The organism is Streptomyces sp. NPDC003327 (genome assembly GCF_053589515.1).
In genome coordinates this window covers 1-50,902 of sequence record NZ_JBSFSA010000046.1, presented here as the reverse complement: position 1 = coordinate 50,902, position 50,902 = coordinate 1, and the positions used below count along the sequence as shown (strand labels likewise).

Annotated in this window: 38 protein-coding genes, 2 pseudogenes and 1 riboswitch; of the genes and pseudogenes, 27 read left to right on the top strand and 13 right to left on the bottom strand. The window is 74.2% G+C overall.

Features of this window, described 5'->3' with window-relative positions:
* A pseudogene (locus ACWDVG_RS26770) lies at positions 1-436 on the top strand (hypothetical protein); the annotation flags it as partial.
* Here ACWDVG_RS26770 and ACWDVG_RS26765 read toward each other — a convergent pair.
* Entirely contained in the window at positions 430-1,326 is an 897-nt protein-coding gene (locus tag ACWDVG_RS26765; RefSeq protein WP_451702675.1) for a transglycosylase SLT domain-containing protein, read from the bottom strand. The pseudogene ACWDVG_RS26770 and the gene ACWDVG_RS26765 overlap by 7 nt on opposite strands.
* Positions 1,327-1,331: 5 nt before the next feature.
* Positions 1,332-1,515: riboswitch (cyclic di-AMP (ydaO/yuaA leader) on the bottom strand.
* A gap of 348 nt (positions 1,516-1,863) precedes the next feature.
* On the opposite strand from ACWDVG_RS26765, the gene ACWDVG_RS26760 reads away from it, so the two are divergent.
* Positions 1,864-2,529 carry a DUF6197 family protein gene (locus ACWDVG_RS26760; RefSeq protein ID WP_451702673.1) on the top strand — a complete coding sequence of 222 codons (666 nt, stop codon included), beginning with the start codon at positions 1,864-1,866 and terminating at the stop codon, positions 2,527-2,529.
* Positions 2,530-2,539: 10 nt separating this feature from the next.
* On the opposite strand, the gene ACWDVG_RS26755 is transcribed toward ACWDVG_RS26760, so the two are convergent.
* Positions 2,540-4,564: a phosphocholine-specific phospholipase C gene (locus ACWDVG_RS26755; protein WP_451702672.1), complete on the bottom strand. Its 2,025-nt coding sequence runs from the start codon at positions 4,562-4,564 to the stop codon at positions 2,540-2,542.
* Between the two features lie 360 nt (positions 4,565-4,924).
* Here ACWDVG_RS26755 and ACWDVG_RS26750 point away from each other — a divergent pair, with 360 nt between their 5' ends.
* From ACWDVG_RS26750 to ACWDVG_RS26730, 5 genes and pseudogenes are all read left to right on the top strand, one after another.
* Positions 4,925-5,848, top strand: a complete 924-nt coding sequence (locus ACWDVG_RS26750; protein ID WP_451702671.1) for an SIS domain-containing protein — start codon at positions 4,925-4,927, stop codon at positions 5,846-5,848.
* 78 nt (positions 5,849-5,926) lie between these two features.
* A complete protein-coding gene (locus ACWDVG_RS26745) occupies positions 5,927-6,763 on the top strand; it encodes a class II fructose-bisphosphate aldolase (protein WP_451702670.1) in 837 nt (278 codons plus the stop codon).
* Between the two features lie 151 nt (positions 6,764-6,914).
* Positions 6,915-7,685: an alpha/beta fold hydrolase gene (locus ACWDVG_RS26740; protein ID WP_451702669.1), complete on the top strand. Its 771-nt coding sequence runs from the start codon at positions 6,915-6,917 to the stop codon at positions 7,683-7,685.
* A gap of 2 nt (positions 7,686-7,687) precedes the next feature.
* Positions 7,688-7,822, top strand: a pseudogene (locus ACWDVG_RS26735) (DUF1707 domain-containing protein); the annotation flags it as partial.
* 390 nt (positions 7,823-8,212) lie between these two features.
* Complete coding sequence (locus ACWDVG_RS26730) at positions 8,213-9,433, top strand: S8 family peptidase (RefSeq protein ID WP_451702681.1); 1,221 nt, start codon at positions 8,213-8,215, stop codon at positions 9,431-9,433.
* A gap of 68 nt (positions 9,434-9,501) precedes the next feature.
* Here the strand turns inward: ACWDVG_RS26730 and mgt are convergent, their stop codons facing one another.
* The 3 genes from mgt to ACWDVG_RS26715 form a co-directional block, all read right to left on the bottom strand.
* Positions 9,502-10,695 carry a macrolide-inactivating glycosyltransferase gene (mgt, locus tag ACWDVG_RS26725; RefSeq protein WP_451702668.1) on the bottom strand — a complete coding sequence of 398 codons (1,194 nt, stop codon included), beginning with the start codon at positions 10,693-10,695 and terminating at the stop codon, positions 9,502-9,504.
* A 77-nt stretch (positions 10,696-10,772) separates the two neighbouring features.
* Positions 10,773-13,328: a SpoIIE family protein phosphatase gene (locus tag ACWDVG_RS26720; RefSeq protein WP_451702666.1), complete on the bottom strand. Its 2,556-nt coding sequence runs from the start codon at positions 13,326-13,328 to the stop codon at positions 10,773-10,775.
* Positions 13,329-13,442: 114 nt separating this feature from the next.
* Positions 13,443-14,360 carry an EamA family transporter gene (locus ACWDVG_RS26715; RefSeq protein WP_451702665.1) on the bottom strand — a complete coding sequence of 306 codons (918 nt, stop codon included), beginning with the start codon at positions 14,358-14,360 and terminating at the stop codon, positions 13,443-13,445.
* A gap of 40 nt (positions 14,361-14,400) precedes the next feature.
* Here ACWDVG_RS26715 and ACWDVG_RS26710 point away from each other — a divergent pair, with 40 nt between their 5' ends.
* The 7 genes from ACWDVG_RS26710 (at position 14,401) to ACWDVG_RS26680 (ending at position 22,805) form a co-directional block, all read left to right on the top strand.
* Positions 14,401-14,940, top strand: coding sequence for a MarR family winged helix-turn-helix transcriptional regulator (locus tag ACWDVG_RS26710; protein ID WP_451702663.1), 540 nt, complete (start codon positions 14,401-14,403; stop codon positions 14,938-14,940).
* 181 nt (positions 14,941-15,121) lie between these two features.
* Positions 15,122-16,234 carry a substrate-binding domain-containing protein gene (locus ACWDVG_RS26705; protein ID WP_451702660.1) on the top strand — a complete coding sequence of 371 codons (1,113 nt, stop codon included), beginning with the start codon at positions 15,122-15,124 and terminating at the stop codon, positions 16,232-16,234.
* A 235-nt stretch (positions 16,235-16,469) separates the two neighbouring features.
* A complete protein-coding gene (locus ACWDVG_RS26700) occupies positions 16,470-18,887 on the top strand; it encodes a polysaccharide lyase 8 family protein (RefSeq protein ID WP_451702657.1) in 2,418 nt (805 codons plus the stop codon).
* A gap of 95 nt (positions 18,888-18,982) precedes the next feature.
* Entirely contained in the window at positions 18,983-20,266 is a 1,284-nt protein-coding gene (locus ACWDVG_RS26695) for an NAD(P)/FAD-dependent oxidoreductase (protein ID WP_451702655.1), read from the top strand.
* An 88-nt stretch (positions 20,267-20,354) separates the two neighbouring features.
* Positions 20,355-21,029: a class I SAM-dependent methyltransferase gene (locus ACWDVG_RS26690; RefSeq protein ID WP_451702654.1), complete on the top strand. Its 675-nt coding sequence runs from the start codon at positions 20,355-20,357 to the stop codon at positions 21,027-21,029.
* 102 nt (positions 21,030-21,131) lie between these two features.
* Positions 21,132-21,902, top strand: a complete 771-nt coding sequence (locus ACWDVG_RS26685; protein ID WP_451702652.1) for an NPP1 family protein — start codon at positions 21,132-21,134, stop codon at positions 21,900-21,902.
* Positions 21,903-22,031: 129 nt separating this feature from the next.
* Complete coding sequence (locus tag ACWDVG_RS26680) at positions 22,032-22,805, top strand: class E sortase (RefSeq protein WP_451702649.1); 774 nt, start codon at positions 22,032-22,034, stop codon at positions 22,803-22,805.
* Between the two features lie 73 nt (positions 22,806-22,878).
* Here the strand turns inward: ACWDVG_RS26680 and ACWDVG_RS26675 are convergent, their stop codons facing one another.
* Entirely contained in the window at positions 22,879-25,977 is a 3,099-nt protein-coding gene (locus ACWDVG_RS26675; protein WP_451702646.1) for a glycoside hydrolase family 3 protein, read from the bottom strand.
* On the bottom strand, positions 25,974-27,824 hold the full coding sequence (locus ACWDVG_RS26670; RefSeq protein WP_451702679.1) for a lectin: 1,851 nt from the start codon (positions 27,822-27,824) through the stop codon (positions 25,974-25,976). Before ACWDVG_RS26670 ends, ACWDVG_RS26675 begins: the two co-directional genes overlap by 4 nt.
* Positions 27,825-28,456: 632 nt before the next feature.
* On the opposite strand from ACWDVG_RS26670, the gene ACWDVG_RS26665 reads away from it, so the two are divergent.
* On the top strand, positions 28,457-29,218 hold the full coding sequence (locus ACWDVG_RS26665; protein ID WP_451702644.1) for a phosphotransferase family protein: 762 nt from the start codon (positions 28,457-28,459) through the stop codon (positions 29,216-29,218).
* Positions 29,219-29,401: 183 nt separating this feature from the next.
* The gene (locus ACWDVG_RS26660) at positions 29,402-31,153 is read left to right on the top strand and encodes a cellulase family glycosylhydrolase (protein ID WP_451702641.1); all 1,752 of its coding nucleotides are present in this window, start codon (positions 29,402-29,404) and stop codon (positions 31,151-31,153) included.
* 328 nt (positions 31,154-31,481) lie between these two features.
* Here the strand turns inward: ACWDVG_RS26660 and ACWDVG_RS26655 are convergent, their stop codons facing one another.
* Together ACWDVG_RS26655 and ACWDVG_RS26650 are read right to left on the bottom strand one after the other, a co-directional pair.
* Complete coding sequence (locus ACWDVG_RS26655; protein WP_451702638.1) at positions 31,482-32,237, bottom strand: hypothetical protein; 756 nt, start codon at positions 32,235-32,237, stop codon at positions 31,482-31,484.
* 192 nt (positions 32,238-32,429) lie between these two features.
* Entirely contained in the window at positions 32,430-33,422 is a 993-nt protein-coding gene (locus ACWDVG_RS26650; RefSeq protein ID WP_451702636.1) for an RNA polymerase sigma-70 factor, read from the bottom strand.
* Positions 33,423-33,714: 292 nt separating this feature from the next.
* Here ACWDVG_RS26650 and ACWDVG_RS26645 point away from each other — a divergent pair, with 292 nt between their 5' ends.
* Genes ACWDVG_RS26645 through ACWDVG_RS26635 form a run of 3 tightly spaced genes read left to right on the top strand, consistent with a single transcriptional unit; the run spans position 33,715 to position 36,649 of the window.
* Complete coding sequence (locus tag ACWDVG_RS26645) at positions 33,715-35,118, top strand: MBL fold metallo-hydrolase (RefSeq protein WP_451702634.1); 1,404 nt, start codon at positions 33,715-33,717, stop codon at positions 35,116-35,118.
* Positions 35,119-35,177: 59 nt separating this feature from the next.
* Positions 35,178-35,762 carry a rhodanese-like domain-containing protein gene (locus tag ACWDVG_RS26640; RefSeq protein WP_451702632.1) on the top strand — a complete coding sequence of 195 codons (585 nt, stop codon included), beginning with the start codon at positions 35,178-35,180 and terminating at the stop codon, positions 35,760-35,762.
* A complete protein-coding gene (locus tag ACWDVG_RS26635; protein ID WP_451702630.1) occupies positions 35,759-36,649 on the top strand; it encodes a sulfite exporter TauE/SafE family protein in 891 nt (296 codons plus the stop codon). Before ACWDVG_RS26640 ends, ACWDVG_RS26635 begins: the two co-directional genes overlap by 4 nt.
* Before the next feature lie 62 nt (positions 36,650-36,711).
* Here ACWDVG_RS26635 and ACWDVG_RS26630 read toward each other — a convergent pair whose 3' ends face one another.
* Positions 36,712-37,464, bottom strand: a complete 753-nt coding sequence (locus ACWDVG_RS26630) for a D-Ala-D-Ala carboxypeptidase family metallohydrolase (protein WP_451702628.1) — start codon at positions 37,462-37,464, stop codon at positions 36,712-36,714.
* A 275-nt stretch (positions 37,465-37,739) separates the two neighbouring features.
* On the opposite strand from ACWDVG_RS26630, the gene ACWDVG_RS26625 reads away from it, so the two are divergent.
* On the top strand, positions 37,740-38,885 hold the full coding sequence (locus ACWDVG_RS26625) for an IS701 family transposase (RefSeq protein WP_451702626.1): 1,146 nt from the start codon (positions 37,740-37,742) through the stop codon (positions 38,883-38,885).
* 24 nt (positions 38,886-38,909) lie between these two features.
* On the top strand, positions 38,910-39,374 hold the full coding sequence (locus ACWDVG_RS26620) for a hypothetical protein (protein WP_451702624.1): 465 nt from the start codon (positions 38,910-38,912) through the stop codon (positions 39,372-39,374).
* A 49-nt stretch (positions 39,375-39,423) separates the two neighbouring features.
* On the opposite strand, the gene ACWDVG_RS26615 is transcribed toward ACWDVG_RS26620, so the two are convergent.
* On the bottom strand, positions 39,424-39,555 hold the full coding sequence (locus ACWDVG_RS26615) for a hypothetical protein (protein WP_451702621.1): 132 nt from the start codon (positions 39,553-39,555) through the stop codon (positions 39,424-39,426).
* A gap of 3 nt (positions 39,556-39,558) precedes the next feature.
* The gene (locus ACWDVG_RS26610) at positions 39,559-40,719 is read right to left on the bottom strand and encodes an FAD-dependent monooxygenase (RefSeq protein ID WP_451702618.1); all 1,161 of its coding nucleotides are present in this window, start codon (positions 40,717-40,719) and stop codon (positions 39,559-39,561) included.
* 92 nt (positions 40,720-40,811) lie between these two features.
* On the opposite strand from ACWDVG_RS26610, the gene ACWDVG_RS26605 reads away from it, so the two are divergent.
* The 3 genes from ACWDVG_RS26605 to ACWDVG_RS26595 all read left to right on the top strand — a co-directional run bounded on the left by ACWDVG_RS26605 (position 40,812) and on the right by ACWDVG_RS26595 (position 44,264).
* Positions 40,812-41,375 (top strand): TetR/AcrR family transcriptional regulator, encoded by a 564-nt coding sequence (locus ACWDVG_RS26605; protein WP_451702615.1) that lies wholly within the window; start codon positions 40,812-40,814, stop codon positions 41,373-41,375.
* 252 nt (positions 41,376-41,627) lie between these two features.
* Complete coding sequence (locus ACWDVG_RS26600; protein ID WP_451702613.1) at positions 41,628-43,775, top strand: hypothetical protein; 2,148 nt, start codon at positions 41,628-41,630, stop codon at positions 43,773-43,775.
* A gap of 144 nt (positions 43,776-43,919) precedes the next feature.
* On the top strand, positions 43,920-44,264 hold the full coding sequence (locus ACWDVG_RS26595) for a deoxyxylulose-5-phosphate synthase (RefSeq protein WP_451702610.1): 345 nt from the start codon (positions 43,920-43,922) through the stop codon (positions 44,262-44,264).
* 54 nt (positions 44,265-44,318) lie between these two features.
* Here the strand turns inward: ACWDVG_RS26595 and ACWDVG_RS26590 are convergent, their stop codons facing one another.
* Complete coding sequence (locus ACWDVG_RS26590) at positions 44,319-44,711, bottom strand: CBS domain-containing protein (RefSeq protein WP_451702677.1); 393 nt, start codon at positions 44,709-44,711, stop codon at positions 44,319-44,321.
* Between the two features lie 630 nt (positions 44,712-45,341).
* Here ACWDVG_RS26590 and ACWDVG_RS26585 point away from each other — a divergent pair.
* From ACWDVG_RS26585 to ACWDVG_RS26575, 3 genes are all read left to right on the top strand, one after another.
* The gene (locus ACWDVG_RS26585; RefSeq protein ID WP_451702608.1) at positions 45,342-49,823 is read left to right on the top strand and encodes an HAD-IC family P-type ATPase; all 4,482 of its coding nucleotides are present in this window, start codon (positions 45,342-45,344) and stop codon (positions 49,821-49,823) included.
* A gap of 51 nt (positions 49,824-49,874) precedes the next feature.
* Entirely contained in the window at positions 49,875-50,285 is a 411-nt protein-coding gene (locus ACWDVG_RS26580; RefSeq protein WP_451702606.1) for a VOC family protein, read from the top strand.
* A 97-nt stretch (positions 50,286-50,382) separates the two neighbouring features.
* Entirely contained in the window at positions 50,383-50,817 is a 435-nt protein-coding gene (locus ACWDVG_RS26575; protein ID WP_451702604.1) for a helix-turn-helix transcriptional regulator, read from the top strand.
* Positions 50,818-50,902: the final 85 nt, after the last annotated feature.

Genomic DNA, 50,902 nt, shown 5'->3' with positions numbered 1-50,902 from the left:
TAAATATTTTTTTTTTTTTTTGTTTGTATTAATTAGGTGGGATCCCCCCTCCGCGGGGGGGGCGGCCCGGCCGGGGGGGGGGGCGGGCGCCCCCGGGGGGCGGCCCCCCCCGGGGGGGGCGCCGCCCGAAGCCGCGGACGGATCCGGGGAGCGGACGGGGCCGGAGCCGGCCGCGATCGTCTCGCGCGGCGGCAGGCCGGACCTCGCGGGTGAGCGGCTGGCCGGGGTCCGCGCCCCGACCCTCCTCGTGGTGGGCGGCGACGACGCGCTCGTCCTCGACCTCAACCGGCGGGCGCGGGCGCTGCTGCGCTGCGAGAACCGGCTGGCCGTCGTGCCCGGGGCCACGCACCTCTTCGAGGAGCCCGGTGCCCTGGAGGAGGTGGCGCGGCTCGCCACCTCCTGGTTCACCGGGCACTTCCCGGGCGCGGATCAGTAGGGACCGTTGACGTTGTCGATGGAGCCGTAGCGGTCGGCCGCGTAGTTGCAGGCCGCGGTGATGTTGGCGACCGGGTCGTACAGGTCCATGGCCGTGCCCGGCACGTGGTAGGCGAGGAACGTCGGCTCGATCACCTGGAGCAGGCCCTTGGAGGGCGTGCCGGCGGCGGCGTTGGAGTCCCAGAGGTTGATCGCCCGGGGGTTGCCGGAGGACTCGCGCATGACGTTGCGGAGGATGCCGTCGTACGAGCCGGGGATGCCGTTGCGGGCCATGACGTCCAGCGACTCGCGGATCCAGCCGTCCAGGTTGTCGGCGTAGGCGGGTGCCGCTGCCTGCACGGCCGCGGCCGGGGCAGCGGCCGAGGCGCCGGAGGAGGTGGCCGGGGCCGAGCGCTGCTCCGAACGGCTGGCGCGCTCGGGCGTCGCCGGAGCGGACTTGGCTGCCTTCCCGGCGCTCGTGGATGTCGCGGGCTTCGTGGTCGTGGCGGGCTTCGCGGAATCCCGACGAATCGTCAGTTCGAGACCGGGGTGAATGAGTGACGGGTCGTCGCCCACCACGGTCCTGTTGATCCGGTAAAGGGACTTCCAGCCGCCCTGAATTCCCTTCTTCTGCGCGATCAGGGAAAGCGAGTCGCCGGCCACCACGGTGTAGGTGCGCGCGGCGGCGGGAGCAGCCGGAAGTGCGGCCGGCGCGGAAAGGGCGGGGGCCGCTGCGGGGTGGGCGGCGAACGCTCGCGCGGCGGTCTCCGGGGTGCCGGAGACCGGCTGCGCACCGGCCGTCGCGGGCACGATCAGCGGGAGGGCGAGGGCGGCGCTGCCGGTTCCGGCGAGCGCGAGACCACGGGAGACGGGGCTGCGGCGGGGACGGCGGTGCTTACCGTGTGCAGGCATGACGGGGTTCCTCTCCGGCGCCTGCGGGGTGAGCTGTCGGGTTCGGACGGGAGGTGTCCGGCCGCGCGCACGCGGCTTCACCCCGAGCCGCTCCGGATGACCGGACCGGCGTTTTCGTGGGTCCCCCGCTCCTGCCGTCGGGTGAAAGGGAGGTCTTCGGGCGGTGGCAGGATTCGGCGATCCGCTCGAATGGGGGTGACCGTAGGCGAGGAAGAGGACGCAGAACAAGACGCGCGGTCGGGCGGAGATCGACAAAAGGCACCCGAATAAGCGGAATTCAAGATCGACCCACGGGAGCGGCCGGTGAATTCCCTTGCGGCGTACGGATCCCGCGCGGCGACGACGCCCGGAGACGCGCCGGGAAGTGAGTCGCGTCACGCGGAGAACAATGTCCGCATTGGCGCTGGCAATTCCCTTTGTGCGCGAAGCGCGTGAAATGCACGCCTGGGTGGGCGTGGAGTGCCCCGAGTGTCATAAGTGGCATATCGGACATTCCTCCTCAATGATGAGGAGGATTCGAACCCCAGGAGCCACCGGATGCCCCCCTCCGCCCCCGCCCCCACCCCGGACGCCCTCGACCGCGAGGCGGCGGCGCTCTACGAGAGCGCCGCCTGGCAGCAGATCGTCACCCACTGGACGGCACCGGCACCCGCGCTGCCGCGCACGCCCCCGGCACCCGCCCCGAGCCGCACGCCCCCGCCGCCCCCGGACCCGGCCGAGGAGGGCCCCGGCGACTGGCGCGCACTGCTCACCGTCCCGGTCGACCGGCTGGTGGCCGACGCGCTCGCCGCCCTGCCGCCGCCCGGCCCCGCCGAGCGACGGCTCCCCGGCCGGATCGGCGCCGTCCTGCCGGACCGGCTCCACGCCTGGCGCCGCATCGGCCAGGCCGACCTGCGCCCCTCCGTGCACCTCGCGTACGCCCGGCGTGTCCTTGAGGAGTGGGGCTGGCAGAACGCCCCCTACCGACTGCGCGACGCCCGCGGCGCCCGCTGCGTCTGCGGCGCCCTCCTCACCGCCCACCGCCTCGGCTACGGCAGCGCCGACACCATGAACGAGGCCGCCGCCTGGGTCGTCACCGAACTGCGCTGCCGGGGCTGGCAGGGCCTCATCGGCCCCTGGAACCGTGCCCCCGGCCGTACCGCCGCCGACGCGGTCGCCCTGCTGGACGCCACGATCCGGCGCGCCGCGCACGCGGGCCACTGAGCCCGGCGCCTCAGCCGGTGACGCTCGGCGCGCCCGTCTCGATGTGACCCGTGTACCGCCGCGACCAGCTCCCGTCGATGTCGGCGAGGACCGTGAAGTCGTACCAGCCGTTCTGGTACGCGACGACGTTGAAGACGTCCTCGCGCGCCGCGTTCGCCGGCACCGTGTACGTCCACGGGCCGTCCGTCCGGTAGGCGTTCGACCGGATCGTGAACGTGACGGGCCCCGCCGAGGCGTTCGTCATCCGGAACCACAAGGCCGTCCTGCCGGTGCCGGGGTCGGTGGCGTACCGGGCCGTCACCTCCACGGCCTTCCCGGCCTTGGAGGCGTCCCCCGTGAAGCGGCGCAGGAAGCGGTTGGGTCCCATCATCGAGATGTCGTACTTCCCGGACCCCGAGCCCAGACCGATGTTGAAGTAGTCGGTGGCCGTGCCGCCCGGATCGACCGTGTACTGCCAGGCGGCCGTGTCCCGGTGCTGGTGGGGATGGATCGAGAAGTGGGCGGCCCGCTTCGCCTCCGCGCCCTGGTTCGTCATCGAGAACCAGGCGAGGATCTTCCCGGACGAGCCGAACTCGAAGCGGTCGAGGTTGCCGTTGACCTGGTACGGCAGGGCGCGAGCCGGTCGCGTGCCCGGTTCCTGGGCGGGCAGCGCGTTGTTCTGCGGCGCCGGGTTCGGCAGCGGTGCGCAGGTCGCCTGGCCGATCACCTTCGCCGTGCCCGGCAGGCCGGCCGGTACGCCGTACACCGGACGGGCGAAGTCGAAGACCCCGGTGAGGTCGCCCGTCACCCTCCGCCGCCACGCACTGATGTTCGGGCAGGTCGCCGGGGTGCCGAGGGCGGTCGTCCAGGTCTCCAGGAAGCGCAGCACGGAGGTGTGGTCGAAGACCTCCGAGCTCACCCAGCCCCCGCGCGTCCACGGCGACATGACGACCATGGGGACGCGGAATCCCAGCCCGACCGGAACGCCGTCGAGGTACTCGCCCGGGGTCCCCGGCGGCGCGACCGGCGGCGGCACGTGGTCGAAGAAGCCGTCGTTCTCGTCGTAGTTGAGGAACATCACCGTCGAGTCGAACACCTCCGCGTCCGCGGCGAGCGCCCGGTACACCAGGTCGACGAAGTGCGCGCCGTCGCCCGGCGGGGCGTAGGGGTGCTCCGAGAACGCCTCGCTCGCCACCACCCACGACACCTGTGGCAGCGTGCCCGCGCGCACGTCGGCGCGGATCGCGGCGGCGATGTCGTCCGGCGTCGACCCGGTCACCCGCGGGACGGACCCCATCCCGCGGTCGTACAGCGGGTCGCCGGGCCGGGCGTCCGTGAACCGCTTGAAGTAGGCGAGGCCGTTGTCGCCGTAGTTGTCCTGCGCGTTCTGGTAGACCTTCCAGCTCACCCCGGCCCGCTGCAGCGCCTCCGCGTACGTCTCCCAGGTCAGCCCGGACTCCTCGCCGCCGTCCTTGCTGGAGGCGTCGATCCGCCCGCTCCACAGGAAGGTGCGGTTGGGGCCGGTCGCGCTGAGGGCCGAACAGAAGTAGGAGTCGCAGATCGTGTAGTGGTCGGCGAGGGCGTGGTGGAAGGGGATGTCCTGGCGGTCGAGGTAACCGAGCGTCCGCGTGTTGCCCACCCCCGTCACCCAGTTGTCGAGGCGGCCCCCGTTCCAGGCGGCGTGCTGCGAGGTCCAGCTGTGCGGCAGGTCGCCGGTGCACTGCGCGAGCGTCTCGCCGTCCACCCCGCCCGCCGGCGGGGTGTCGCTGAGCAGCCACGGGTACTGCCGCCCGCCCCAGTTCGGCTGCTGGAAGACGCTCCAGCCGCCGGGCAGGTTCCCCGCCGCCCGGTCGCCGAAGCCCCGTACTCCCCGCAGGGTGCCGAAGTAGTGGTCGAAGCTGCGGTTCTCCTGCATCAGGATCACCACGTGCCGGACGTCGGTGAGGGTGCCCGTGGCGGCCCTCGCGGCGGCCGACGCCCGCGTCGGCGGCAGCGCCGCCCCGGCGACGAGCCCCGCGCCGATGCCGACGAATCCCCTGCGACTGATGGGAAGCATGCCCCGCCTCTCGCCTCACGGCGAGCCCGTGCGGCACGCCGGTGGACATGATGGGGGGAGTGGCCGCCAAAGGTATAGATCCGTGCGCTCATTCGCGGGCGAACGCTTCGGTGGCGGCGTGAAAGGCTTCTGTACACGGCATCTGATGACCGGTGATTGGTTCTCGAGTGAACCAATGATCGTCTCGGTGTCGCCTCTGCGTGCATTGTCCGCCGGGATGCGGGTCGGGATGTCCGCCGGGATGTCCGTCGGGATCTCTGTGCGTGGTCTCTGGAAAGTCGGTGCGTCTTCCTGCTTGACTCCTTCTCAGGACACGCATCTTCAATCACCCGCACGCACCCTCCTTGCAAGGAGCGCCGTATGAGCACCTCCCGAACCGCGGCGGAGATCGCCTCCCAGCCGGCCACCTGGCTCCGCGCCACCCGCACCCTCGACCGACACGCCGCCGCCCTGCCCCGGCGCGGCGAGCGGGTCGCCGTGATCGGCTGCGGCACCTCCTGGTTCATGGCCCAGGCCTACGCGGAGCTGCGCGAGTCCGGCGGCCACGGGGAGACCGACGCCTTCGCCGCGTCCGCCTTCCCCCACGGCCGCCGCTACGACAGGGTCGTGGCCCTCACCCGCTCCGGTACGACGAGCGAGGTGCTCGCCGTCCTCGCCCGGCTGCGCGGCACGGTGTCGACCGGAGCGGTCACCGCCGACCCCACGACGCCCGTGATGGACCTCGCCGACGCCGTCGCCGTACTCGACTTCGCGGACGAGGAGTCGGTCGTCCAGACGCGGTTCGCGACGACGGCGCTGGCCCTCTTCCGGGCCCAGCTGGAGGCCGAGGACGCCCTGCCCGAAGGGGTCGCCACCGTCGAGGAGGCCGCGCTCGACGCCGAACGCGCCCTCGCCGCCCCCCTCGACGAGGCCGTCCTGACGGCCGGACAGTTCACCTTCCTCGGCACCGGCTGGACCTACGGCCTCGCCCTCGAAGCCGGGCTCAAGATGCGCGAGGCGGCGGGTGCGTGGACGGAGGCCTACCCCGCGATGGAGTACCGCCACGGCCCCATCAGCATCACCGGTCCCGGCCGCGTGGCCTGGGGGTTCGGCGCCCTGCCGGCCGGACTCGCGGACGAGGTGCGCAAGGTCGGCGGGCTCCTCGTCGAGAGCGACCTCGACCCCATGGCGGATCTCGTACGGGCCCAGCGCCTGGCCGTCGCGGTCGCCGAGGCGCGGGGCCTCGACCCCGACACGCCGAAGAACCTGACCCGTTCGGTGGTGCTGGCGGACCTCGATGGCTGAGCGTCCCGCGGTGCCCGCCGCTGCCGACCGTGGGGCCGTGGTCCGAGGCTCCGCCGACACCGTGCCGGGAGAGGTCACATGACGCTGACACCGACCGACGAGATCGTCCGCAGGGCCCGCGCGGTCGGCACCGGCGTGGGCGCCTTCAACGTGCTCCAGCTGGAGCACGCGCAGGCCATCGCGGCCGGTGCCGAGAGCGCCGACCGCCCGGTCGTGCTCCAGATCAGCGAGAACACCGTCCGCTACCACGGCGCCCTTGAACCCGTCGCCCTCGCCTCCCTCGCCGTCGCCCGCGCGGCCAAGGTGCCGGTCGCGGTCCACCTCGACCACGCGGAGAATCCCGACCTCGTCCGCGAGGCCGTCGCCCTCGGTCTCGGGTCGGTGATGTTCGACGCCTCGAAGCTGCCGTACGCCGAGAACGTCGCCGCCACCCGGGAGGTGGTGGAGTTCTGCCACCGGCACGGCGTCTGGGTGGAGGCCGAACTCGGTGAGGTCGGCGGCAAGGGGGGCGCCCACACGCCCGGCGTCCGCACCGACCCGGACGAGGCCCGCGCCTTCGTCGAGGCCACCGGGGTCGACGCGCTCGCCGTCGCCGTCGGCAGCTCGCACCAGATGGTGACGCGGGACGCGGTCCTCGACTTCGCGCTGATCGCCCGCCTTCGCGCGGCGATCGACACCCCGCTGGTCCTGCACGGTTCCTCGGGGGTCGCGGACCCCGACCTGGCGACGGCCGTCGCGGCCGGCATGACGAAGGTGAACGTCTCGACCCACCTCAACAAGGCGTTCACCGAAGCCGTCCGCGCCCACCTCGCCGAGCATCCGACGGCCGTCGACCCCCGGCAGTACCTCTCCCCGGCCCGCACGGCGGTCGCTCAGGCGGTCGCCCACCTCCTGACGGGCCTCGCGCCGTCCTGAGGGGCCGGCGGGCCGCTCCCCTTCGCAGTGTCCCCGGAGCAGTGTCCGCGTCGCACTGTCCGCGTCGCACTGTCCGCCTCGCAGTGTCAGTGGCACCTCCTAGGGTGGGAATCCACGACAAGGATCGGCGCGACACGGGGGAGAGCGGGACATGAGGGAGTTCCACCTGAAGGAGCGGCAGGCGTACGTGCGGTGGATCGACCTGCCGGGCGACGGCCCGGTGCGGGTCTTCGTCCACGGGCTCGGCTGCACGGCGGCCTCGGACTTCGCGCACATCGCGACGCGTCCGGAGCTCGCCGGCGGCCGGGCCCTCCTCGTCGACCTCCTCGGACACGGCTTCAGCGACCGGCCCGCGGACTTCGACTACCGCATGGAGTCGCAGGCCGCCGTCCTGGCCGCCCTGCTCGACCACCTCGGCCTGACGGGAGTGGACCTCGTCGGGCACTCCATGGGCGGCGCGGTGGCGATCCACCTGGCGGCCGCCCGGCCGGACCTCGTGGCCCGGCTCGTGGTCGCCGAGCCCAATCTGTACGCGGGCGGGGGAGCGTTCAGCGCTCCGGTGGCCGCACAGGACGAGGACGCCTTCGTCGCCGAGGGGTTCGCCCGCATGGTGGCCGAAGGGGACCGGCCCGACTACGCGGCCCGGTTGCGCCTCGCCGACCCGCGCGCCGTGCACCGCAGCGCGGTCGCCCTCGTCGAGGGCGGCGTCCCGGCCCCCGGCGACCTGCTCGTCCGGTTGGCGATGCCGCGGACGTTCCTGGTGGGGGAGCGGAGCCTGCCGGACGGGGACGCCGCGCACGCGGCGAAGGCGGGCATACCGGTGCTCGAAGTGCTGGGAGCGGGCCACAACCTGATGCTGGACAACCCCGACGGTTTCGCCGAGGCCCTGGCGCGCGCCCTGGCAGGGGAGCCGCGGCGGTAGGGGTGGCGCGGCTGGGGGGACAGCGGCGTGTGGAGCGGCTGCGCGAGGCGGCGGCAGAGGGACGCATCGACCTCTCCGAGCTGGACGCGCGCCTGGAGCAGGCGCTGACGGCCGGAACGCACGCGGAGTCGGCCGTCCTGACCACGGACCCGCCGCAGCCGCGCGCCTCGGAGGAGCGGCCGCCGCCGGTCGCGTCGAGTGCCACCAGGGAGGAGCGGTCGCTCGCCATCCCGACGAGCGCGAGCGGCGCAGGCTGCGCAGCAACCCGCCCCGGCCGCTTCGCGCCATCGACCCCACCGTTTCGAGTCAGGCGAGGGGACTTCGACGGGGGTTCGATTGCAGAGTTGTGGCAGATGCATGACAAGCGCTCAACTCCCTTGAACCGCGCCGTTGGTGGAGGCCAGGCTGTTGATCACGCCAGGAGCGGAACCCGCCGCTTCGGCCGTGTGTGTGACCCCCACACGCACCCCCCACTGTCGCGCGGCCCACCCCGAGAGCGCGACGCCGATGAGGAGGACTCCCTCGTAATGGCACTCCCCAAGAACTCCACGGCCCGTCTCGTCGTGACGGCCTCCGCGGCGACCGCCGCCGCCCTGCTCGGCACGTTCGCCGCCCTTCCCGCCCAGGCGGCCCCCGCCCCCGCCGAGGGCACCGTCCTCGCGGCCGGCGCCGCCGACGCGGTCCCCGGCAGCTACATCGTGACGCTCAAGCAGGACGCCGGCTTCAAGGCCGGCTCCGCCCAGGGGCGGAAGCTGATAGCCGGCTACGGCGGCACGGTCGGGAAGACCTTCGGCTCCGCGCTCAACGGTTACACCGCCACCCTCGACGCGACCCAGGCCCGCCGACTGGCCGCCGACCCGGCCGTCGCCTCCGTCGAGCAGAACCGCATCGTCCGGGCCGACGCCACGCAGACCAACGCCCCCTGGGGCCTCGACCGGATCGACCAGGCGAGCCTGCCGCTCTCCGGCACGTACACTTACCCCGACAGCGCGGGGAGCGGAGTCACCGCGTACGTGATCGACACCGGGGTCCGCGTCTCGCACGCCCAGCTCGCGGGCCGGGCGGTCAACGGCTACGACGCGGTCGAGGGCGACTCCGTCGCCCAGGACGGCAACGGCCACGGCACCCACGTCGCCACGACCATCGCCGGATCCACCTACGGCGTGGCCAAGTCCGCGAAGATCGTCGCCGTGCGCGTCCTGGACAACAACGGTTCCGGCACCACCGCGGGCGTCATCGCCGGCATCGACTGGGTCACCTCCCACCACACGGCGGGCACCCCGGCCGTCGCCAACCTCTCCCTCGGCGGCGGTGCCTCCACCACCCTCGACAACGCGGTGAAGCGGTCCATCGCGGACGGCGTCACCTACGCCGTCGCCGCGGGCAACTCCGGCGTCAACGCCTCCTCCTCGTCGCCCGCCCGGGTCGCCGAGGCCATCACCGTCGGCGCCACCAACAGCTCCGACGCCAAGGCCAGCTGGTCCAACTACGGCTCGGTGCTCGACATCTTCGCCCCCGGCGTGTCCATCACCGCGGGCTGGCACACCAACGACACCGCCACCAACACCATCTCCGGCACCTCGATGGCCACCCCGCACGTCGCCGGAGCCGCCGCCGTCTACCTGGCGGGCCACCCCTCCGCCACCCCTGCCCAGGTCGCCACGGCGCTCGTCAACGGCTCCACGCCCAACAAGGTGACCAGCCCCGGCAGCGGCTCGCCGAACCGCCTCCTGCGCCTCGTCCCGTAACGCGGCGACGGCCGCCCGTCCCGGAGGCGTCGTACCCCACCGGGACGGACGGCCGGGCGGCGCGGGGTTCAGCGCAGCTCGGCCTCGACGAGGTCGGCCGCCCGCCGCGTGCCGCCCTCCCGGGCCATCTCCTCCTGGATGCTGCGTGCGCGGCGGGCGACCTCGGGGTCCCCGGCCACGGCCAGCACCGCCTCCCGCAGGCGCTCGGGCGTCACCTCCTCCCTCGGCAGGTACCGGGCCACCCCCAGCGACCGGAGCATCTCGGCGTTGCTGAACTGGTCGGTGGCCTGCGGGACGGCGACCATCGGAGTCCCGGTGGCGAGGCCCTCCTGGCTGCCTCCCGCGCCGGCGTGGGTGACGAAGGCGTCGGCCTGGCGCAGCACCGACAGCTGCGGCACCCAGGAGCGCACCTCGATGTTCGGGGCCACCTCGCCCAGCTCCTCGCGGGCGACGAACTTTCCCGTCTGGAGCACGACGTGCCAGCCGGGAAGGTCCCCGAACGCCTCGGCGCACGCCCGGTAGAAGTCGGGCTGCTTGGTGAAGGCGGAGCCGAGCGACACCAGGAGCACCTTCTCGGCGCCCGCGGGTCGCTCCCAGGTGCCCTGCTCCGTGCGATCGCCCTGACAGGCGCCGACGAACGTGTACACCGACTCGTCGACCCGGTCGGCGTGCGGCTGGAGCGCCCTGGGGATGAGGACGAGCGCCCGGCGCGGGCGGGCGATCAGCCGGTCGGGGTGCGTGTCGACCCCGTGCTCGGCGAGCCACCCCTCGAACCGGTCGTAGTACGCCTTGCCGCGCGACGAGGCCTTGAGCTCCGCGAACGCCGGCTCGGCGATCTCCTCCTCGTACCCCTCCCACGGCACGAGGTTGGGCCAGAGGGAGAGCGCAGGCACGCCCCACGTGTGCGCGAGGACGGGCGCCGGATACGCGGTGATGTCGTGCAGCACGAGATCGGGCCGGTCGTCGTCGAAGGCCCGCGCCAACTGCGGCAGCGCCTGGATGCCGTCGTCGAGGAACGGCTCGATGTGGTCGATGAGTTCGGTGCCCCAGGCGTCAGGGTCGTCGTCCGTCGGGAGCGTGGAGCGGTAGACGACGGGCGTGGCGCCGGTGGCCGCGACCTTCTCGGCGAAGGAGGCGGGGATGGCGTAGCTGACCCGGTGCCCGCGGGCGACGAGTTCGCGGATGACCTCCAGGCTGGGATTCACGTGTCCGTGGGCGGCGATGGAGAACATGGCGATGTGGGCGCGCGGTGCGGTGATCATGCGCCCCACAGTAGACGAGACGAACCGTATCGTCTAGCAAAATGGAGTGTTCGGTGGGCGAGCGGCGACCGCCGCCGTCACAGGGGGTCGGGAATGTCCTGCTCGCTCCAGATGGTCTTGCCCTCGTCGGTGTAGCGGCTGCCCCAGCGGGAGCTGAGCTGCGCCACGAGATAGAGCCCGCGGCCGCCCTCGTCCGTCAGACGAGCCCGGCGCATCCGCGGATGCGTGGCGCTGGGGTCGGAGACCTCGCAGGTCAGGCGGCCCGCGCGGATCATCCGCACCTCGACGGGGCCGCCGGTGTAGCGGATCGCGTTGGTGACCAGCTCGCTGATGACGAGTTCGGTGGTGAAGGCCAGGTCGTCCAGGCCCCAGAGGGCCAGCTGGCGGGCGGCCAGGCCCCGGACCCGGGCCACCGCGGCCGGGTCGGGTTCCACCGGCCAGATGACCGTGGACTCGGCGGGCACCGCGTGCGTGCGGGCCAGGAGCAGCGTGACGTCGTCGGCACGGGACGGCTCGATGCGGTCCGAGACGATCGCGTGCCCGAGGGCGCGCAGCGGCGCGTCGGGGCCGAGGGGACGCCCGAGGTGGTGCGCCAGCCGGGCCGCGCCCGATTCGTGGCGCCCGTCCGGGCCGGTGACCAGGCCGTCGGTGTAGAGGGCGAGGACGCTGCCGGGCTCCAGCGTGATCTCTGTGGTGTCGAAGGGCACGCCGCCGGTCCCCAGGGGCGGCCCCGCCTCCATGGGCACGAAGGTGACCGTGCCGTCCACAGCCCTGACGGCGGGCGCCGGATGGCCGGCGGAGGCGAGGGCGCAGCGGCGCGCGACCGGATCGTAGACGGCGTACAGACACGTGGCCCCGACGGGACCCTGCTCGCGACCGGCGGACTCCCTCTCGCCGTACACGTCCGTGAATCCGTACCGCGCGGAGTCCCCGTAGCGGGCCGAGTCCCCGTACCGGTCGGAGTCCGTGTACGGGTCGGAGTCCCCGTTCCGGTCGGCGCCGCCGGTCTCGATCCGGAACTGCGAGACGAGGTCGTCGAGGTGCACGAGCAGCTCGTCCGGCTCCAGATCGAGGTCGGCGAGGGTCCGTACGGCGGTGCGCAGGCGTCCCATGGTGGCGGTGGCCGTCAGGCCGTGGCCGACGACGTCGCCGACGACGAGCGCGACCCGGGCCGAGGAGAGCGGGATGACGTCGAACCAGTCGCCGCCCACGCCCGTCCCCGTGTCGGCGGGCAGGTACACACCCGCCGTGCTCACGGCGACCGTCTCCGACTGCGACGGCGGCAGCAGACTGCGCTGCAGCCCGACAGCGGCCCGGTGCTCGCGCGTGTAGCGGCGCGCGTTGTCCAGGGCGAGGCCGGCGTGGATGGCGATCTCGCGGAGCAGGTCCAGATCGGCCGGTTCGTACGCCGGTTCCCCGGGCCCCCGGTGGACGGTGACGCGACCCAGGTCGACGCCCCGCGCCCGCAGGGGAGCCGTCATGGAGAGCGCCGGGTCGCGGCCGGTGCCGGGAGTCGCGCCGAGACCGGGGCCGGAAGCGGGACCGGGGCCCGTGCCGTGGGCCGCGGCGGGCACCACTCCGGGCCCGGTGTCGGGCACACCGGGCAGGGCGGGCCCGGCGACCCCGGCGCGCCGCAGGGTCGGCGGACCACCCGGTCCGGTCACCGGCTCCTCGCCCACGAACACGGCGTCGGCGATCTCGACGACGGCCCGGTGCGCGAGGCCGGGCACGAGCACCGTCGCCAGTTCCTCGCCCGTCTCCGCCACCGACAGTGAGCCGCCGACGGCCGCGGTCGCGTGCTGGAGCACCTCAAGGCGCTCCGCCGCCCGCCGGACCTCGGTCACGTCGGTGAACAGAGCGGTCACGCCCAGCACCCGCCCCGACGGATCCTGCAGCCGGAAGGCCGTGATGGTCATGACCGCACCCGAGCCCGGGTCCTCGATCGTGCGCGCGATCTCCTCCGCCCGCACCAGGGGGAGCCCCGTCCGCAGCACCTCGCGCAGCCGCCGCTCGATCGCCGTGGCGTCCTCGGCCTGGAGGAAGTCGGCGAGCCGCCGGTCGCGCATCTCGGCCGGAAGGCCGGTGTACGGGAGGAGATGGGTATTGGTCCTGACCAGGCGGAGGTTCTCGTCGAACACCGCGAGCCCGACCCGGTCCTGAAGGAACAGCTCGCGGGTGAAGGCCTGGTCCTGGCGCCACTGGTCGACGGCCCGCGCGGGCGCCGCGAGCAGCATGTACCGCGCCGCCCCGGAGGCCCGCGCCGTCGTGGGAGGGGGCGTCCCCTGCTCCGTACCCGCGTCGCAGAGCGGCCCGGAGGCCGCGTCCGTGCCGGTGAGGACGCCGACCTGGAAGCCGACCCGGAGCTCCTCGTCGTTGCCGGTGCGGACCACCGCTTCGGCGGACCAGGAGCCGGCGGTCCGCCGCGCCAGCAGCGCGGGCCAGGTCGCCGGGTCCGCGAGCAGCTCCCGTACGGGACGACCGCAGACCTTGTCCGCGGACAGGGACATCAGGTCGGCGGCGGCCGCCGTCCAGCCGAGGATCCGGCCCCGGGAGTCGAGAACGGCCCCGGCCGCACCGTCGGTGAACGGAAGCCCGTCGTAGAGGGGCGCGCCCGTCAGAGGCGGGTCGTCCACGCCGTTCGCCACCTCCCTCGCCCTGCCGGGACCTCGGCTTCCCATCATCGCCCCGCACGGGCGCGACGGCCGCTCCGGTTCCCCCATCCGGATGCCCGGGACGGGGGCGCCGGCTCAGGAGCGCGTTCCACCCGCCGTCGGCGGCCTGGGGCCGGCGAGGACGACCGCGCCGAGAATCGCCAGGATCCCGGCGACCTGGAGGAGCGACAGCGTCTCGGCGCGGACGACGAGGCCGAGGACGGTGGCGACGACGGGGCTGAAGAGCGCGAGGAAGGAGATCGTGAGGGCCGGGAGCCGCTCGATCCCGCGGAACCAGAGCGCGTAACTGATGACGGCGCAGAAGGAGACGAGGTAGAGGAAACCGAGCAGGTTCGTGCCGGTCACGGAGCCGGGCAGGCCTTCGAAGGCGAGCAGGAAGGGCAGCGAGACGAGTCCGCCGGCCACCAGTTGCCAGCCGGTGACGGCGAGCAGCCCGACGCCCTCGGGGCGCCCCCACAGCTTGGTCAGCGTGATGCCGAGGGCGAGACAGACCGCCGCGCCGAGCGCCGCCGCCACGCCGAGCGGGTCGAGGGCGCCCGTGCCCCGGGACACCACGAGGACGACGCCGCCCGCGCCGAGGGCACAGGCCACCAGATGGGAGAGCCGGATCCTCTCCCCGAAGAGCGCCGCCGCCAGGACCAGGACGATCATCGGCTGGACGGCCATGACCGTCGCCGCGACCCCGCCCGGCAGGCGGTAGGCCGCGAAGAAGAGCAGGAAGTTGAAGGCGCCGATGTTGAGGGCGCCGAGGGCCGGGGCGCGCCAGAGCCAGACGCCCCGCGGCAGGGCCCGGGTGAACGCGAGAAGCAGCAGACCGCCGGGCAGGGTCCGGACGGTGGTGGCGAGAAGGGGACGGTCGGGTGGCAGCCACTCGGTGGTCACCAGGTAGACGCTTCCCCAGAGCGCGGGCGCGAGGGCGGTCAGGCCGGAATCGAATAAGTGACGACCGTGGCGAAGGGACGCGGACGCACGGCGCCCCGTGATATCTTCCATGGAAGATAAAGTAGTTTCCACGGAAGAGAGTGGTCAAGTCATGGCCCGTCAGGACGGCGAGTCCACCGCCCGACCCGAAGGGGCGGACCTCGGCGACGCCGTCGACCGCATCGTCGGCCAGTGGCACCGGGAGCGGCCCGACCTCGACCCCAGCCCGATGCACGTCATCGGCCGCATCAGCCGACTGCACTGGGCGTTGGACGAGCACCTGAACCGGGTCTTCCACCGGTACGACCTCGGCCGGGGGGAGTTCGACGTCCTCGGCACGCTTCGCCGCGCGGGTCCGCCCTTCGAACTCACCGCCGGAGAGCTGGGCGGATCGACGATGGTCACCTCGGGAGCGGTGACCAAGCGGGTCGACCGGCTGGAACGCGCCGGTCTCGTCAGCCGCCGTACCGCCGAGGGGGACGCGCGCGGCAGGGTCATCCGCCTCACCGACCGCGGCCGCGCCCTCATCGACGAGGTCGTCGACGCGCACGTCCGCAACGAGACGCGCCTCCTCGCCGGGCTCACCGCGGACGAGCGCGACACCCTCGCCGACCTGCTGCGCAAGCTGGGCCGTACGCTCCCCGACGACTGAGGAGGCTGAGGGCCGAGGTCGAGGCTGGGGCTGGGGCTGGGTGTGAGGCCCAGGCCGAGGGGTGGGCCACGAGCCGGTCCCTCGTCGCGTCCGGCGGAACGGCGGACTCGGTCATTTCCCGGTCACGAGGTGGGCTAGGCTGCGCCGGCGACGAGCCCGACCGGACCGAGGGGCGCCACCGATGCGCGAGAGCGTGGAACAGCGACACCGCCGGATCCTGCGCCTCGTCCGCGAACGCGAGGGCCTCCGCGTCAGCGAACTCGCCGCGGAGCTGGGCGTCTCCGTCGAGACCGCCCGGCGCGACGTGGCCGCCCTGGCCGAAGTGGGGCGCGTGCGCAGGCTCCACGGCACCGTCACCTGGCCCACCGCGCCGCTCAACGCCCGCGACGCCCGGCTCGCCCGGCGGGCCGCGCCCCGCGCCGCGCCCCGGGCGTCCGGCGGACCGGTGCTCGGGATGGTCGTGCCCGTGTCCGACTACTACTTCCGGGCCGTCATCCAGGGCGCGCGGCAGGCCGCGGCCGACGCGGGCGCCCGGCTGCTCGTGGGCATCACCGACTACGCGGCCGACCGGGACCTCCCGCACATCGCCACCCTCCTCGACGCGGGCGTCGAGGGACTGCTGCTCGCCCCGAGCTGGTCCGTCGGCGGGCCCTCCGAGGCGGAGGCCGCGCCCTTCGCGGAGCCCGCGGTGCCCGCCGTCCTGGTCGAGCGCAGGATCCCCCTCGGCGTACCCGGCTCCCATCTCGACCGGGTGGTGTCGGACCACGCCGGCGGCGCGGCCCTCGCCGTACGGCACCTGGCGCGGCTCGGGCACCGGCGCGTCGCGCTGCTCGCCCGGCACACCCACACCCGGTCCGCCGTGCGCGCGGGGTACGAGTCGGCGGTCCGCGCGCTCGGGATGCGCGACGACGACCTCTCGCCGCCGCCGGGGGAGGGCGGCGCGCAGGGGGAGCGGGCGCACCTCGACGACTCCGTACGGGAACGGCTGCTCGGGCTCGTCGAGTCCGGCGAGGTGCGCGCCGGACTCGTGCACACGGACATCGACGCGGTGAACCTGCTGCAGTGGTTGCAGGCCCGCGGGGTGCGGGTGCCGGAGGACTTCGCCCTGGTGTGCCACAACGACGAGATGGCCGCGCTCGCCGACGTGCCGTTGACGTCCGTGAGCCCCGCGACCTTCGCGGTCGGCGCGGAGGCGGTCCGCCTGCTCGTACGCCGCCTGGAGGACCCGGACGCGGCGCACTCGGCCGTCGAGTGGCTGCCCCGGCTGGTGATCCGGGAGTCCTGCGGCGCCTGACGTGCCCGGCGCCCTCCTGACGTCCGCCGCGCCGGCCCCGGTGCCCTCCTGGCGCCCACCGCGCCGCCCCCAGCGCCCTTCCGCCGCCGCGTCGGCCCCGGAGCCCTTCTCCCGCCCGCCCCCGTGACCGATTACTGCCCGAGTCGCCACCGTGCCTTGACGAAGAGAAAGCGCTTGCGGAGGCTGCCGTCCAAGCACCGCCCCCCAACCCCTCCTCCGCGAAGGCTGGTTCACCATGGCCACTTCCCTGCGCCGCCGCACCCTCCTCCAAGCGACCGGAGGCGCCGCGCTCGCCCTCGGGGTCGGTGCGGTCGCCGCGCCCGCCGCCGTCGCCGATCCCGTCTCCGCGGAGCCCCAGGAGTTCGCCGCACTGCGCGCCACCTGGCGCGACCTCCTCCTCGGCACCGGCTTCAGCCCCACCGCCGAGCCGTTCAGGACCCTGCTCGCCGACCTCGGCACGGCCGCCCGCACCCACCTGGCCACGATGGCGCCCGCCGACGGGTCACTCTGGCCCGACGCCGTGTGGCGGGACCCCGAGCCGGACACCGACGCCGAGTCGTACGGCTTCTCGGCCATGATGAACGAGAGCTACAACCGGCTCGGCACCCTCGCCCAGGCCTGGGCCCAGCCCGGCACCGGACTGACGGGCGACCCCACCGTCCTGCGGGCCGTCCTCACCGGCCTCGACCACCTCCACGCCCGGGTCTACAACGAGACCACCACCCGCTACGGCAATTGGTGGAACTGGCAGATCGGCTCCCCGCAGGCGCTCATGGACATCTGCGTGCTGGTCCACGAGCACCTCACGGCCGAGCGGATCGCGGCCTACTGCCGCGCCGTCGACCACTTCGTGCCCGACTCGGTCTTCGCCTCCTACACCGGCACCTCCACCGGAGCCAACCGCGTCGACCTCTGCCGCACCGTGATCCTCCGCTCGATCGTCGGCGAGAACGCCGACCGGCTCGCCCGCGCCGTCGCCGCGCTCAACCCCGTCTTCCCGTACGTGACGAGCGGGGACGGCTTCTACGCCGACGGATCGTTCATCCAGCACCGCAACGTCCCCTACATCGGCGGATACGGCTCCGTCCTCCACGACGGCGTCGGACGCCTCATGGCGCTGCTGCGCGGATCCCGCTGGCCCGTCAACTCCCCGGACGCGCAGCTCTTCCTGGACACCGTCGACCACGCCATCGCACCCTTCGTCCACAACGGCCTGATCATGGACAACGTCTCCTCGCGCGGCATCAGCAGGGCGGGGACCTCCGACCACACCCGCGCGCACGCCCTCCTCGCCACCATCGTCCTCCTCGGCCAGGGCGCGAGCGAGGCGGAGAACGCCCGCTGGCGCTCCATGGTCAAGGGCTGGATGCAGCGCGACTACCACCTGCCGCCACTGCGCAACCCGAAGCTGAGCCTGGTCCGCGCCGCTCTCCTGCACTCCCTCCTCGACGACACCTCGATCGTGCCCGCGCCCGAACCCGTCGGTCACCGGCTCTTCCACCACATGGACCGGGTCACCCACCGCCGCCGCGGCTGGTGCGCCTCCGTCTCCATGGCCTCCCGGCGCATTGCCCACTACGAGTACGGCAACGGCGAGCACGCCCGCGGCTACCACACCGGCGCCGGCTGGCTCTCGTGGTGGGGCGACGACTTCGGCCTCGAGCAGTACGCCGACGCGTACTGGCCCACCGTCGACCCCTACCGCCTGCCCGGCATCACCGCGTCGCGCAAGCCGCTCGCCGACGGCGAGGGCGGCAACTGGGGCCAGCCCATGCCGGACGCGGCCTGGGTGGGCGGCTCCACCGACGGGGAGTTCGGCGCCACCGGCCAGCACCTCGTGGGACTGTCCTCCACGATGAACGCCAGGAAGTCGTGGTTCTGGCTCGACGACTCCGTCGTCTGCCTCGGCGCCGGAATCACCTCGTCCGACGGCCACGCGGTCGAGACCACCGTCGACAACCGCGCCCTCGGCGAGACGGGCGCGCCCGCCCTCACCGTCGACGGCCGGCTCCAGCCGGACCACCAGGGCTGGCAGCGGACCTTCGAGAACGCGCGCTGGGCGCACATCGACGGCCACGCGGGCTACGTCTTCCCCCAGGGCCTGGACCTGACCACCGTCCGCGAGGAACGCACCGGCGCCTGGCGGGACATCAACGCCGGCGGCCCCACCACGCCCCTGACCCGCCGCTACCTCACCCTCTGCACCGACCACGGCACCGACCCGTCGGACGGCGGCTACGCGTACGTCCTGCTGCCCGGCGCGAGCGCCGCCACCACCGCGCTGCGGGCCGCGAGCGGAGCCCGGCTCCGGATCCTCGCCAACTCCCGCGACCGGCAGGGCGTCCACGTCCCCCGCCTCGGCCTGACCGCCGTCAACTTCTGGACGGCCGGCAGCGCGGGGCGCGTCACCTCCAGCGCGCCCGCGTCGGTCCTGATCCGCGAGCACCGCGACGGGACGGCGACCGTCGTGGTGTCGGACCCGGCCCGCCGGGCGACCGCCCTGGAGGTCGTCTGGGAGAAGACGGTCTCGGCGGTGCTCTCCAAGCCCGCCACCGTCACGGCCGCGACGACCGGCGCCACGCTCGAGCTCGTCTTCGGCGACCTGACCCGGCTCGCCGGAGCCCCGCAGAAGATACGGGTCCGCCTCGGCTGATCCCGGGTTCCCCGCTAAAAATCACCTACCAGCCAGTAGGTTGGCTCCGCACCCTCCCCTGAACGGCAACCCATCCCGAAGGGAGCGATCAGCGCATGACCCACCCCGAGAGCGCGGGGGACGTCTACGACGTCGTCATCAGCGGAGCCGGCCTGGCCGGAAGCGCCGCGGCGATCCTGTTCGCCCGACGCGGTGCCCGCGTCGCCCTGCTCGAACGCCGCTCGGACCCCGATGCGTACAAGGTGCTGTGCACCCACTCCCTCACGGCCTGCGCCCACCCGGTGCTCGACGAACTCGGCCTCGTCCCCGCCCTGGAGCAGGCGGGGGCCGTCCGCAACGAGGCCCGCTGGTACACCCGTTGGGGGTGGATCGAGCCGAGGGCCGCGCCCGGGGGCCCCGAGCTGCCGTACGCGTACAACATACGGCGCAGCGTCCTCGATCCGCTGATCCGCTCGCGTGCGGCGGCGACCCCCGGCGTCGACCTGCTCCTCGGCCACCAGGTGACCGGGCTCGTCCGGGAAGCCGGTCGCACGGTCGGGGTCCGCGCGTCGACGCGGCGGGGCGAGCGGGAGCTGAGGGCCCGGCTGGTGGTCGGCGCCGACGGCAAGGACTCGGCCGTGGCGACGCACGCCGACGTGCCCACCCGGCGGTACGAGAACGCGCGCTTCGGCTATCTCGCGCACTTCCGCGGCCTGCCGCTGCGGGACGGGATCGGCCACACCTGGTTCCTCGAACCCGACATGGCCTACGCGTTCCCGAACGACGACGGGGTGACGGTCATGGCGGTCCTCCCGGACAAGGAGCGGCTGCCGGAGTTCCGCGAGGACCTGGAGGGCAGCTTCATGGCGTTCGTCCGCGCGCTGCCCGAGGCGCCGCCCGTCGACTCCGCCGAACGCGTCTCGAAGATCATCGGCATGGTCGACTACCCCTTCCTCAGCCGCAGGCCGACGGCGCCGGGCGTGGCGCTCGTCGGCGACGCCGCCCTGACCGGCGACCCCCTGTGGGGCGTCGGCTGCGGCTGGGCGCTGCAGTCCGCGCGGTGGCTGGCGGAGGCGGTGGCCCCGGCCGCCGCAGGGCGCGGCGACCTCGACGGGGCGCTCGCGGCGTACGCGCGCAGGCACCGCCGCAGGCTGCTCGGCCACCAGTACCTGGCGGCCGACTTCGCCACGGCGCGTCCGTTCAACCCCCTGGAACGGCTGATGTTCTCGGCGGCGGCGCGCGACGCGGCCACGGCACGGCACATGCACCTGTTCGCCTCCCGTCTGATCGGCCCGCTGCGCTTCCTGAACCCCGTGGCCGTCGCCAGGGCCTCGGCCGTCAACCTCCGGCACCTCCGTACGCCCGCGCCGCCCGCGGACCCCACTCGCGCCGCGGCGTGAGCGGACCCGCGGCCCTGCGCGGGGGACTCTTTTGCCGATCCGGCAAGGTGAGTGGCGGGCCGGGGACCGGGTGGGACACGGTGTGCCCGTGACCGACGACAACGCATCAGGAACGCCCGCCGACGCCCGCCGGCCCGCCGACGACTACGCCGGAGACCCGGCCGTACGGGAGGAGTGGGACGCCCGTTACTCCGACCGGCAGCAGGTGTGGAGCGGCCGCCCCAACGGCGCCCTCGTCACCGAGGCCGCCGCGCTCACCCCCGGCCGCGTCCTCGACGTCGGCTGCGGCGAGGGGGCGGACGCGGTCTGGCTCGCGCGCCGCGGCTGGGACGTGACGGCGCTCGAGGTCTCCGGCGTCGCGCTGGACCGGGCGGCCGGGCATGCGCGGGACGCCGGCGTCGCCGTGCGCTGGGTGCACGCCACGCTGACCGCGGCAGACCTCGCGCCGGCCTCCTTCGACCTGGTCTCCGCGCAGTACCCGGCGCTGCTGCGCACCCCCGACGCCGAGGCCGAGCGCGCGCTGCTGGCCGCGGTCGCCCCCGGCGGCGTCCTGCTCTTCGTGCACCACGCGGGCGTGGAGAGCGAGCAGGCGCACGAGAGCGGCTTCGACCCCGCGGACTACGTCTGGCCCTCGACGATCATCCCGCTGTTCGGCGACGACTGGCAGGTGGAGGTCGACGAGCGGCGGCCGCGGGAGATCGAGGGAGGCGCGGGCGCGCACCACACCGAGGACCTGGTGCTGCGGGCCCGCCGGCTGCGCTGAGCGACGGGGGCGCGCGCCGGCGCGGGAACGAGGATTGAGCGCGTCTGAAGTGGGCATGTCAGGCGGCGAGTTGACGTGCCCACAGCGGACGACGGGGGAGACATGCCGAACACCGGGCGCCACCTGACCAAGGGGGCCCTGACCCTCGCCGGTTCGCTCGCCCTCGTGATCGCGTTCGCGGGAAGCGCCGTCGCCGCTCCGCCCCCGGCCCTGCCCGCGAACGCCGACGCCCTGGAGCAGACGTACCAACCCGCGTACGACTACGACACGGACGGCTGCTACCCGACCCCCGCGATCGGCCCCGACGGCACCGTCAACGGCGGCCTCAACCCGTCCGGCGCCCTCAACGGACAGTGCCGTGACTCCTGGGACCTCACCGCCACCAACGGCTACGCGCGCGCCCTCTGCAACAACGGCTGGTGCGCCGTCATGTACGGCCTCTACTTCGAGAAGGACCAGGCCCTGCCCGGGACCAGCCTCGGCGGCCACCGCCACGACTGGGAACACGTCGTCGTCTGGGTCCAGAACGGCGTCGCCCGGTACGTCGCCACCTCCGCCCACGGCGACTTCGACATCCACGGCCGCGACGCCGTCCGCTGGGACGGCACCCACCCCAAGATCGTCTACCACAAGGACGGCATCGGCACCCACTGCTTCCGTCCCGCCAACTCGAACGACGAGCCGCCCGAGAACCACCAGCACACCTGGCAGTTCCCCAGCCTCGTCGGCTGGAACGGCTACCCCGCAGGCGTGCGCGAGAAGCTCGTCGCCGCCGACTTCGGCAGCGCCCACTTCGGCCTGAAGGACGGCAGCTTCGCCGCCCACCTCGCCAAGGCGAAACCCGCCGGGATCCCCTTCGACCCGTACGCGTGACCCGTACGCCTGCCCGTAACGCCTGACCGCCGGTAACAACCGGACCGACGACCGGCCGGGAATAGCGGGCCGCCCTCCGGCGTTGGCCCCTGACGCAGGCCCCGTCCCACGTCAGGCGGTCTACAGCCCATGACCCGTGCCCGTCGTGTCCACCCGGCCGCCGCGCGCCGGACGTCCCAGCGCGCCGCGGCGGCGGCTCTCGTCGCCCTCCTGGCCCTCCTCGTCGTCGGCTGCGCCGTCCACGGAGGCGGGGCCCCCGCGCGGCCCGCGCCGCCCACCACCAGCGCCGGCACGTCACCGCCGCCCGTCGCCGTGACGCCGCCGCCCCCGTCGCGTACGACCGAGGCGCCCGAACCGGTGGCCGCGGCGCCCAGTCCGCGGCCCCGGCCGGCCGAGCTCGACATCCCCTCGATCGGCGTGACCGACCTGCGGGTCGTGCCCTACGAGGGGACCACCGACGACCGGCCCGGCACCCGCATCCAGGACCGGGGCGTGGCGGCGAGCCCGTACGGCGAGCGCGGCGGCGTCGGCCCCGGCGACATCGGCAACTACCTGGTCACGGCGCACCGGCTCTCCGCCGGAGGGCCCCTGCGCGACCTGCCGGCGGTCGACGTCGGCGACACCGTGCGCGTGACGGCGGAGGGCACCACGTACACGTACCGGATCACCGAGACCCGCACGACGTCCTTCCGCTCCGACCGCTCCCTCGCCGAGCAGCGGGCCGCCGTGCCGGGCGCCCCGGGCGAGCGGCCCACCCGGGCGATGATCACGCTGTCCACCTGCGCCACGCCCGAGGACGACGCGGCGGGCAACTTCTGGCGGGACGCCCAGGGCAACCCCGAGCACCGCATCGACAAGATCGGCGTCCTCGTCTCGACCCGTCCCGCGACCGCCGCTCCCTGACCCCCGACCCGTCACGCCGCGGGGGAAGCGTCCGGGGACCGGGGACGGCGGCCCCCGGACGCGTTCGATCCGCTCAGCCGGCCGCCCGGTACGCCCGCGTCAGGTCCCGGACCGCACCGACCAGATCACCGGTGAGCAGCAGATGATCCGCCGAGGCGAACGGCGCCGCCGTCGCCTCCGTGATCCGGTCGCCGATCCGCCGCTGCACGAGCAACCGCGCCGCCGTCACGAGCTTCCGGCCCTCGGCTGACTCGCCGCGCCCGGCCGCCTGGAGCGCCCGGGCCGCGACCGCGATCGCCCGCAGGGCGGCCTCGCCACCGGCCGGCGACAGCGCCGGAGCCGGCGGGGCGAGCGTGGTCAGGCCCCAGCCGTACGGGAACTGCGGGTCGTAGCGCGTGTCGCCCACGTTGATCGGCAGCTGCGCCTCCGACTTCGGCCAGGTCACCGGCAGCTGGCCGGTGAACGGCCGCCTGCCGTAGAGGACGTCGGCGACGCCGTCGCCCTCCGTGCCCGGCAGCCACGACGCCACGAGCGCGTCGATCGCCGCGAGCCGGTCGCCGATCAGCTGGGGCCGGCCGGAGACCACGAGGACCGCGCACGGCATCGCCGCGCACACCCGGTCGACGGCCGTCTTGTCGGCGGCGGTCAGCTCGAGGTCGTGCCCGTTGCCGACGTCGCCGAACCCCTCCGCGTACGGCGTCTCACCGACGACCACCACACCGACGTCGTACCCGTCGGTCGGCTCCGAGGCCTCCTTCGAGTACGCGATGTCCGCGTCCGGCGCCGCCTTCCGCATCGCCTCCAGGACGGTCGTGCCGGTCGTCGTCCGCCCCGACGCGCCCTGCCAGCTGATGGTCCAGCCGCCGGCCTGGTTGCCGAGGTCGTCGGCGTTCGACCCGGCCACGTACACCTTCTGCGAGGGCTTCAGCGGCAGTACCGCGCCGTCGTTCTTCAGCAGTACCTGCGACTTCGCGACGGCCTCGCGGGCCACCGCCCGGTGCGCCGCCGACCCGATCGCCGGCAGGTGCGTGGTGTCCGCGTACGGCTTCTCGAAGAGGCCGAGGCGGAACTTCTGCGTCAGGATGCGGGCCACCGCGTCGTCGACGCGCGCGGCCGGAACGCGACCGGCCTCCACCTCGCCCGTGAGGGTGCGGGTGAACTCCTGGTAGTTCGTCGGCACCATGATCATGTCGAGTCCGGCGTTGACCGAGGTACGCACGTCGCTCGCGTAGTCGCCCGGGATCTGGTCGATGGCCTGCCAGTCGCTGATGACGAAGCCCTCGAAGCCCATGCGGTCCTTCAGGGCGCCGTTGATCATCTCGGCGTTGGCGTGCATCTTCACCGGACCGGCGTCGTCGCCGAGGACGTCGAGCGAGGAGTACGAGGGCATGACCGTGCCCGTGCCGCGCTTGACGGCCTCCGCGAACGGGGCGAGGTGGACGGCCTCCAGTTCCTCCCGGGTCACCTTCGTGACGCCCTGGTCGATCGTGTACGAGCCCGTCGTCGACGACCCGAACTCCGTTCCGCCGTCGCCGACGAAGTGCTTGGCGCTGGTGAGCACCTTGTCGTTCCGGTCGAGGTCCTTGCCGTTCCGCGCGCCCTGCATGCCGTTGATGACCGTCTCCATCGCGGTCACGAGCGCCGGGTCCTCGCCGAACGCCTCGTACGAACGCCCCCACCGCTCGTCGCGCGTCACGCACAGACAGGGCGCGAAGTCCCACGGGATGCCGGTGGCCCGCACCTCCTTGGCGGTGACGGCGCCGGTCCGCGCGGCGAGCCCGGGGTCCCGGCCCGCGCCGATGCCGATGTTGTGCGGCATGATCGTCGAACCGATGACGTTGTTGTGCCCGTGGACGGCGTCCACGCCGTAGATCACCGGGATCTGGAAGCGGGTCGCGCGGGTGCGCAGCTGGTACGCGTCGATCATCCGCGCCCAGGCCTCGGGTGCGTTCGGCGTCGGCACCGAGCCGCCGCCGGAGAGCAGCGAGCCGAGCGCGTACCCGGAGATGTCGCCCTGCGAGCGCAGCGCGTTGCGCTCGGCCTGCGTCATCTGGCCGACCTTCTCCTGGAGCGACATCCGGCCCAGCAGGTCGGCGACCCGCTTCTTCACCGGCAGGCGCGGGTCGAGGTACGGCAGCCCGTGGGCGTTCACGACGACGAGCGGGGTCTCCGCGGGCGCCTTGGCCCCCTCGACGGTCAGCTTCACCGGCACGGTCTCGGCGGCCTCGGCGGAGCCGTCCACAAGGGTCGGCACCTCCACGGACCGGGTCGTCCCCGACGGCGTACCGGCGGGGAAGACGACGCTGCCCGTGACCGGCCGGTAGTCCGCTCCGGGCTCGGCGCTCCCGCCCTCCGCCGCGTACGTGACGGTGACGGGCTCGCCGATCGGCTGGGAGCCGGTCGTGGCGACCGTGACGTCGACGCGCGCCGTGCCGCCTTCGTCGACCGGGTGCACCACCGATCCGGTGACCACGCTCGTGCGCAGCGCGGGTTCCGCCGCCCCGTACAGCTCTACCCCGTCCAGGGCGAACGTGCCGGGCCCGCCGGTCGGCAGGGTCAGCGCGTACCCCCACATCCGGTCGAGGCCGAGGACCTGGTCGATGCCGCCGACCGGCTGGTAGTCGGCGCGGTAGTGGAACTCGGAGAACGGGATCTCGACGAGGTGCCAGCCCTCCCAGTCGTCGGTGAACGAGGTCGTCCACAGCTCGGACGCCTCGCCGTTGGCGCCGCCGTCCTTGATCTCGAAGTTGATCCGCTTGCCGGAACCGGGCGGCAGCGGCGCCGTGTTCTGGCCGTACCACCAGAAGCGGATGCCCTGGTGGGCGGTCCAGTCGTGGGCGGGCCGGTCGAAGGCGAAGTCGTGGGTGAAGCCGCCCCAGCCGCTGATGTCGTAGCGGCCCTGCAGGACCTTCGCACCCTCGGGCGCGTCCGGGCGCGCGACGAGTTCGAGCGCCGGGTGGTCGTCGGCGTCGCTGCCCCAGGTGAAGAGGCCCTCGGCGGGCGGTCCGGCGAACGGCACCTCGCCCTCGAAGCGGTCCACGGCCCGGGGCGCGGGGGAGGCGGGCTCCTCCGCGGCGGCGCTCGGCAGGGCGCCGGCCAGCAGCCCGGCGAGGACGGCCGTCGCGGCGACGAGCGCGCCGCCCGCCTTCTTTCTCTGGTGCTGTCGTGTCATGCGGTGTGCGTCCACTTCTGGTTGGCTCCGCCCGTGCAGGTCCAGATCTGGGCCCGCGTCCCGTCGGCGGAGGAGTTGCCGGTGACGTCGAGACACTTGTCGGCGGCCGTGTTGACCACGTCGTGCGTGACCGGGTCGTAGGTCCAGCGCTGCGCGCCCGTACCGTTGCAGGTGTACAGCTGGACCTTGGCGCCGTCGGCCGTTGATCCGCCCGTCACGTCCAGGCACTTGCCGAGAGCCCGGAGGCTGCCGTCGGCCCCCAGTGTCCAGCGCTGCGCCGCGGTTCCGTTGCAGGTGTACAGCTGCACGGCCGTGCCGTCGGCCGTGGCGGCGCCGGCGACGTCCAGGCACTTCCCGGCCAGGCCGGTCAGCGCGCCCGCGCCGCTCTCGCCGCCGCCGCCCGTGCCCGCCCAGGTGAACGTGGCCGTCGTGCGCGCCGGGAGCGTGTACGTGAAGGACTGACCGCCCCAGTCGACCCGGACCGACTGCGCGGAGGCACCGCCGTTGTGGGCGATCAGCGCCTTGGAACCGTCCGGGTTGCGCCAGGCCACGTTCTGCACGGTGGCGTTCGCGGTGGAGTCGATCCGGTACGCGCCGGGCCGGACGAACTTGGTCAGGTGCCCGGTCGTGTAGTACTCGATCGTGTAGTCGACCTGACCGGCCCGCGGCCCGCCCTCCTGCACGGTGATCAGGCCGGTGCAGGTCCCGCAGCCGCCGTTGTGCGGTCCCATGTCCTGGTTGAGCGCCAGGCTCCACTTGACCAGGCTGCTGCTCCAGTTGCGGGCGTACGTGACGATGTCGCGCAGGTCCTCGTCGTGCTGGTTCGCGATCCAGGTGCCGCCCGAGTGCTCGGTGCTGAACTGCCGGACCGAGGGGTACTGGCCGTGGACCTGGCTGCCGACGGCCGGGTCGCCGAAGTAGCCGTGCCAGGCGATGCCGCCGAACAGCGGGTCGTTGCGCACGCCGGCGTCCCCGAGGACGGCGGCGCCGAAGTTGGCGTAGTCGCCGTAGTTCCAGTCGTGGACGAGGACCTTGGTGGTGAGGCCCGCGGCCCGGAAGGCGGGGTAGACGTGGTTCTTCGTGAACTCGACGAGTCCGGACGGGTTCCAGCTCATGCCGGGGTAGTTCATGGCGGTGGGATTGCCCGCCTGGCAGCAGTTCGGCTCGTTCTGGACGGAGAGGTAGTCGACCTTCACCCCGGCGGCCTGGTAGCTCTGGACGTACTTGACCAGGTACTGGGCGTAGAGCGGGTAGTACTCCCACTTCAGCCAGCCCATCTGGTCCATCCGGCCGTTGTCCTTCATCCACCCCGGGGCGCTCCACGGCACGCCCTTGACCCGAAGCTCCGGGTTGAGCTGCTTGGCCTGCGCGGTCAGCAGCCGGACGTTGGTGTCGTAGCCGTTGGCACCGAAGTCGCCCAGGTCGCAGCAGGTGTCGTCGAGGGAGACGTGGCCGGGCCGGGACAGGTCGGACGCGCCGATGGGGTTGCGGACGAACGACAGCCCGATGCCCTCGGTCGGCGAGAACAGCTTGCGCATCACCGCGTCGCGGGTGGCCGCGCTGACAGCCCCGCCGCGCAGCAGATGGGCGGTGGTGTCGGTGATGGACGCGCCGCCGCCCTCGAACTGCTGGTAGGTGGTGTTCTCGTTGACGGTGATGGTGTGGGCGGCGCTGCCCCCGGCCGGGCCGAAGGCCACGGGCACCTGCGGGGCGAGGCCGCGGGTGACGGTGCGCCCCCCGGCGTCGGAGGTGGTGGTCAGCCAGACGTCGACCCGCTCGCCGGCCGCCGCGGCGGTGCCGGAGCCCGTGAGGACGAGCCCGCTCGCGACGAGGGCGCCGGCGGCCAGCGTGGTGAGGGCACGCGGGCGGCGGGCGCGGCGCGGTGACCCGCCCGCTTCTCCCGGCCGGCGGAGCCGGAGTACCCCTAGCAACTTGTTATGCACCTGGCAACCCTCTCTCGCTGTCGCGCCGCCACTGCGGCGCCCCGGCCGCCCGGTGGTCGCCCCGGGCGGAGTGTGTAGAACTCCTGAAGGCGGAACGGCCCATGCTCGCAAGACTTTTATCAAGTGGTGAAGCTATGGAACGCGCTCCGGCCCGTCAACCCTCCGCACACAACTCTCGTCCGCCCGGGGGCCGGGCCGTGGCCCGCCCCGCCGCCCGTCCGCGCCGTGGCCCGAACTCGCGTACCGAAACGCCCTGCCGGTGCTACGGTCCGATCATGTTCCGGGCGGAGGGCTGATCGGAGGGCTGATGGACAGCATCACGAAGAACCGGCAGCCCGTGGGGTCGCTCCGGGCGATGGTGGCCCGCGCCTACGGCCCCGACGAGGTGTGCGGGGCGGGCGAGGAGTGGGTCACCGAACTCGGTGACGGCTGGTTCAACGTGGCCTACCGGATCCGGCTCCGCTCCGGCAGGCGCGTCGTCCTCAAGATCGCGCCGCCGCCGCACGTCGAGGTGATGACGTTACGAACGCGGAGCCATGGCCACCGAACTGACGGCGCTGCGGCTCATCCGGGAGCACACGACGGTTCCCGTGCCCGCGGTCGACTTCGCCGACCGGAGCCACGAGCTGTGCGACGCCGACTACTTCTTCATGACACACATCGACGCGGACAACCTCCACTCGGTCAGGGACACCCTGACCGAGAAGGAGACCGAGGCCTACCACGAGGCGCTCGGCGCGATCACCCGCGAACTCAACACCCTCCCCGGCCCCGCCTTCGGCCCGCTGACCGGACCGGGCGACCGCACGTGGCGCTCGGGCTTCCTGCGCATGGTCGACGAGCTGCTCGACGACGGTGCGCGCCGCGGCGTCGACCTGCGCCACGCCTACGGCGCCGTCCGCGACCTCGTGTCCGCCCACGCCGACGTCCTGGACGCGGTGACCGAACCCCGCTTCGTCGCCTGGGACCTGTGGCCGGGCAACTGCATGGTGCGCGACGGCCGGATCGTGGCGATCATCGACCACGAGCGGGCCTTCTACGGCGACCCGCTGATGGAGTTCGGCTTCTCCGGAAGCGAGTCGAGCGCGCACGGCGAGTTCGAGGCGTTCCTCCGGGTCTACGGGCGCCGGCCACTCAGCGCCGGCGAGCGGACCCGACGGCTGCTGTACGACCTCCACCTCGCCCTGGTCCAGGTCATCGAGACGGACTACCGGGCCCACACCGGCACCGAGCAGTACGACGGGGCATGCGGGCGACTGCGGGAGACCATGGCCCTGCTGGGCGCCCCGGCCCCCTGACGGTTCGGCGGCTCGACGGCACGCCGCCCGGCGGCTCCGACCCGGCGAGCCGGACCACCCGGAGCGTCCCACCCCTTGACGTGCTCGCGCCGTGATGACTTCATGGGAGCGCTCCCACCGCATGTCCCCGGCGGGAGCGCACGTCCCTGCCCGCACCCATCCGGCGCCCCTTCTGGAGTCCCCGTGACCACGAGAAGCACGACGCGTACGAGAAACACGCGAGGTACGACCACCGACGCAGGCCCCCGCACCGCACGCCCCCGCACCGCACGCCCCCGCACCGCCACCGCTCTCGCCGCCGGGCTCGCCGCCCTCCTCGCGTGCGCCCTCCTCGGCACCGCGGGCGCGTCCACCGCCCAGGCGCGGCCCATCACCGCCATCACCACCGCTGACGCGAGCGCGGCCACCGGCCTCCACGTCGTCGACGGCCGCCTGCGCGAAGCCAACGGCAACGACTTCGTCATGCGCGGCGTCAACCACGCCCACACCTGGTACCCCGGCGAGACCCGCTCCCTCGCCGACATCAAGGCGCTCGGCGCCAACACCGTCCGGGTCGTCCTCGCCAGCGGGCACCGCTGGGCCGCCAACGGCCCCTCCGACGTGGCCGCCGTCATCGCGGACTGCAAGGCCAACCGGCTGATCTGCGTCCTGGAGGTGCACGACACCACCGGCTACGGGGAGGAGGCCGCCGCCGCCACCCTGGACCAGGCCGCCGACTACTGGATCGGCCTCGAGGACGTCCTCGCCGGCGAGGAGGACCACGTCGTCGTCAACATCGGCAACGAGCCCTGGGGCAACGCCGATCCGGCCGGCTGGACCGCCCCCACCACCGCGGCCGTGCGGAAGCTGCGTGCCGCCGGGTTCCAGCACACGATCATGGTCGACGCCCCCAACTGGGGCCAGGACTGGCAGGGCGTCATGAGGGCCAACGCCCGCGCCGTCCACGACGCCGACCCCACCGGCAACCTGATCTTCTCCATCCACATGTACAGCGTGTTCGACACCGCCCGGGAGATCACCGACTACCTCGGCTCCTTCGTCGCCGCCCGGCTCCCCGTCCTCATCGGCGAGTTCGGCGGCCCGGCGGACCAGTGGGGCGACCCCGACGAGGACACCATGATGGCCGCCGCCGAGCAGCTGGACCTCGGCTACCTCGCCTGGTCCTGGAGCGGCAACACCGATCCCGTCCTCGACCTCGCCGTCGACTTCGACCCGAGCCGCCTCAGCCCCTGGGGCGAGCGCGTCTTCCACGGCGCGAACGGCATCGCCGCAACCGCCGTCGAGGCCACGGTCTACGGCGGAGGCCCGAGCGACACCGAGCCGCCGACCGCCCCCGGCGCCCCGACGGCCTCCGCCGTGACGGCCGACTCCGCGACCCTCACCTGGCCCGCCGCCACCGACGACACCGGTGTCACCGGCTACGACGTGGTCCGCGTCGACGGAACCGCCGAGACCACCGTCGCCTCCGCCACCACCGGCCGGGTCACCGTGACGGGACTCGCCGCCGACACCGCGTACACCTTCGCCGTGTACGCCCGCGACGCGGCCGGCAACCGCTCGCCCCGCTCCGCGGCCGTCCGGCTCACCACCGCGGGGGCCGGCACCCCGGGCGCGCGCTGCTCCGTCGGCTACCGCGTCACCGGCTCCTGGCCCGACGGCTTCCAGGGCGAGATCGTCCTGCGCAACACCGGCACGACGCCCGTCGACGGCTGGACCCTCGGCTTCGCCTTCGACGCCGGCCAGACCGTCGCGAACCTCTGGGGCGGGACGGCCACCCAGACGGGCCGCGAGGTGCGGGTCGCCGCCGCCCCGTACACCGCCGTCATCCCGCCGTCCGGCTCCGTGACGCTCGGCTTCATCGGCACCCGGGGTACCACCAACCCGCCACCGAGCGCCTTCACGCTCAACGGCGGCACCTGCGCCACCACTGGCTGACCGGTTTCTTCCCCCCGCCCCCCTCTCCGTACGGGACGGTGGCGCCCGTACGCCGTCCGGCACCGCACCGCCCTCCTCGCGCGCGTGCCGGACGGCGTACACCCCCGCCCGCCCGCGACCCGGCTCCGTCCGGGTGGATTCGCCGGTCCGCCAGCGGGGCGGAAGGCCTCGCGGGGCTCCCGGTGGTGCTCTTGCCGTCCGAGCCCCTGGCCCGTCCCCCGTACGAAAGAGGCGCTCCGACATGAGACGCACCCCGTCCCGCCACCGCAGGCTCCTCGCCGCGGCACGAAGCGGTCGGACGCGGCAGCCGCCGACGCGGCGCCCGCGGTCAGTCGCCGCGCGGCACCGTGACGTACTCGTACGCCGTGGAGCCGGAGTCCCCGAGCGTGAGCAGCAGCACGGTCTTCCCCGTCGGGGCCGCCCCGGGGACCGTCGTGCAGCGGTCGTAGATCGCCTCGGCCGGGGACGAGAGGCACGGCGCGGGCGGGCCGATCCGGTTCGGGACCGGCATGTCCGGCCGGTCCCAGTCGATCCGCGCGCCCCTGGCCTGCAGCGCGGGGCCGGGCATGGCCGTGCCGTCCGGGTACCGGCCGCGGTCGCGGTGGTACGCGATCGCGTACGACACGGTCCCGGCCGCGCCCGGCACGTCGCGCCCGGCGTCGTCCCGCGGGCCCCAGGCGGCGACGTCGGCGGCGCGGATCCCGCGCAGCACCTCGGTGATCTCGCCGCGGACCTCGAACCGCGCGGCCGCCGTCATGCCGCAGGTCAGCGCGTGGGGCGACCGGTCGCCCTCGAAGAGCGAGCCGCCGCCGGGGCGTGCGCAGCGGTCGGTGAGCGTGGTGCCCAGATGCTCCAGCCCCTCCACGGCGTCCAGCCGTGCGATCAGGGTCCGCATCGTGCGCTCCTCCTGCCCCCTGCGCGCCTCGGCGGCGGGCGACGTGGCGCGCTCGCGCAGCTCGTCGTCCGAGGGTCCGCTCGCGCACGCCGCCGTCAGTCCGAGCAGGACGAGCGCCGCCGATAAGCCACCGGTCCGCACGCCCCGTCCGCGCCTTCGGCCCCCGCGGCCGGCGCTGGTGTCCCTCATCCAGGACCACCTCCCTTTTCGCTCATCCTCCCGTCCCCGCGCGGGCGGGTGCATGAGTACGCGTACTCATGCACCCGCGCCTTCATGCGCGCGCGTTCGTGCACCCGCGTGCGCGCTGCCGCCGGTGTGCCGCCGCCGGTGCGCGCTTCCTCCCGCCGACCGACGGCGGGGGAGCGGGACCCTCGCCGCGACTCACCGCAGGGTGAGCGGTGTCTCGGAGTCCACCCGGCCCAGTTTCGCGGGGTTGCGGACGAAGTAGAGGCCGGCGATGCGGGAGTCCTCGACGTGCACCGCCATCACGCCGTCGACCTCGCCGTCCAGACGGACGAGGAACGCCGGGCCGCCGTTGAAGACGGTGGGGACGAGTGCGAACGGCAGCGTGTTCTTGCCGAGGCCGCCCATCATGAAGCGCGTGACCTTGTCCGCCCCGGCGATCGGGCGCAGGGCGGCCTGCTTGACGCCGCCGCCGTCGCTCACGAGGACGACGTGGGGGGCCAGCACCTGGAGGAGGCCCTGCGGGTCCCCGGTCTCGAGCGCGCGCCGGAACGAGGACAGCGCCGCGTCGGCGGCGCTCCGGGTGACGGTCGTGCGCGGGCGTCGGGCGTCGACGTGCCGCCGCGCCCGGTGGGCGATCTGCCGGACCGCGGCCGGTGTCTTGTCGACGGCGGCGGCGATCTCGTCGTATCCGACGTCGAACGCCTCACGCAGGACGAAGACCGCGCGCTCGGTCGGCGACAGCGTCTCCAGGACCAGCATCATCGCCATGGACACGCTCTCGGCGAGTTCGACGTCGTCGGCGACGTCGGGCGCGGTGAGCAGGGGCTCGGGCAGCCACTGGCCGACGTACGTCTCCTTGCGGCGGTTCAGCGCGCGCAGCCGGTTGAGGGCCTGACGGGTCGTGATCCGCACGAGGTAGGCGCGGTGTTCGCGGACCTGCGCGAGGTCGACCTCGACCCAGCGCAGCCAGGTCTCCTGGAGGACGTCCTCGGCGTCGGCGGCCGAGCCGAGCATCTCGTACGCGACGGTGAAGAGCAGGTTGCGGTGGGCGAGGAACGCCTCGGTCGCCGGGTCCGTCGTGCGCGGGGGCGTCGGCGACCCGGGAGCGGGCCCGGCTCCGGCTCCCGGCTCGCGCGCCTGACCAGGGCCGTGTTCGGGGCCGTGGTCGTGGTCGTGTGCGTCGTTCACGTCTCGAACCCTCTCCTTCACGGCCGGCTCCCTGACCGAGAGCATGCCCCCGTCCGAACGACAAGATCCTTTCATCTTCAGTGCGGATCCGGACGAGAACGGGCGAAGTATGAGCTGTCTCGATCGGGCCGTAGATACCTAGGGGGGTATTTGACCGGCGAGGGTGCTCCGCCGTGCGGTCGTTGTCGTGAATACCCAGGGGCGTATCTTTGGGCGGCGTCGCCGTCCCTCTCCTCCCGCACCGCCCGCTCCCGTCCACCCCGGGCGCGCCCCCGTCGACGGAGGTCTCGTCGTGTTCTTCGCCCCGTACTACCTCGACTGCCTCTCCCAGGCGTCGTACATGATCGCCGACGAGAGGACCGGCCGAGCGGTCGTCGTCGACCCCCGCCGCGACGTCTCCGGCTACCTGGCCGACGCCCGGGCGCACGGCCTCACCGTCATCGGCGTCATCAACACCCCCTTCCACGCCGACTTCGTCGCCGGTCACCTGGAGCTGGCCGACAGCACCGGCGCCTGGATCGGCTACGGCCGCCGTGCCCGGACCGAGTACCCCATCCGCGCACTCACCGAGGGGGAGCGGATCTCCCTCGGCGACGTCACCCTGGAGATCCTGGAGACGCCAGGCCACACCCCCGAGTCCATCAGCGTCCTCGTGTACGAGCGCGCCGACGACACCGTCCCGTACGGAGTGCTCACCGGCGACGCGCTGTTCGTCGGCGACGTCGGCAGGCCCGACCTGCTCGCCTCCGCCGGCGTCACCGCCGAGGAACTCGGCGTCATGCTCCACGACAGCGTCCAGAACAAGCTGATGGCCCTCCCCGACGAGGTGCGGGTCTTCCCGGCCCACGGCGCCGGCTCCGCCTGCGGCAAGAACCTCTCCACCGAACGGCACTCCACCGTCGGACAGCAGCGCGCGACCAACTACGCCTGCGCGCCCATGAGCCGCGAACGGTTCGTCGACCTCGTCACCACGGGCCTGCCCGCCGCGCCCGGCTACTTCGCCCACGACGCCGAACTGAACCGCAAGGAACGCCCCCGGTACGACGCGACGACGGTCCCGCGCGCGCTCGCGCCCGCCGAGGCCGCGGCCCTGCGGCGTTCGGGCGCGGTCGTCGTCGACGCCCGCTCCCCGCGGGAGTTCGCCGCCGGTCATCTGCGCGGCGCCGTCAACGTACCCGCCGACGGGCGCTTCGCCGAACAGGCCGGAACCGTGCTCGACCCGGCGGACGACCTGATCGTCATGGCGCCCGAGGGCCGCGCCGAGGAGATCGTCACCCGCCTCGCCAGGGTCGGCTTCGACCGCGTCGCCGGCCACCTGCCCGACCCGCGGGCCGCCCTGGAATCGCTGGCCGACGAGGTCACCCCGGCCGGTCGCGTGACCGCCGCCCAGCTGCGCGCGGCGCTCGACGGCGACCGCCCGCCGCTCGTCGTGGACGTCCGCACCTGCGGCGAGCGCGAGGCCGACGGCACCATCGACCGGGCGCTCCACATCCCCCTCGGCGAACTGCGGGCACGCGCCGCCGAGTTGCCCGACGACCGCCCCCTCGTCATCCACTGCGAGGGCGGCCACCGCTCCTCCGTCGCGGCGAGCCTGCTGCGCCACCGGGGCTTCGGAGACGTCTCCGACGTCCTCGGCGGGCACGCCGCCTGGCGCACGTCCGCCACCCCCGCGGCCCCCCAAGCCGTCCAGGGCTGAACCCGTCCCCCCTCCCTGCCCCCACCCGTCACCCCCACCCCCTCGCCCCGGAGCACCCCATGCCCCCGCAGCTCCCGCCCTCCCCGTCGATCACCCCCGCGGTCCTGCACCGACTGACCCAGGAGGGCCCCGGCACCCGCCTCCTCGACATCCGCACCCCCGCGGAGTTCCGCGCGGCCCATATCCCCGGGTCGTACAACGTCCCCCTCCCCACCCTGCGCGAACACCGCGCCGCACTCCTGGCCCACCTCGACGAGGACGTCGTGCTCGTCTGCCGCTCCGGCGCCCGCGCCGCCGAGGCCGAGAAGGTCCTCGCCGAGGCGGGGCTCCCGAACCTCCGCGTCCTCCACGGCGGCATGAACGCCTGGGAGGCGACCGGCGCGCCCGTGACCCGAGGCGCCGAGCGCTGGGACATGGAACGGCAGGTACGCCTCGTCGCCGGCTCCCTGGTCCTCGTCACCGGCCTCGTCGGCGCGTTCGTGCCCGGCGCGCACCTGATCGGCACCGCGGTCGGCGCCGGACTGACGTACGCGGCCCTCAGCAACACCTGCGCGCTGGGCGTCCTGCTCTCCAGGCTGCCCTACAACCGGGGCCCCCGCCCCGACCTCGGCGCCGTGCTCGCGGAGCTGCGGGGCGCGCCGTGACCGCACTCGTCGTCGCGGCCTCCCTGCTCGTCGGCCTGAGCCTCGGCGTCCTCGGCGGCGGTGGCTCGATCCTGACCGTCCCGGTCCTCGTCCTCCTCGCCGGACAGGACCCCAAGGAGGCCGTCGCCACCTCCCTCCTCGTCGTCGGCGTCACGAGCCTGGCCGCGCTCGTGCCGCACGCCCGGGGCCGCCGGGTGGACGGCAGGACGGGGCTGGTCCTCGGCGCCTTCAGTACGGCGGGCGCCTACGGCGGCGGCCGGCTCGCCGCGTACGTTCCCGGTACGGCGCTGCTCGTCGCGTTCGCGGTGATCATGCTCGCCACGGCCGTCGCGATGCTCCGCGGACCGGCCGGGTCCGCCACGTCGCCCTCCGGCCGCGGCGAGCGCCCCGTACGCCGGTCCCTCCGGGCGATCGCCCTCGCGGGCGTCGCCGTGGGAGCCGTCTCCGGCCTCGTCGGCGCGGGCGGGGGCTTTCTCGTCGTGCCCGTGCTGGTTTTGCTCGCGGGGCTACCGGCGGGGACCGCCGTCGGCACCTCGTTGCTCGTCATCGCGATGCAGTCCTTCAGCGGCCTGGCCGGACACCTCGCCGACGTGACCATCGACCGGGGCCTCGCCCTGACCGTGACGGCGGGGGCGGTGGCGGGCGGCGTCGTGGGCGCGCGCCTCGCCCGGCGGATCCCGCAGGACGGCCTGCGCCGGGCGTTCGGCTGGTTCGTCGGCGTGATGGCCGTCGTCGTCCTGGCCGTACAGCTCGACCCCCTCGTGTGGGCGCACCCTGCGACCTGGACCGTCCTCGGTGTCGCTTCCATGGCGGCCGCCGCCCTCCGCGTGTGCCTGGTGACGGCACGCGCGGCGCACGGCCCCCGGGGGAAGGCCGTCGAGGGGTGAGGCGGAGCCGCCCCGGCGCGCGTGCGGCCCGCACCCCTGCACGGGGTGCGGGCCGCGTCGCGTCAGATGCCGCAGCTGGGGGCGGACCAGTAGCGGCTGCCCCGGTGGTCGACGTGGGCGTGGTCGTCGTGCCCGGCGTAGCCGGGCCCGAGGATGCCGTTGAAGCCGTGGTACCGCGCCTGCTGCACGAGCCGGCACAGGGAGTGGGGGCCGGCGCCGAGGTCGGCGGCGTCCCCGTAGAGGTGGCGGCTGGAGGAGGCGCCGCCGACCGCGCTGTTGCAGGCGTAGCTGCGGAACCCGCTGGTGACCCGGAGGGACTCGTCCCCGAGGGCGTGCCGCATGGCCTCCAGCTTCCACATGGTGCGCAGCGCGTTGGCCTTGGCGGTGGCCGCGCTCACGGCGCCGCCCTCCCACGTGGAGTTGCAGTCGTTGAGCTCCGCGTACGAGAAGTGGATGGGCGTGCAGTCGTCGTCCTGCAGCGCGTAGAGCTTGCTGAACGTCGCGGGCCCCGCGACGCCGTCGGCCGCGAGTCCGTACGCCGCCTGGAACCGCTTCACGGCCGCCGCGGTCCCGGGCCCGTACGCCCCGTCGATCGCGAGGACGCCGCCGTACCCGGGATAGCCGGCCACCCGGATCTGCAACTGTGTGACGTCGGCGCCCGAGGCGCCTTCGGAGAGGGTGCGCGACCAGGTGTAGCAGGCGTCGGCCTGCGCCGAGCCCGCGGTGGCCACGACACCGCCCAGTGAGGCAGCCATGACCATGACAAGCGAAAGGAGCAAGCGAAGGGGCAGTGACCGTTCGGTGCGTCTGGACATCCATCCTCCAAGCCCTCGGCGATTTCCCCCCGAGGGTGCCGCTCCGGTCAACGCGCGTCAACCACGCCCGCACGACCGTCATTTGTCGCACCAATGGCGCCCACGTGACGGGAGACTCCAGCGAGACCCGCGCGGGAATCGAGGGCGGTTCGGCACGCTGGGCAGCGACGAGCCGAGCGACCGGTCGAGCGCCGAGCCGAGAGGCGATCCGAGCGAGGGGCCGAGACAGGCGAGCGACGGGCCGAGTGACGAGCCGAGCGACGAGGGGCGGGGCGATGCAGCAGCTGACCAGTGAACGACCGGGTGCCTACGACTCCGGAGCCGGCCCGGCGGCCGACGACCCCGTTCCCGCCTGGTTCGTGGACGCCGTCTTCGGGCATCTGGCCCGCTCGGACCAGCGGCGGTGCGCGGCGGCGTACCTGCGGGCGCTGCTCACCTCGCCGGGGCGCAAGACGGTCCGCGCGATGGCCGACTCCACGACCGACCTCCAGGCGCTCCAGCAGTTCGTCAACCAGAGCCCTTGGGACTGGCGGCCGGCGCGCCGGGCGCTCGCCCGCCTCGCGACGCGGTGGGTCAACCCGCGCGCCGCCGTGGTGGAACTCGCGGTCATCCCCAAGTACGGCGACCGGATCGTCGGCGTCCATCGGCGCCCGACGCGCACCGGAGGCTCCGTCAACTGCCAGGTCGCGCTGGGGACGTTCCTCACCGGACGGGACGGAAGCCTGCCCGTGGACTGGCGGCTCTACCTGAACCGGGCCTGGGGGGAGGACGAGGAGCACCGGCTGCGCGCCCGCGTCCCCGCCGCCGTGGGGCGCCGTCCCCTGGAGGTGCTCGCCCTCGACCTGCTGGACGGGGCCGCCGACGCGCTGGGCGGCTCGGTCCCGGTGGTCTGCGACCTGCGCGGCACGGGCGGTACGGCGGAGGCGGCGGCCGGACTCGTGGAGCGCGGCGCCGGGTTCCTGCTGTCCCTGGGCGACGCCGAACTCCGCCGCGTACCGGTGCTGAGGCCGCCGACGCGGGGCCCTCTCGTCACTCTGTCCACCCCGACGGACGCGCCTCTGCCCGCCCCGGCCGGTCCGGCGCACTCCGCCCCGGCCGCCCCGGCCGGTCCGGCGCACTCCGCCCCGGCCGCCCCGGCCGGTCCCGGCTTCCGCTACCTCGCGGAGTGGTCACCGGCCCGCGACCGGCCCCGCAGGGTGTGGCTGACGAACCTGCTGGACGGCGCGTCGAGCGACTTCCTGGCGCTGCTGCGGCTGAAGGCCACCTCGGGCGAGGCGCTGAGGTCGGTGGAGGAGGACTTCGGCATGCGCGACTTCACGGGCCGCTCGTACCCGGGCTGGCACCACCATGCGACCCTGGTCTCCGCGGCCTACGCCCTGTCCCGCCTCGACCGGGACGGGGGAGCGGGGTCCGCGGTCTGAGTCGGCGGGGGAGTTAGGGCAATCATGGCGCGAAGGATCCGACGGTCCGCGGGGACGCTGACACCGCTGGACCTGCTCCGGCATCCGGGGCGTCTCGTCGGGCAGTTCACGGGCGGGGGCAGCCCGTCGCGCGCCGAGGCGGACGTGGCGGCGTGGACCGGGGGAGAGGCCCGCGAGGTCGCGGCCTTCGCCCACGACGGCCGCCGTTTCCGGCAGGGGTCGCTGGTTCTCGACCCCGCCGCGACGTCGCCGGTGGTGTGGCGTCCGTACCGGGCCCTGGGGCGGTCCCGTGAAGGCCTCCCCGTGCGGGCCCCGCTCCGCGTGGAGGGACCGAGCCCCGTGGCGGGCCCCGGCAGCCGGGGCATCAACAGGGCCGCGTTCCGCCTGCTGTCGGTCCAGGCTGCCGACCGCTCCTGGGAGCTGGCCGTCCCCGCGACGGACGTCCCCCTGGTCCGCGCCGCACTGCTCGACCTGAACGCACGCGCGTAACCGCCGGGCGAGGCGGTACGCGCCCGCGCGGCGGTTACGCGGAACCCGCTCACGCGACGCGCTCCGGCGCCTTCGGGCGGGCGGCGGGCGTGGCCGGGGCGGCGAGGACCTTGCGGGTGATCCGCTCGGCGCCGGCCGCGACCAGGGCGCGCGGGCGGCGCGGCGTCAGGCCGGCGGCCACGCGTCACTCCAGTCGCGGCGGCGTCCAGTCCGCGTGGCGCAGGACAGCGCGGACGGTCACACCGGACGGCGCCAGCCGAAGGGCCGTGTTGCGCAGGGCGACGGCCAGGGGGTGCGCCAACCGCTGCCCCATCCGGCCGGCCTGACGCGCCGCACGCGCGACGGACTGGCTGCGCGGGCGGCGCTCGGCGTCGTAACGGGTCAGCGCCGCTTCGACCGTGGGCGCGGCGGCGAGCGCGGCGGCCAGGGTGGCCGCGTCCTCCAGGGCCTGGCACGCGCCCTGGCCGAGGTTCGGCGTCATGGCGTGAGCCGCGTCACCGAGCAGCGCGACCCGCCCCGCGACGAAGGCGGGCAGCGGAATCACCAGCTCGTGGATGTCATGGTGCAGGACCGCGTCGGGCCGGGTCGCGTCCAGCAGCGCGGGGATCGGATCGTGCCAGCCGCCGAAGCGGCGGCGCATCGCGGCAAGGGGGTCCGCGTGCCGTGTGCCGGGCGGCGCGTTGAGCACCGCGTGCCACTCGGCCCTCCCGTCGGCGAAGGCGATGTGGCCGAACTCGGCGCCCTTCCCCCACGTCAGCTCGAAGTCGGTACGCAACGGCACGGGGCGCTCGGTGATGGCGCGCAGGACCGTCGACCCGCTGTAGACGGGCCCGGGGTGATCGGGGAACAGCTGGGTACGCAGCCGGCTGCGCACTCCGTCTGCGGCCACGGCCAGGTCCGCGTCCAGGGCCTCGCCGTCCGCCCGTGCGACACGCACCCGGCCGGGCTCCGAGCCGTCGACGGACCGCGCCTCGGACCCGACGACCAGACAGGCGGGCGGCAGGGCCTCGCGCAGCAGGCGGTGCAGCACGGCACGCGGGATGCCGACGATCGGCGTACCCAGCTCGCGTTCGAGCGCGGCCCCGTCCATGCGGGCGAGTCGGCCGCCGCGCGGGGTGCGGGTGCCCCCGGTGTACTGCGGCCGCGCCGCCGCGCGCACGGCCCCGCCGACACCGAGGACGTCCAGGGCGCGCAGGCCGTTCGCGTGCAGCGAGATGCCCGCGCCCGCGTCGGCCGGGGCGGCGCCGCGTTCCACGACCGTCACCTCCCAGCCGATCCGCCGCAGACCGATCGCGGCGGCCAGACCGCCGATGCCCCCGCCGACCACCACCGCACTGCCACCCATCACGGGCCCCCTCCAGCCGTCCGCTCGCCACGCTCGCTTCTACAGATGTAGAAGCGAGCGTACTCCGGCCGCTACAGGTGTAGAAAGAGGGGGTGCCCATGGACCGACGCACCCTCCTCGCCGACGCGGCCGTCACCGTGCTCGCCGAGAGCGGGATACGAGGACTGACCCACCGCGCGGTGGACCGGACGGCGAACCTGCCGACCGGCACCACCTCCGCCTACTTCCGCACGCGCCAGGCGCTGCTCACCGCACTGGTCCGCCACCTGGTCGCGCTCGACCAGGCGGAACTCCAGGAGACCGGGAGCAGCACCCCCGCCCCCCGCAACGCCGACGAACTGGTCGCCGGCCTCACCGCCCTCGTCGAACGACGCCTCACCGGAGAAGGCCGGCGCCGCTCACTCGCCCGCTACGCGTGCGCCCTCGAAAGCGTCCACCACCCGGAGCTGCGAGAGATCCTCGTGCCGCGCGAGAACGCGGGCCGCCGGGCCGTGCACGACTTCCTCTCCACCCACGGTCCCGGCCCCGCGGACGCCGAGGAACGCACGCTCACCCTGCTGACCTGCGTGGACGGGCTCGTGTTCGACCGCCTGGTACACGGCGGCGAGGTGACGGACCAGGAGGTCCGCAGACTGGTGGCCGCGGCCCTGTCGTGAACCCGCCGGCCCGCCCGCCGCGCCTGGCGATGCAGCCCTCACGGTCCTGGTCCGGTCGGGTGTGTGCCCGTCACGCCCACGACCACCGAGTCGTTGAGCCGACGGAAAATCCGATCTGCTCCTCGCCCACGACCAGGCACCTCACGGACACCGTCCAGGGGCACCGTCCGGGAGGCGGGCTCGTCCGCGCCGCTGCGGACCGGGCCCGGCGGACGGGCTGAGTTGTCAGAGGGGGCTGACACCATGTCACGCATGGATCTCGCACACCCGCTCGACGGCCTGGACGCCCGTCCCTGGGCCTCCTCCTCCCACGCGTACGGCTCCGCGGAGGACGTCCCCGACCTGCTCCGCGCCCTGACCGGAACGGACGCCGACGCGGCGTCAGCGGCCCTGTCGGAGCTGTACGGGAGCGTGTTGCACCAGGGCACGGTCTACCCGGCCAGCGTGGAAGCGGTGCCGTTCCTCGCCGGGATCGCGGCGGCCGGCCACCGAACGGCCGACGTCCTCGCCCTGCTCGGGGGCATGGCGGAGAGCGAGGACGAGCACGGCGTGGAGCGGGGCGCGGTGCGGGCGGCCGTGGCCGAGCAGGGGGCGCTGCTTCTGCCGCTCCTCGCCGATCCCGATCCGGACGTCCGGCGGACCGCCGCATGGGCCGTTTCGCACACCCGCGCCCCGGGAGGCGTCCTGCCCGCGCTGTGCGCCCGCTGGGCGGAGGAGACCGAGCCCGCCGTCCTGGCCGAGGTCCTGACCGGGATCGCCCGGCTCGACCCCGGGCGCGGAGCGGCCGAGGCGGCCACCGCCGTGGACCCGTCCCGGCCCGCCGTCGTGCGGCTCGCCGCGGTCTTCGCCCGGCTCGGAGCGGGGGCTCCGTGGACCGAACCGCTGCACGCGACGGTGCTGTCGCTCCTTCCCGCCGACTCCCTGCGCTCCGAGTTCGACTTCGCGCACGGCGAACCCCTGGCCGCCGTCGTCGAAGCCCTCCTGGACCGCGGCCTCGCGCCGGAGCGGGAGGCGGCTTTCGCCCTGGTCGACGCGGCCCTGCGGGACGCGCGCGCCGACGTCCGCTCCGAGGGTCTGCGGGCGGCCGACCGTGCCTGCATGCTGTCGCGCGCCGCCCCGCGGCGGTTGGCGGACGGCCTGCGCGCGGCGGCCGTCGACGACAAGACCGTCATCGGCATGACGTCCCTCCTGGGGCGGCTGGCCGAGGCCGCCCGACCGGCGGCGTCCGTTCTGCTGCCGCTCGCCGGACGGAACCCGGACCAGGAGGACGATCACGCGGACCGGGCGCTGGCCGCGCTCGTACGCGTCGCGCCCGCGCAGGCCGCCCCGCTCCTCGCCGCCGGCCTCGGGCGCCGCCCCCGCGCCCTCGACGCGGCGGCCGGACGCTGGAACGGAGCGGACACCTCCTTCCCGTACGACCACGGGCTCCTCGACGCCGTGCGCTCCCGCCTCTCCCGGCCCGCCGCCCTCACCGGCAACGAACCCTCGCACCTGACCGGCCTGTTGGCCGGGTGGGGGGCCGAGGCTGCGGCCGCGCTGCCGGAACTCTGCGCGGCCCTCCCGCACCATCCCCACCAAGCCTCCCGCGCCCTCGTCTCCGTCGCGGCGGACAGCGCTCCGCCGGAGCGCGACACGGCCACCGCCGCGCTGCGGGAGGCAGCCCGACGCGGCGTCCTTCCGGCGGCGAAGGCGCTGTACGACCTCACGGGCGACTCCACGCCGCTGCTGCGCTGCCTCGAACGAGAACTCGCAGAAGGGGGCGGAGACGTGCGCGACGCCGCCGGGACCGCCGCCGCGCTCGGGGCCCGAGGCGCAGCCCTTGCGCCTCTCCTGCGCGGAGCGCTCAGCGACCCGGCCCAGGACACCACGCCCGTACTGGACACGGACACGGCCCTCGCCGTGGCCCTGTGGCGCGTCACAGAGGACCCGGCCCCGGTCGTCGCCGTCCTCGCGTCGGTCTTCGACCGCGCCGCGCGCAGCCCGTGGACCCGGTGGACGGTGGCGAGGGCCGCCCGGGCGACCGCGCTGCTCGGTCCGGCCGGGCGCCCCCTCACCACCCGGCTGCGGGCGATCCTCGACGATCCGGTGCAGGCCGCCGCCGCGGTGCCGGCCCTCGTCGCCGTGGCGGACCCCGCCGTTCTCGATCACGCGGCCCTCGCCGCGACCGCGCTGGCCTCCGCCGAGTCGGACGCGGACCCCATCGGGGCCTGCGACGCGCTGGAAGCCCTCGGGGGAGCCGCCCTGAGCAGCGACCACCTGCGCCGGCTCGCCGTCCTCGCCGACGGTGACGCCCGGGTGGTCCGCTCGGGCATCGAGAGCGCCATCATCCGCCAGGACGAAGCCTTCCGGGCCCGCGCCCGGGAACTCCTGGCCGCGTTCGGGCACACCCCGGTGCCCTGAGCGTACGAGGGGGTCGTGGCGCCGGCACCTGGCCGGCCCCACGCCGCCCCGCTCGACAGCGCGGCCCCCCGCAAACGAACGAGGTCGGCCGAGGGCGCGGAAATCCGGTCGTACTCGCCACTGGCCCGGCCTAGGGTCGCGGTCATGGCCCACGCGAAGACCTCGTACGTCTGCCTGCCCTGCCGGGCCTCGTACAAGCAGCCCTACCCCGTCGATCCCCACCCCGGCCGTCCCGACCGGCTCTGCCCGCGCTGCGCGGGGCCGTTGATCCACGTCGGTTCGGCCTTCGCGGCGCCACGGCGGCGCGACACCGCGGCCTGGCGCACCCTGACGGTGCTCCTCAACGCGGGCGTCCGCTTCCACAAGAGCTGCTGCGGCGGTCCCGGCTACCGTCCGCGCACCCTCGGCGAGGTGCGCGAGCGGCTGGTCCACGCGCGGAGGACCGGAGAGCCGTTCGCGCACGCCCTGGTGCGGCGCGAGCTGCCGTAGCCCATAGCCCATAGCCCCGTAGCCGCGGTGGCGGCGAGCCGCAGGCGTCCGTCTCTAGGTGGACAGGTCCTCCACCAGGTCACCGACCGTGGCGTCGGGCAGCGCGCGGGCCACGTCGGCCTGGGCGACGATGCCGACCAGCACGTGGTGGTCGATGACGGGCAGGCGGCGGATCCTGTGCCGGCTCATCGTGCGCAGGACGTCCTCGGCCGTGTCGTCGGCGCGCACGGTGACGACCTCTCCCTGGGCGAGATCCCCTGCCGTCACTTCGGTGGGATCCTTGCCGGCGCCGATGACCTTCACGACGATGTCGCGGTCGGTGAGCATGCCCTTGAGCTTCTCGTCGGCGCCGCAGATGGGGAGGGAGCCGACGCCGAGCTCCGTCATCTTCTTCGCCGCTTCCGCGACGGTCTCATGGGCCTGCACGCAGGTGACGTCCGGCGTCATGACCTCGCGTGCGGTGATCGTGCCGGGCTTCGTCCGCCCGGTGTCGGCGGACGACCGAGGCGTGCCCCGCGTGCCCCGCGTGCCAGGCGTGTCCTGGGAGGCGCCGGGCGGCCCGGGAAGGACGCCGCCGTCCTTGCGGAGGACGGCGTAGCCGACGCCGATGCCGGCCGCGACGGGCCAGGCCAGCACGTCCGTGGCGGCGAGGACCCCCAGACCCAGGTAGAGCGGGAGCCCCTTCTTCGCGGGGAGGACCTGCCGGGCAGCGGCCACCGGCAGCATGGCGGCGTTCATCGCCTCGCTGCCCACCTTGCCGAGCGAGGGCACGGCGAGGGTGACATGGCGCCGGGAGGGAGCCGCGTGGTGCGTGGAGGAGGGAGAGGTCACGAAGATCACCTCGCTTGTTTCCTTCGGACCCTTCTCTGCTCCGTATGTCCGTTTTGGGCGACGTTATGGGCGCGGGAGGCAGGCAATCGCGCGGGCCGGCGCAGCCCCTGCCGCGTGGGCCGGTACGAAGGTCGCCCGTGCCCCTGCTCGATGGGGCTACCTCATGTCGCTGCTTCGTCGCGCCTCGCTCAGACTGCGGAGGAAGGCCGAAGCGTTTGCACCGTTCCGATGCGAGGAGAAGAGGCCATGCCGTCTGCGCCCGCCTCGCTGCCGCGGATCCCCTCCCTTCCCCCGGTCCCTTCCTTCCTCAGCCGGGCCGCCACCGGCACCGTCTCCCTCCTCGCCGACGGGGCCCGCGCCGCCCAGGAAGCGGCCCGGGACCTGACGGGAGGGGGCCGTGATGTGTCCTGGACGCCGGGGCGGTGCTACATCGCGGTCTCCGGCGTGCACGGCACCGGCGGCGAAGCCGTACGCGAGCGGGTGCGGCGGGCCCTGGAGCGGCACCCGGGAGTGCTGTGGGCGCGGGTGAACGCGCCCATGGAACGGGTCGTCGTCGCCGTCGCCTCACCGGCTCCGCCGCAGAGCGAGCTGATCGCGCTGGTCGAGGAGGCCGAGGGCGACCACGCCGCCGACGCGCAGGCGTACGACGCCTGGCAGCCCGAGCCGCACCACCCGGCGGAAGGCCCGCCGTACCCGGCCGTGCCCGCGCTCGTGGCGGACACCGTCGGCCTCGCCCTCGTGACGCTGCGCAGGCTCGCTCCGTGGTTCGGACTGCCCCCGGAGATCGCCGGGGGCATCGACGCCGTACGCCGGCACCCGCGCCTCCGGCATCTCGTCGAGGACGCCGGAGCGGGGGAGCCCCACGACTCGCTGATGCCCGTGCTCGGCGCCCTGGTGCAGGGCGTCGCGACCGGCGGAGGCGGACTCACCCTGGACGTGCTGCAGCGCCTGGCGGTGTGGCGCGAGGCGAACGCGGAGAGAGCGGCCTGGCGCGAGGGCGAGGCACGACTGGTCCGCGGCCCGGAAGAGGCAGAAGCCGCCGCCGTCGTCGACCGGGCGGGTGAGCCGCCGCGGGACACCGCGGACCGGTACGCGGAGCGGTCCATGGCCGCCGGAATCGTGGCCGGAATCGTCGCACTGCCCTTCGCCGGCCTGCGCAAAGCGCTCGCGGTGGCTGTGGCGTCCGTGCCCAAGGCCCCCGACGCCGGACGCGAGGGCTACGCCACCACCCTGGGGCGGCACCTGGCGCGGCGCGGGGTCGTCACCATGGACCGCACCGCCCTGCGGCGCCTGGGACAGGTCGACACCATCGTCCTCGAAGAAGCGGCCCTGCGGAGCAACCGGTACGAGCTACTCGACCTGGAACTCCTCGGGGACCCCGAGCCCGAGGAGGCCTCCCGGCACCTGTTCGCGCTCTTCGACCCCGACGACCCCCTGGCCGCCGGCCGGCGGGACGACTGGGTCCTGGGCCCGCTCGACGCCCTGGACCTGCAGGGCCGCACCGGTCGCAAGGCCGCCAAGCGCCTGCGACGGCGCGGCAGCGAGAAGGTCCTCGGACTGGCCAGGAAGCGGCGCCTGGTCGCCGTGGCCGGCCTCGGCACCCCCTCGGCTCCCGGCGCCGAGGCCGTGGCGGCCGCGGCGCGCCGTGCCGGGGCACGCGTCGTGGTGGCGTCCGACCGCGAGGGCCCCGGACCCGCGTACGCCGACGCCGTGATCCCCGCGGGCGCCCGGCTGGCCGCCGCCGTCCGCGACCTCCGGGCGGACGGCGCGGTCGTGCTCCTCGTCTCCGGCGACCGTACGGCGCTGGGCGCGGCCGACTGCGCGATCGGCGTGCACCGGAAGGACGAGCACACCCCGTGGGGCGCGCACGTCCTGGTCGGCGCGGACCTCGAAGCGGCCGGACTCATCGTCGACGCCGCGGGCACGGCCGCGGTCGTGGACCGTGACAGCCACCATCTGGCCGCGGGCGGCAGCGGAATCGGCTCCGTGGCCGCGCTCCAGGGCCCGGCCCGGCGCGCGACCGCGCGGGTCATGGCGATCAGCAACACCTCCGCCGCCCTGGCGTTCTGCCTGGGCGCCTGGCGCGCCCGCCAACTCCTCGGCCGACCTCTCATCCCGCCGGTGACCAGCGTCCCCTGGCACCTCATGCCCGCCGACCGCGTGCTGGAACGGCTGCGCACCCGCCCGGAGGGCCTCACTCCCCGGGAAGCGGCGGCCCGCGCCGCCGGCGCGTCGGTCGGGGAGCCGGCGAAGCTCACGCTGCCCCACGCCTTCGTCGAAGAGCTGTCGAACCCCCTCACCCCGATCCTCGCCGCAGGCGCCGCCCTCTCCGCGGCCGTGGGCTCGCGGACGGACGCCGCCCTGGTGGCGGCCATCACCGCCGTCTCCTCCCTGGTCGGAGGCTTCCAGCGGGTCCGCACCGACAAGGCCCTGTCCCAGCTCTTCGCCCAGTCGGCCATCGGCGCCCGCGTACGCCGACAGGGACGCGAACGCCTGGTCACCTCCGCCGAACTGGTCCCCGGGGACGTGATCCACCTGGGCCCCGAGGACGTCGTGCCGGCGGACTGCCGGCTCCTGGAAGCCGAGGGCCTGGAAGTCGACGAGTCCTCCCTCACCGGTGAGTCCCTGGCCGTCACCAAGGACCCCGCCCCCGTCGTCACCCCCCACCTCACCGAACGCCGCTCGATGCTCTACGAGGGAACCACCGTCTCCGCCGGACGCGCCACCGCCGTCGTCGTCGCCACGGGCTCGGCCACCGAAGCAGGCCGGAGCCTGGCCACCGCCCGCCAGGCCGCACCGGAAACCGGAGTGGAGGCCCGCCTCTCCTCGCTGACCCGCGCCAGCATGCCCATCGCCCTGGGATCCGCCGTCGCCGTCACCGTCTCCGGGCTCCTGCACGGTCGCCCCCTCACCGAGAACCTGTCCTCCGCCGTCAACCTCGCCGTCGCCTCCGTACCCGAGGGCCTGCCCTTCCTCGTCAACGCCGCCCAGCTGGCCGCCGCACGCCGCCTCGCCGACGCCGGAGCGCTCGTCCGCAACCCCCGCACCATCGAGGCGCTGGGCCGGGCCGACATCCTCTGCTTCGACAAGACCGGCACCCTCACCGAGGGCATCCTGACGCTCAGTGGGGTCAGCGACGGCGGAGACGACGGCCCCGGCGGAGGCGACGACTCCCGCGGTGCGGGCGAAGGCCCGGCCTCCCCCGCCCGCCTCGACGGCTTCCACAAGGAGATCCTCGCCGCCGCGCTGCGCGCCACCCCGCCCGCCCGGCAGTCCGAACCGATGGCCCATCAGACCGACCGGGCGATCGTCGACGGCGCCCGCCGCGCGAACGTCACCACCCGCCAGGGCGCCGCCCGGTGGCGCCGTACAGACGCCCTCCCCTTCGAACCCGCCCGCGCCTACCACGCCACTTCCGGCCACACCGGCGGCGGCATCCTCCTCAGCGTGAAGGGGGCACCGGAGAACGTCATCGACCGCTGCACCCGCCGTCGCCGACCCCACGGCGCGGTGACGCTCGACGACGAGGCCACAAGGGCACTGGCCCGCGCGGCCGAGGAACTCGCGGCAGCGGGACGGCGGGTCCTGGCCGTGGCCGAACGCCGTATGGAACCCGACGAGGAACTCAGCGACGACACCGTGCGGGACCTGGTGTTCCTCGGCTTCCTCACCCTCGCCGACCCCGTCCGCGACAGCGCGGCGCCCTCGACCGCGCGCCTGCGCGAGGCCGGGGTCCACACCGTCATGCTCACCGGCGACCACCCGGCCACCGCCGACGCCATCGCCTCGACGATCATCGACGTCGCCGAACCCAAGGTCTGCACCGGCCCGGAGCTCGACGCACTCGACGACGACGCCCTGGACGCCCTGTTGCCCGGAGTCGACGTCATCGCCCGCTGCAGTCCCACGCACAAGGTCCGCATCGTCCAGGCCTACCAGCGCAACGGCCGGGTCGTCGCCATGACCGGCGACGGCGCCAACGACGCCCCCGCGATCAGACTCGCCGACGTCGGCATCGCCCTCGGCCGCCGCGGCACGCCGGCCGCGACCGCCGCCGCTGACCTCGTCGTCACCGACGACCGGCTGGAGACCATCGTCGCCGCCCTGATGGAAGGCCGGGCCATGTGGACCTCCGTCCGCGCGGCCCTCGCCATCCTCGTCGGAGGCAACCTCGGCGAGGTCGTCTTCAGCGTCCTCGTCTCCACGATCACCGGCAGCACGCCCCTCAACGCCCGTCAGATCATGCTCGTCAACCTCCTCACGGACCTTGCCCCCTCCCTGGCCATCGCGGTCCGCGAACCCTCCGCACAGACCGGCGAACGCCTTCTCGCCGAGGGCCCGCAGCGCTCCCTCGGCACCTCGCTCACCCAGGAGATGCTGCTGCGCGGCACCGTCACGGCCCTCGGCGCCGGGCTGGCCTGGACGGGGGCCCGCTTCACCGGTCGCGGCCGCCGCGCCGCGACCGTCTCCCTCGCCGCCGTGGTCGGCACGCAGCTCGCGCAGACCCTCACCGCGGGGGGTACGGACCGCAACGTCCTCGTCGCCGGACTGGGCTCCGCGGCCGTCCTCCTGGCCATCATCCAGACCCCCGGCGCCAGTCAGTTCTTCGGCTGCACGCCCCTCGGACCCGTCGCCTGGTCCGTCACGCTCACCTCGATCACCGTGGCCACCCTCCTCGGGCACTTCCTCGGTCCCCGCCTCGTCGCCCATGTGGGCGGCGGCCACTGAGTCACGATTGGAGAAGCGGTGGGGGCGGTGGTCGGGCTACCGTGACACGTTATGGACATCACGATTCACACCACGTCGCTGCCGCACGACGACCCGGATGCCTCCGTCGCGTTCTACCGCGACATCCTGGGTTTCGAGGTCCGCAGCGACGTCGGCCACGGCAAGGCCCGCTGGATCACCGTCGGCCCCGTCGGCCAGCCGGGCACGTCGATCCTGCTGGCCCCGCCCGCGGCGGACCCGGGGATCACCGAGGACGAACGCCGCACGATCGTGGAGATGATGGCGAAGGGCACCTACGGCTGGATCCTGCTGGCCACCCCGGACCTGGACGGCACGTTCGACAAGGTCCAGGCCGCCGACGCCGAGGTCGTACAGGAGCCGACGGAGCAGCCGTACGGGGTCCGGGACTGCGCTTTCCGCGACCCGGCCGGCAATCTGATCCGCATCCAGGAAATCCGCTGACACCGCCGACCGTCGGCCTTTCGCGTTCTCTCGTTGTTTCGTTCTCTCCGTTCTCACCGTTCACCGCTCTCACGCTCAGGAAAGGGAGTGAGTTCCCGTGTGCCGTCCCGGGTGGAAACAGGCGCTGATCGCCGCGCGGAATCTCGATGATCTGGTTCGGCTGCGTCGGGTGCGGGACCGGATCGACCGTGAGTACGCGCGACCGTTGAACGTGGAGGAGCTGGCCCGTGCGGCGGGTGTGACCGCGGCGTGCCTGAGCCGGGACTTCCGTCGCGCGTACGGCGTCTCCCCGTACGGCTACGTCATGGACCGGCGCGTGGAGCGGGCCGGGGTACTGCTGCGACGGGGCGACCTGACGGTGAGCGAGGTGTGTTTCGCGGTCGGCTGTCACTCTCCGGCGGCTTTCCGCGCCCGGTTCACGCGGCTTTTCGGAATGCCGCCCCTGGCCTATCAGCAGAGTGCGGGACCGGGCGGCGTGTCGAGGATGAGCAGGATTCGAGAAGCGCGTGCTCCGCTTGCGGTTCTAGCGTGAGTGTCATGACCTCCATCGCATCTGTCACTCTCGAAGTCGCCGACACCGCCGCGGCCGCCGCTTTCTACGACGCCTTCGGTGTCGG

What these genes read in the sequence shown, in the direction of transcription:
- ACWDVG_RS26580 (WP_451702606.1), top strand. Translation starts at nt 49,875, where the DNA reads ATGGACATCACGATTCACACCACGTCGCTGCCGCACGACGACCCGGAT.
- ACWDVG_RS26685 (WP_451702652.1), top strand. Translation starts at nt 21,132, where the DNA reads ATGCCGAACACCGGGCGCCACCTGACCAAGGGGGCCCTGACCCTCGCC.
- ACWDVG_RS26620 (WP_451702624.1), top strand. Translation starts at nt 38,910, where the DNA reads ATGGCGCGAAGGATCCGACGGTCCGCGGGGACGCTGACACCGCTGGAC.
- ACWDVG_RS26625 (WP_451702626.1), top strand. Translation starts at nt 37,740, where the DNA reads ATGCAGCAGCTGACCAGTGAACGACCGGGTGCCTACGACTCCGGAGCC.
- ACWDVG_RS26655 (WP_451702638.1), bottom strand. Translation starts at nt 32,237, where the DNA reads ATGAGGGACACCAGCGCCGGCCGCGGGGGCCGAAGGCGCGGACGGGGC.
- ACWDVG_RS26745 (WP_451702670.1), top strand. Translation starts at nt 5,927, where the DNA reads ATGACGCTGACACCGACCGACGAGATCGTCCGCAGGGCCCGCGCGGTC.
- ACWDVG_RS26665 (WP_451702644.1), top strand. Translation starts at nt 28,457, where the DNA reads ATGGCCACCGAACTGACGGCGCTGCGGCTCATCCGGGAGCACACGACG.
- ACWDVG_RS26715 (WP_451702665.1), bottom strand. Translation starts at nt 14,360, where the DNA reads ATGGAAGATATCACGGGGCGCCGTGCGTCCGCGTCCCTTCGCCACGGT.
- ACWDVG_RS26695 (WP_451702655.1), top strand. Translation starts at nt 18,983, where the DNA reads ATGACCCACCCCGAGAGCGCGGGGGACGTCTACGACGTCGTCATCAGC.
- mgt (WP_451702668.1), bottom strand. Translation starts at nt 10,695, where the DNA reads ATGATCACCGCACCGCGCGCCCACATCGCCATGTTCTCCATCGCCGCC.
- ACWDVG_RS26755 (WP_451702672.1), bottom strand. Translation starts at nt 4,564, where the DNA reads ATGCTTCCCATCAGTCGCAGGGGATTCGTCGGCATCGGCGCGGGGCTC.
- ACWDVG_RS26600 (WP_451702613.1), top strand. Translation starts at nt 41,628, where the DNA reads ATGGATCTCGCACACCCGCTCGACGGCCTGGACGCCCGTCCCTGGGCC.
- ACWDVG_RS26630 (WP_451702628.1), bottom strand. Translation starts at nt 37,464, where the DNA reads ATGTCCAGACGCACCGAACGGTCACTGCCCCTTCGCTTGCTCCTTTCG.
- ACWDVG_RS26675 (WP_451702646.1), bottom strand. Translation starts at nt 25,977, where the DNA reads ATGACACGACAGCACCAGAGAAAGAAGGCGGGCGGCGCGCTCGTCGCC.
- ACWDVG_RS26680 (WP_451702649.1), top strand. Translation starts at nt 22,032, where the DNA reads ATGACCCGTGCCCGTCGTGTCCACCCGGCCGCCGCGCGCCGGACGTCC.
- ACWDVG_RS26740 (WP_451702669.1), top strand. Translation starts at nt 6,915, where the DNA reads ATGAGGGAGTTCCACCTGAAGGAGCGGCAGGCGTACGTGCGGTGGATC.
- ACWDVG_RS26705 (WP_451702660.1), top strand. Translation starts at nt 15,122, where the DNA reads ATGCGCGAGAGCGTGGAACAGCGACACCGCCGGATCCTGCGCCTCGTC.
- ACWDVG_RS26710 (WP_451702663.1), top strand. Translation starts at nt 14,401, where the DNA reads ATGGCCCGTCAGGACGGCGAGTCCACCGCCCGACCCGAAGGGGCGGAC.
- ACWDVG_RS26750 (WP_451702671.1), top strand. Translation starts at nt 4,925, where the DNA reads ATGAGCACCTCCCGAACCGCGGCGGAGATCGCCTCCCAGCCGGCCACC.
- ACWDVG_RS26610 (WP_451702618.1), bottom strand. Translation starts at nt 40,719, where the DNA reads ATGGGTGGCAGTGCGGTGGTGGTCGGCGGGGGCATCGGCGGTCTGGCC.
- ACWDVG_RS26640 (WP_451702632.1), top strand. Translation starts at nt 35,178, where the DNA reads ATGCCCCCGCAGCTCCCGCCCTCCCCGTCGATCACCCCCGCGGTCCTG.
- ACWDVG_RS26730 (WP_451702681.1), top strand. Translation starts at nt 8,213, where the DNA reads ATGGCACTCCCCAAGAACTCCACGGCCCGTCTCGTCGTGACGGCCTCC.
- ACWDVG_RS26700 (WP_451702657.1), top strand. Translation starts at nt 16,470, where the DNA reads ATGGCCACTTCCCTGCGCCGCCGCACCCTCCTCCAAGCGACCGGAGGC.
- ACWDVG_RS26590 (WP_451702677.1), bottom strand. Translation starts at nt 44,711, where the DNA reads ATGACGCCGGACGTCACCTGCGTGCAGGCCCATGAGACCGTCGCGGAA.
- ACWDVG_RS26585 (WP_451702608.1), top strand. Translation starts at nt 45,342, where the DNA reads ATGCCGTCTGCGCCCGCCTCGCTGCCGCGGATCCCCTCCCTTCCCCCG.
- ACWDVG_RS26595 (WP_451702610.1), top strand. Translation starts at nt 43,920, where the DNA reads ATGGCCCACGCGAAGACCTCGTACGTCTGCCTGCCCTGCCGGGCCTCG.
- ACWDVG_RS26760 (WP_451702673.1), top strand. Translation starts at nt 1,864, where the DNA reads ATGCCCCCCTCCGCCCCCGCCCCCACCCCGGACGCCCTCGACCGCGAG.
- ACWDVG_RS26765 (WP_451702675.1), bottom strand. Translation starts at nt 1,326, where the DNA reads ATGCCTGCACACGGTAAGCACCGCCGTCCCCGCCGCAGCCCCGTCTCC.